This window comes from Flavisolibacter tropicus (assembly GCF_001644645.1).
GTDB classification, from domain to species: domain Bacteria; phylum Bacteroidota; class Bacteroidia; order Chitinophagales; family Chitinophagaceae; genus Flavisolibacter; species Flavisolibacter tropicus.
On the sequence record NZ_CP011390.1, the window covers coordinates 3847132 to 3903730 of the forward strand.

At 42.6% G+C, this 56599-nt stretch carries 60 protein-coding genes (1 of these 60 cut by a window edge); 20 read left to right on the plus strand and 40 right to left on the minus strand.

Annotated elements, in window-relative coordinates; translation table 11 throughout:
- Window positions 1–386, plus strand: partial view of a monofunctional biosynthetic peptidoglycan transglycosylase gene (gene mtgA / locus SY85_RS16260; protein WP_071891017.1) — the end only. Its footprint begins 391 nt before the window's first position; only the last 386 of its 777 coding nucleotides appear in the window; its start codon lies off the left edge, out of view; it ends in the stop codon at window positions 384–386.
- A 185-nt stretch (window positions 387–571) separates the two neighbouring features.
- Here the strand turns inward: mtgA and SY85_RS16265 are convergent, their stop codons facing one another.
- From SY85_RS16265 to SY85_RS16290, 6 genes are all read right to left on the minus strand, one after another.
- On the minus strand, window positions 572–1114 hold the full coding sequence (locus SY85_RS16265; protein WP_066405939.1) for an AAA family ATPase: 543 nt from the start codon (window positions 1112–1114) through the stop codon (window positions 572–574).
- The gene (gene pnuC, locus SY85_RS16270) at window positions 1111–1761 is read right to left on the minus strand and encodes a nicotinamide riboside transporter PnuC (RefSeq protein WP_066405940.1); all 651 of its coding nucleotides are present in this window, start codon (window positions 1759–1761) and stop codon (window positions 1111–1113) included. The genes SY85_RS16265 and pnuC overlap by 4 nt, the downstream gene beginning before the upstream one ends.
- A 25-nt stretch (window positions 1762–1786) precedes the next feature.
- Complete coding sequence (locus tag SY85_RS16275; protein WP_158512989.1) at window positions 1787–2296, minus strand: M23 family metallopeptidase; 510 nt, start codon at window positions 2294–2296, stop codon at window positions 1787–1789.
- A 161-nt stretch (window positions 2297–2457) separates the two neighbouring features.
- Window positions 2458–3054 carry a NifU family protein gene (locus SY85_RS16280; RefSeq protein WP_066405942.1) on the minus strand — a complete coding sequence of 199 codons (597 nt, stop codon included), beginning with the start codon at window positions 3052–3054 and terminating at the stop codon, window positions 2458–2460.
- A 334-nt stretch (window positions 3055–3388) separates the two neighbouring features.
- Entirely contained in the window at window positions 3389–4219 is an 831-nt protein-coding gene (locus SY85_RS16285) for a hypothetical protein (RefSeq protein WP_066405943.1), read from the minus strand.
- 188 nt (window positions 4220–4407) lie between these two features.
- On the minus strand, window positions 4408–5250 hold the full coding sequence (locus tag SY85_RS16290; RefSeq protein WP_148661220.1) for a hypothetical protein: 843 nt from the start codon (window positions 5248–5250) through the stop codon (window positions 4408–4410).
- 319 nt (window positions 5251–5569) lie between these two features.
- On the opposite strand from SY85_RS16290, the gene SY85_RS16295 reads away from it, so the two are divergent.
- Entirely contained in the window at window positions 5570–6991 is a 1422-nt protein-coding gene (locus SY85_RS16295; RefSeq protein WP_082886513.1) for a S41 family peptidase, read from the plus strand.
- A 156-nt stretch (window positions 6992–7147) separates the two neighbouring features.
- On the opposite strand, the gene SY85_RS16300 is transcribed toward SY85_RS16295, so the two are convergent.
- On the minus strand, window positions 7148–8128 hold the full coding sequence (locus SY85_RS16300; protein ID WP_066405946.1) for a hypothetical protein: 981 nt from the start codon (window positions 8126–8128) through the stop codon (window positions 7148–7150).
- A 318-nt stretch (window positions 8129–8446) separates the two neighbouring features.
- Here SY85_RS16300 and SY85_RS16305 point away from each other — a divergent pair, with 318 nt between their 5' ends.
- Window positions 8447–9496 carry a ferredoxin--NADP reductase gene (locus SY85_RS16305; protein ID WP_066405947.1) on the plus strand — a complete coding sequence of 350 codons (1050 nt, stop codon included), beginning with the start codon at window positions 8447–8449 and terminating at the stop codon, window positions 9494–9496.
- 106 nt (window positions 9497–9602) lie between these two features.
- Here SY85_RS16305 and SY85_RS16310 read toward each other — a convergent pair whose 3' ends face one another.
- The 11 genes from SY85_RS16310 to SY85_RS16360 all read right to left on the minus strand — a co-directional run bounded on the left by SY85_RS16310 (window position 9603) and on the right by SY85_RS16360 (window position 19615).
- Window positions 9603–11921 (minus strand): ATP-dependent helicase, encoded by a 2319-nt coding sequence (locus SY85_RS16310; RefSeq protein ID WP_066405948.1) that lies wholly within the window; start codon window positions 11919–11921, stop codon window positions 9603–9605.
- Window positions 11922–12161: 240 nt separating this feature from the next.
- The gene (locus SY85_RS16315) at window positions 12162–12398 is read right to left on the minus strand and encodes a hypothetical protein (RefSeq protein WP_066405949.1); all 237 of its coding nucleotides are present in this window, start codon (window positions 12396–12398) and stop codon (window positions 12162–12164) included.
- Between the two features lie 262 nt (window positions 12399–12660).
- Complete coding sequence (locus tag SY85_RS16320; RefSeq protein WP_066405950.1) at window positions 12661–13572, minus strand: IS3 family transposase; 912 nt, start codon at window positions 13570–13572, stop codon at window positions 12661–12663.
- An 8-nt stretch (window positions 13573–13580) separates the two neighbouring features.
- Complete coding sequence (locus SY85_RS16325) at window positions 13581–13985, minus strand: hypothetical protein (protein ID WP_066405951.1); 405 nt, start codon at window positions 13983–13985, stop codon at window positions 13581–13583.
- A 110-nt stretch (window positions 13986–14095) separates the two neighbouring features.
- The gene (locus tag SY85_RS16330; protein WP_066405952.1) at window positions 14096–14392 is read right to left on the minus strand and encodes a DUF2695 domain-containing protein; all 297 of its coding nucleotides are present in this window, start codon (window positions 14390–14392) and stop codon (window positions 14096–14098) included.
- A 78-nt stretch (window positions 14393–14470) separates the two neighbouring features.
- Window positions 14471–15646, minus strand: a complete 1176-nt coding sequence (locus tag SY85_RS16335; protein WP_226998855.1) for an FAD-dependent oxidoreductase — start codon at window positions 15644–15646, stop codon at window positions 14471–14473.
- 2 nt (window positions 15647–15648) lie between these two features.
- Complete coding sequence (locus SY85_RS16340; protein ID WP_066405953.1) at window positions 15649–16401, minus strand: helix-turn-helix domain-containing protein; 753 nt, start codon at window positions 16399–16401, stop codon at window positions 15649–15651.
- A 151-nt stretch (window positions 16402–16552) separates the two neighbouring features.
- Window positions 16553–16855, minus strand: a complete 303-nt coding sequence (locus tag SY85_RS16345; protein ID WP_082886515.1) for a hypothetical protein — start codon at window positions 16853–16855, stop codon at window positions 16553–16555.
- 115 nt (window positions 16856–16970) lie between these two features.
- Window positions 16971–17990 carry a peptidyl-alpha-hydroxyglycine alpha-amidating lyase family protein gene (locus SY85_RS16350; RefSeq protein WP_066405955.1) on the minus strand — a complete coding sequence of 340 codons (1020 nt, stop codon included), beginning with the start codon at window positions 17988–17990 and terminating at the stop codon, window positions 16971–16973.
- A gap of 181 nt (window positions 17991–18171) precedes the next feature.
- Window positions 18172–18849 carry a hypothetical protein gene (locus tag SY85_RS16355; protein ID WP_066405956.1) on the minus strand — a complete coding sequence of 226 codons (678 nt, stop codon included), beginning with the start codon at window positions 18847–18849 and terminating at the stop codon, window positions 18172–18174.
- 148 nt (window positions 18850–18997) lie between these two features.
- Window positions 18998–19615 (minus strand): phosphatase PAP2 family protein, encoded by a 618-nt coding sequence (locus tag SY85_RS16360; protein ID WP_066405957.1) that lies wholly within the window; start codon window positions 19613–19615, stop codon window positions 18998–19000.
- 384 nt (window positions 19616–19999) lie between these two features.
- Here SY85_RS16360 and SY85_RS16365 point away from each other — a divergent pair, with 384 nt between their 5' ends.
- On the plus strand, window positions 20000–20878 hold the full coding sequence (locus SY85_RS16365; protein WP_193408744.1) for an OmpA/MotB family protein: 879 nt from the start codon (window positions 20000–20002) through the stop codon (window positions 20876–20878).
- 831 nt (window positions 20879–21709) lie between these two features.
- On the opposite strand, the gene SY85_RS16370 is transcribed toward SY85_RS16365, so the two are convergent.
- From SY85_RS16370 to SY85_RS16385, 5 genes are all read right to left on the minus strand, one after another.
- Window positions 21710–22000: a hypothetical protein gene (locus tag SY85_RS16370; RefSeq protein WP_066405958.1), complete on the minus strand. Its 291-nt coding sequence runs from the start codon at window positions 21998–22000 to the stop codon at window positions 21710–21712.
- A gap of 132 nt (window positions 22001–22132) precedes the next feature.
- Window positions 22133–22303, minus strand: coding sequence for a cation:proton antiporter (locus tag SY85_RS25685; protein ID WP_158512990.1), 171 nt, complete (start codon window positions 22301–22303; stop codon window positions 22133–22135).
- 76 nt (window positions 22304–22379) lie between these two features.
- Window positions 22380–22832 (minus strand): Hsp20/alpha crystallin family protein, encoded by a 453-nt coding sequence (locus SY85_RS16375; RefSeq protein ID WP_066405959.1) that lies wholly within the window; start codon window positions 22830–22832, stop codon window positions 22380–22382.
- A gap of 456 nt (window positions 22833–23288) precedes the next feature.
- On the minus strand, window positions 23289–23804 hold the full coding sequence (locus SY85_RS16380) for a hypothetical protein (RefSeq protein WP_066405960.1): 516 nt from the start codon (window positions 23802–23804) through the stop codon (window positions 23289–23291).
- A gap of 245 nt (window positions 23805–24049) precedes the next feature.
- Window positions 24050–24832 carry a phosphatase PAP2 family protein gene (locus SY85_RS16385; protein ID WP_148661223.1) on the minus strand — a complete coding sequence of 261 codons (783 nt, stop codon included), beginning with the start codon at window positions 24830–24832 and terminating at the stop codon, window positions 24050–24052.
- Between the two features lie 270 nt (window positions 24833–25102).
- Between SY85_RS16385 and SY85_RS16390 the strand changes: the two genes are divergently transcribed.
- Entirely contained in the window at window positions 25103–25849 is a 747-nt protein-coding gene (locus tag SY85_RS16390) for a hypothetical protein (RefSeq protein ID WP_066405962.1), read from the plus strand.
- A 34-nt stretch (window positions 25850–25883) separates the two neighbouring features.
- Here SY85_RS16390 and SY85_RS16395 read toward each other — a convergent pair whose 3' ends face one another.
- Window positions 25884–27068, minus strand: a complete 1185-nt coding sequence (locus SY85_RS16395) for an MFS transporter (RefSeq protein WP_066405963.1) — start codon at window positions 27066–27068, stop codon at window positions 25884–25886.
- 139 nt (window positions 27069–27207) lie between these two features.
- Between SY85_RS16395 and SY85_RS16400 the strand changes: the two genes are divergently transcribed.
- Window positions 27208–28542 carry an amidohydrolase family protein gene (locus tag SY85_RS16400; RefSeq protein ID WP_066405964.1) on the plus strand — a complete coding sequence of 445 codons (1335 nt, stop codon included), beginning with the start codon at window positions 27208–27210 and terminating at the stop codon, window positions 28540–28542.
- A 193-nt stretch (window positions 28543–28735) separates the two neighbouring features.
- Here the strand turns inward: SY85_RS16400 and SY85_RS16405 are convergent, their stop codons facing one another.
- Window positions 28736–29167: a hypothetical protein gene (locus SY85_RS16405; RefSeq protein WP_066405965.1), complete on the minus strand. Its 432-nt coding sequence runs from the start codon at window positions 29165–29167 to the stop codon at window positions 28736–28738.
- 354 nt (window positions 29168–29521) lie between these two features.
- Window positions 29522–30760, minus strand: a complete 1239-nt coding sequence (locus tag SY85_RS16410; RefSeq protein ID WP_066405966.1) for a BamA/TamA family outer membrane protein — start codon at window positions 30758–30760, stop codon at window positions 29522–29524.
- A gap of 287 nt (window positions 30761–31047) precedes the next feature.
- Between SY85_RS16410 and SY85_RS25690 the strand changes: the two genes are divergently transcribed.
- Window positions 31048–31206, plus strand: a complete 159-nt coding sequence (locus SY85_RS25690) for a hypothetical protein (protein WP_158512991.1) — start codon at window positions 31048–31050, stop codon at window positions 31204–31206.
- Window positions 31207–31349: 143 nt separating this feature from the next.
- On the opposite strand, the gene SY85_RS16415 is transcribed toward SY85_RS25690, so the two are convergent.
- The 4 genes from SY85_RS16415 to SY85_RS16430 form a co-directional block, all read right to left on the minus strand.
- Window positions 31350–32339 (minus strand): MlaD family protein, encoded by a 990-nt coding sequence (locus SY85_RS16415; protein WP_066405967.1) that lies wholly within the window; start codon window positions 32337–32339, stop codon window positions 31350–31352.
- A gap of 6 nt (window positions 32340–32345) precedes the next feature.
- Window positions 32346–33119, minus strand: coding sequence for an ABC transporter ATP-binding protein (locus SY85_RS16420; protein WP_066405968.1), 774 nt, complete (start codon window positions 33117–33119; stop codon window positions 32346–32348).
- 12 nt (window positions 33120–33131) lie between these two features.
- Window positions 33132–33932, minus strand: coding sequence for an MlaE family ABC transporter permease (locus tag SY85_RS16425; RefSeq protein ID WP_066405969.1), 801 nt, complete (start codon window positions 33930–33932; stop codon window positions 33132–33134).
- Window positions 33933–34257: 325 nt separating this feature from the next.
- Window positions 34258–34599: a lipocalin family protein gene (locus SY85_RS16430; protein ID WP_148661224.1), complete on the minus strand. Its 342-nt coding sequence runs from the start codon at window positions 34597–34599 to the stop codon at window positions 34258–34260.
- 197 nt (window positions 34600–34796) lie between these two features.
- Here SY85_RS16430 and SY85_RS16435 point away from each other — a divergent pair, with 197 nt between their 5' ends.
- Window positions 34797–35816: a S41 family peptidase gene (locus tag SY85_RS16435; RefSeq protein ID WP_066405971.1), complete on the plus strand. Its 1020-nt coding sequence runs from the start codon at window positions 34797–34799 to the stop codon at window positions 35814–35816.
- A gap of 142 nt (window positions 35817–35958) precedes the next feature.
- Here SY85_RS16435 and SY85_RS16440 read toward each other — a convergent pair whose 3' ends face one another.
- A complete protein-coding gene (locus tag SY85_RS16440) occupies window positions 35959–36489 on the minus strand; it encodes a YceI family protein (protein ID WP_066405972.1) in 531 nt (176 codons plus the stop codon).
- Between the two features lie 169 nt (window positions 36490–36658).
- Here SY85_RS16440 and SY85_RS16445 point away from each other — a divergent pair, with 169 nt between their 5' ends.
- Together SY85_RS16445 and SY85_RS16450 are read left to right on the plus strand one after the other, a co-directional pair.
- Window positions 36659–37051 (plus strand): VOC family protein, encoded by a 393-nt coding sequence (locus SY85_RS16445; protein WP_066405973.1) that lies wholly within the window; start codon window positions 36659–36661, stop codon window positions 37049–37051.
- Between the two features lie 415 nt (window positions 37052–37466).
- Entirely contained in the window at window positions 37467–38363 is an 897-nt protein-coding gene (locus SY85_RS16450) for an SDR family NAD(P)-dependent oxidoreductase (RefSeq protein WP_066405974.1), read from the plus strand.
- A 310-nt stretch (window positions 38364–38673) separates the two neighbouring features.
- Here SY85_RS16450 and SY85_RS16455 read toward each other — a convergent pair whose 3' ends face one another.
- Window positions 38674–38925, minus strand: coding sequence for a KTSC domain-containing protein (locus SY85_RS16455; RefSeq protein WP_066405975.1), 252 nt, complete (start codon window positions 38923–38925; stop codon window positions 38674–38676).
- A gap of 240 nt (window positions 38926–39165) precedes the next feature.
- On the opposite strand from SY85_RS16455, the gene SY85_RS16460 reads away from it, so the two are divergent.
- The 3 genes from SY85_RS16460 (at window position 39166) to SY85_RS16470 (ending at window position 42324) form a co-directional block, all read left to right on the plus strand.
- Window positions 39166–39897 (plus strand): DNA-formamidopyrimidine glycosylase family protein, encoded by a 732-nt coding sequence (locus SY85_RS16460; RefSeq protein ID WP_066405976.1) that lies wholly within the window; start codon window positions 39166–39168, stop codon window positions 39895–39897.
- A 1041-nt stretch (window positions 39898–40938) separates the two neighbouring features.
- Window positions 40939–41433: an LIC11966 family surface protein gene (locus SY85_RS16465; protein ID WP_066405977.1), complete on the plus strand. Its 495-nt coding sequence runs from the start codon at window positions 40939–40941 to the stop codon at window positions 41431–41433.
- Between the two features lie 147 nt (window positions 41434–41580).
- Window positions 41581–42324: a phosphatase PAP2 family protein gene (locus SY85_RS16470; protein ID WP_066405978.1), complete on the plus strand. Its 744-nt coding sequence runs from the start codon at window positions 41581–41583 to the stop codon at window positions 42322–42324.
- On the opposite strand, the gene SY85_RS16475 is transcribed toward SY85_RS16470, so the two are convergent.
- A complete protein-coding gene (locus SY85_RS16475) occupies window positions 42321–42503 on the minus strand; it encodes a hypothetical protein (protein WP_066405979.1) in 183 nt (60 codons plus the stop codon). The two genes, SY85_RS16470 and SY85_RS16475, sit on opposite strands and share 4 nt — an antisense overlap.
- Before the next feature lie 88 nt (window positions 42504–42591).
- Window positions 42592–42777 (minus strand): hypothetical protein, encoded by a 186-nt coding sequence (locus SY85_RS16480; RefSeq protein WP_066405980.1) that lies wholly within the window; start codon window positions 42775–42777, stop codon window positions 42592–42594.
- Between the two features lie 155 nt (window positions 42778–42932).
- On the opposite strand from SY85_RS16480, the gene SY85_RS16485 reads away from it, so the two are divergent.
- A complete protein-coding gene (locus SY85_RS16485; protein WP_066405981.1) occupies window positions 42933–43382 on the plus strand; it encodes a RidA family protein in 450 nt (149 codons plus the stop codon).
- Between the two features lie 213 nt (window positions 43383–43595).
- Window positions 43596–45236, plus strand: a complete 1641-nt coding sequence (locus SY85_RS16490; RefSeq protein ID WP_066405982.1) for an ABC-F family ATP-binding cassette domain-containing protein — start codon at window positions 43596–43598, stop codon at window positions 45234–45236.
- 217 nt (window positions 45237–45453) lie between these two features.
- Here SY85_RS16490 and SY85_RS16495 read toward each other — a convergent pair whose 3' ends face one another.
- Both SY85_RS16495 and SY85_RS16500 read right to left on the minus strand, forming a co-directional pair.
- Window positions 45454–46044 (minus strand): hypothetical protein, encoded by a 591-nt coding sequence (locus tag SY85_RS16495; RefSeq protein WP_066405983.1) that lies wholly within the window; start codon window positions 46042–46044, stop codon window positions 45454–45456.
- A gap of 106 nt (window positions 46045–46150) precedes the next feature.
- Window positions 46151–46690: an SRPBCC family protein gene (locus SY85_RS16500; RefSeq protein ID WP_066405984.1), complete on the minus strand. Its 540-nt coding sequence runs from the start codon at window positions 46688–46690 to the stop codon at window positions 46151–46153.
- Window positions 46691–47055: 365 nt separating this feature from the next.
- Between SY85_RS16500 and SY85_RS25185 the strand changes: the two genes are divergently transcribed.
- Window positions 47056–47598: a PH domain-containing protein gene (locus SY85_RS25185; RefSeq protein ID WP_082886519.1), complete on the plus strand. Its 543-nt coding sequence runs from the start codon at window positions 47056–47058 to the stop codon at window positions 47596–47598.
- A gap of 20 nt (window positions 47599–47618) precedes the next feature.
- Here SY85_RS25185 and SY85_RS16510 read toward each other — a convergent pair whose 3' ends face one another.
- Both SY85_RS16510 and SY85_RS16515 read right to left on the minus strand, forming a co-directional pair.
- Window positions 47619–48386: a DUF4262 domain-containing protein gene (locus SY85_RS16510; RefSeq protein ID WP_066405985.1), complete on the minus strand. Its 768-nt coding sequence runs from the start codon at window positions 48384–48386 to the stop codon at window positions 47619–47621.
- Window positions 48387–48503: 117 nt separating this feature from the next.
- A complete protein-coding gene (locus tag SY85_RS16515; RefSeq protein WP_066405986.1) occupies window positions 48504–48950 on the minus strand; it encodes a DUF1572 family protein in 447 nt (148 codons plus the stop codon).
- 298 nt (window positions 48951–49248) lie between these two features.
- Here SY85_RS16515 and SY85_RS16520 point away from each other — a divergent pair, with 298 nt between their 5' ends.
- Entirely contained in the window at window positions 49249–52098 is a 2850-nt protein-coding gene (locus tag SY85_RS16520) for an outer membrane beta-barrel protein (protein WP_066405987.1), read from the plus strand.
- A gap of 52 nt (window positions 52099–52150) precedes the next feature.
- Here the strand turns inward: SY85_RS16520 and SY85_RS25695 are convergent, their stop codons facing one another.
- On the minus strand, window positions 52151–52324 hold the full coding sequence (locus SY85_RS25695) for a hypothetical protein (RefSeq protein ID WP_158512992.1): 174 nt from the start codon (window positions 52322–52324) through the stop codon (window positions 52151–52153).
- A gap of 201 nt (window positions 52325–52525) precedes the next feature.
- On the opposite strand from SY85_RS25695, the gene SY85_RS16525 reads away from it, so the two are divergent.
- On the plus strand, window positions 52526–53110 hold the full coding sequence (locus tag SY85_RS16525; protein WP_148661225.1) for a hypothetical protein: 585 nt from the start codon (window positions 52526–52528) through the stop codon (window positions 53108–53110).
- Window positions 53111–53221: 111 nt separating this feature from the next.
- Here SY85_RS16525 and SY85_RS16530 read toward each other — a convergent pair whose 3' ends face one another.
- Window positions 53222–54019, minus strand: coding sequence for a GLPGLI family protein (locus SY85_RS16530; protein ID WP_066405989.1), 798 nt, complete (start codon window positions 54017–54019; stop codon window positions 53222–53224).
- Between the two features lie 121 nt (window positions 54020–54140).
- Between SY85_RS16530 and SY85_RS16535 the strand changes: the two genes are divergently transcribed.
- Window positions 54141–55595, plus strand: a complete 1455-nt coding sequence (locus SY85_RS16535; protein WP_082886532.1) for a sensor histidine kinase — start codon at window positions 54141–54143, stop codon at window positions 55593–55595.
- A complete protein-coding gene (locus SY85_RS16540; RefSeq protein ID WP_066405991.1) occupies window positions 55592–56278 on the plus strand; it encodes a response regulator transcription factor in 687 nt (228 codons plus the stop codon). Before SY85_RS16535 ends, SY85_RS16540 begins: the two co-directional genes overlap by 4 nt.
- The last annotated feature ends 321 nt before the right edge of the window (window positions 56279–56599 follow it).

The following is a 56599-nucleotide window of genomic DNA, read 5'->3' on the forward strand; positions in this document are numbered from 1 at the left end:
GCAGCTGGATACGAAAAGGTCTGGAAATGTATTTCACTAAGATGATCGAGTTGATCTGGGGAAAGAAGCGGATACTGGAAGTATACTTGAATGTTATTGAAATGGGTAAAGGCGTCTACGGTGCTGAAGCCGCTGCACAGGCCTATTTTAAAAAGCCGGCGGCTAAACTTTCCCGTAAGGAAGCAGCTATGATTGCCGCCTGCTTACCCAATCCCAAAAAATACACCGTAAAGCCACTCTCACCTTATGTGGCCATCAAAAGCGGGTGGGTACAACGCCAGATGGACAACCTGGAAGGTGATGAAGATATTCAGGCGGTGATTAATAAGGCCCGCCCGGAAGGAGCCAAGCAGAATAATGAACAAGGAACAAGGAAGAAAGAATGATGAAGGGAGGAAATATTCAATGCTCAACGCTCAATAATCAATGATTAGTAATGAATAATCATTGATTATTGAAGGAGACCTCTTCTATCGGCGTCCCTTTCACGTCTCACGTTTGATGTTTCACGATACTCACCACTCACCATTCATCATTCACCAGCCTGGCTCTTGCCGCGCTGCCTTCCCCTTTAGGGGCCGGGGGTGTGTGGAGGCCGGTTGGCATGTGCCTCTATCTGCCGAATAGCCGTATGTAAGCGCTCATCTTGCGTTCCCGAAACCTCCACCCAAGGCGTGCCGTCTTGAATCAACAGGTCCTTATACATTTTGTATAACTTCTCCCGCATAGCCAGATCGGGATACTCACGCAGTTCGTCCTGCACCCAGGGTAGGTCCACATTACATAATAGGTAGAGATCGTAAGATTGCTGGGCTATCTGATTTAAGATCCAATTGTGGCAATTATTAAACACCACCTCGCACCACACCTTCATCACGTATTGGTTCGTGTCAATAAAGTAATATTGGTTGGCTTGCTTGGCTAATCGTTCTTCAAGGGCCAATTGTCCCTTGGCAATATCCAGCAGCTGTTCATAGGTATACGCCGTGCCGTTAACAGTAAGATATTCCCTTGCATATTCGGGACACCATACTGTTTGGTAGTGCGCAGCCAGTTGTTCACACAATGTACTCTTGCCCGTAGATTCAGGCCCTATAATTACGATCTTCCTCATTGCTGCTCTAACTCCAACTTTTGTTTAACCGCACTTGACCTTGCGCGAACGCTCCATTCTAAAAGACCAAACACCGCTAGTACCAGCAGTACCACATAATATACACTGGTAAATACCAGTCCTTTAACGAAATACAAAGGAATGGAAGCGAAATTCGTAGCAATCCACCACCACCAACTCTCAACTTTCTTTTTGGCCATCAGCCACATACCGGTAAAGGCCGTTGCTGATGCAAAGGCGTCAGCCCATGGAATAGCGCCAGGGTAAAACGACTGCTTTAAGTAATAAAGCGATATATAAATGGAAATGTAAAAACCGCTAAAGAATAGGAATTGTTTCCCTAATTCATTCTTATCAGAATAGGTAATGTGTAAAACATGCTCATGCTGTTTATTTCGCCGGGCCCATAAGATCCAGCCATAGATGCTCATTACGGTATAATAGAAGTTTACCGCCGCCTCACCCAACAGGTGATATTGAAAGCTTAGAAAAACATAGATAACCGTATTAACAAGCCCTACCGGGTAAACGAGAATGTTTTCTTTTTTAGAAAACCATACCGATGCAATCCCCGAGACCACGGCTACATACTCCAGCGCGGTGGTTTGTTTGATACCGGTAATAAACTGCTGAATGATCTCCTGCATGAACACGCAAACCTAGGGCAAAAGATTAAATGGCCTTATACCATTTTCCCGGCTTCAGGTATTTGACGCCTTTGCGGGTGTGAAAACGGGTGGGTAAAAGCCGACGGCCGTTAGGAGCAGGGTTCCACACCGAGAAGTGCAGGTGTGGAAAAGCTGAATAACCCGTACTGCCACTATAAGCAATCAGCTGACCTTGACGTATGGTGTCGCCTACCTGTACCAACGCGCCGTTATGTTTCAAATGGCCATAGAGTGCCTGGGTGCCATCGTCGTGCCGGATCACTACAGAATTCGCTTTCCCATAATACTTCCGGTGCACGCCACCCTTGGCATAGCTTTCCTGTACCCGCACCACTACACCTGCGCGCGCAGCTGTAACCGGGGAGCCTTTTGGCATTTTAAAATCCAGGCCTAACCGTCCTTTATGAGAAAACCAGGAATTATAACCCTGTATCAACAGGCGCTTGGAGCCTTCCGGATAAGGCAATGTATATACATAACTGCTGTCAATATCTTCGGCTTCACTCTTTGCCATGTGATACTGCATGCCACAGGATGAAAAAAAGAAAATAGATAGTACACTAAAACAAATCCACCTCATCGATTAAAGTTACTGCTGGAGGAAAACAAAAAGAGAGCGACCCATGGGGTCGCTCTCCTAAAAATCTATTAAATCCTAAAAATCCTAGTTCTGAATTACTCGGCTTCAGCCACCACCTCTTTTACTTCTGGGATCATACGCTTCATCATGCCTTCAATACCGGCTTTCAGCGTGATCATAGAAGAAGGACAGCCACTGCAGCTTCCCTGTAGCATCAGGTTTACCACACCGTCGTTATAGCTTTTGAACTGTATAGCGCCACCGTCCATTTCTACAGCAGGCTTAACATAGTTCTCTAATAATTCTTTTACGCGTTTTACCACGTCATCATCATCTGCAGCCACCACGTTACTGCTTTCTTGTTTGATAGTTGCTACTTCGTCTTCGTTGATGATCGGCTTCATCTCTTCCAGGTATTCTTTCAAAAACTGGCGAATAGAAGGAATTACATCATCCCAATCAGTTTCCGGAGTTTTGGTTAGCGTTACAAAGTTAGACGCAATAAACACGGAGCGAATGAAGGGAAAGCCAAACAACTCAATAGCCAAAGGAGAAGGCTTAGCGCTTTCTACATCGGCAAAATCAATGCTTTTTCCAGGATACAATAGTTTGTTGGCCACAAACTTCATGGTCTCTGGATTAGGTGTCATCTCGGTATATATGCTGATAACGGGGTTTCCTGTTTTGATCATAAAACACTGTTTGAAGAGCAAATTTACTAAACTCGGGCCAAGGTGATGCACCGAATCAGAAAACTGTGAGGATTTTAGGAAAAGGCGGCCCCCTGTCCCCCGAAGGGTAAGGCCCCACCCGGCCTCCCGAAGGGGAGGAGACCCAAGACACAGCGCCTGGCTTTTCAACGAGACGCTACTTTTACAAATAGATCCATAAATAGAAAAGCACTCCACTTGAGGGAGTACTTTTGTTATATAATACTCTATAATCTTCTGGTGCTGTACGGCAGCTAAGTCCTCCCTTCGGGGAGGATTTAGGAGGGCCTTACCCTTCGGGGGACAGGGGGCCGCCCTAAAAGGTATACTTCACACTAAGGGTCGTATAAAACATGTTTTTTCCCCTTTCACTCAAATCTGGCCGGTTAGGCACCGTAATTAGGTTTTGAGGCAAGATATAAGATGGTGAAGCTATCAGCATGATTTTGTTCTTAGCAAAAATCACTGGAATGGAAACCTCGTAGGCCAGCACGTTAAACTGAGTGCCGGTTTCAGTAACCTGCTCCTCACGGCTGCGGCCTGGCAATGGTAGGCCGCCTTGCTTGCGGGTATAGGTGCGGCTAAATTGTTGTGTACCGGCATAGGTGTAAAAAGCGGGGTCAAAAATCAGCACACTGTTATCATCATTTTGAATACGGAAAATATGATCCAGACCAGCAGTAGCGCCAAAGTCTACTTTATCGCTGAACTTGGCATCAGCACCTACCGTAATGTTAGCCACTTTATTTAAGCGGGTAAAACTCAGGTTGGTCTGAGCTTTTAAAGCCGACTGCACTAACTCGGCGGTGGGCTTATAAAAAGGTTTGATCACATTCAGGCTGGTCAGCCATTTTTCACTTAAATGCTGGTAACCCACCGTTGCAACTGTACCGGCATAATCCATTTTTTGAAGGGCATTGTTGACAAAAATGGGAGCAGCATTAACGTAAAAGTTAGAATTGATCCAGAACTCGGCCATAGGAAACAGTCCTGTGCTTTTTAAACTATCTGTACGGCCAAAATAGTTGAGCCCGCTATTATAGTTCATGCTTAGTTTGAATTGGGGCTTTGACTTTTGAGTGCTGTCTTGGGCAAAGGCGGTATGGATAAGGGTGGCCAGGAATAAAAAAGTAAGAATACGTTTCATATGGTCAAGTCTGTAAGTTTTAAAAAGAAACCACTACCCATACGGATACAGATAGTGGTTTGTTGCTTTACTGCGGTATTACTTGTAATACGTTTCTGAGAATAAAAATGGCACGTGCTAAAATGGAGTGTGTTTGTCCTAACTGTGGACCGTCGACTGTGGTCTGTGAACTAACTCACATCTCACGATTAGCCTTTCTTAACCTTGGCTTGCGTTTTTAATTCGCCATTGGCAGATGCACCGCTTTTATCAGCCTTTACTTTATTCTTTACAGCCGTTTCAGACGTAGTGCTTAATACAGCAGAATTATCATTAGCATGTTCTTTCGCTTCATCGCTGGCGTGTAAAGCGGCTTGTGATTTAGCGCGAGCTTCTGCTTTACCTTTAGCTTCTATACGAGCGGCTTTTCGTTCGGCACGTTCTGCATCGGTGCGTACTTTCTTTTCTGTTTTAGCTTTTACATCAGCAGATGTAGAAACAGTTGCATCTTTTTTCGCCTTTACTTCCTGCGTGGTTTGATTAGCCACATCTTCTGTTTTATCCAGCGCCGATTTGCCATTTACTTTTACGCCTGCATCTACATCAGTTGAAAGAGAACCATCGGCTTTTGTACCAAACACAGCGGAGTTTTCATTGGCGTGTGCCTTTGCTTGTTCAGATGCTTTCGCATCGGCCTGCGAGTTAATACGGGCATTGGTGTTTACATCGGCAGCTGATTTCGCTGTTTCCTTAACGTTAGTAACAGTTTTTACGCTCTTGTCTACTACAGCAGTTGTTGCGGCTTGTGTGCTTCCTTTGATTTCTGCGGTTTTACTGGCAGTAGCCGATACAGCGCTTTTTGTACTAGCAGCAGCGCTGGTTGTTGCTCGTGCAGCTGCTCTGGTAGCCGCACCGGCCGTGTTGCCTACGTTCACGGTTTTTGTTACGGAGGCACCGGCATTACCGGCCACACCTAAGCCTACTTGAGCAAAAGATACGGTAGCACCAAAAGAGGCAAGAATAACTAACGCGGTTTGTTTCATCGTCTTCATAAGTTAATTTTTTTAAAGGTTTCGTTTGTTCATAGATGCACGATGAAGCATAAAGTTTAATCGATGAGTAAACTTTTTTTAACGTTAGTTAACATGCGCTTTTTTTACGAAAAGTTCACTCAGACTGCACTTGCCAGCAAAGGTTTAATTTGTAACAAAAGAAGAACTCATTACGTATAATCAATTGTTCGGCTGGCTGCAGCGATTACTTAACCAATTCAGGTCACACTTTACCCAATTGATCAATTAGTGCTTTCATGCCAGAATTAAGGAAAGGAACTTTGTATAATAATAAAATATAACACGACAATACAGACAAATGAAAACCTTACTACTGCTCCCCTTTTTATTACTAATGTTACCTGGTTTTGCCTTTGAGGGTAAAAGGGTTGATACACTGCCACAAGGTTATGGACAACGGTTTAGTAAACAACAAATAGAAGCAGATCTTGCTTTTATGGTGCACGCTATGGAAAATGCCCATCCCAATCTGTATCACAGTATTTCCAAAGAACAATACAGTAAATTGAAAGACAGCATCGTAGCTGCGTTAAAAGACAGTATGACGCGCGATGAAGCACGGCCCTCCTTTGTAAAAATGATTGCTGCTATTAATGAAGGCCACACAACGTTTCGGAACTCATTGGAATTTGTCTACGATATAAACGAGGCCAAGAAGCCGGTGTTTGCTGTGATGATGGAATCGTTTGATGGTCAATACCTGGTCGTAAAAAAGGATTATTCCCCCAATGCCACCTTACAAGCAGGTGATCGTGTAATAAAGATTAATGGGCACCGTGTAGACAGCCTGGTAAACCGCATGACAGGTTATTATGGCGGCCTGCCCCAATGGCGACAAGCCCTGGTAATAGAGGCATTGATGATTGACCTGTACCGCGATGGCGTAAGAGCGCCATTTGATGTAGAATACGTTAACGGTAAGGAGAGGAAAAAAGCCCGCCTGGAAGGGTTGCCGCTTCAGGCACTTATGCAGGCAGCTCGAGGAAACCAACCTGTAAAAATTCCATTTACATTTGAGCGCCTGGAGAATAATATTGGGTACTTGAATTTCCGGGACATGGACCGGATGTACAAACAGACATTTGATACTTTTCTGCTTAAAACATTTACTGCTATACAACAACAACCTGTTAACGGCCTTATCGTTGACCTGCGTGAAAATGGAGGAGGCGATTCTGAATTGGGAGATAACCTCCTGCAACACATAACCGATAAGCCCTATAGAATGAGTGGTGGCGTAGTATGGAAAATCAGCCAGGAGTATAAAAACTATATTGGTAAAATGGATTCGGCCCATCAAGCCAGCATGACCCATTACACCGAAAGGAAGAATGGTGAGTTTTTAACCGGAGGAGACAATGCTCCTGAAAAGCCCGAATACAATGGCTTGCGTTATAAAGGCAAAGTATGTTTCCTCATCGGCAACCATACTTTTTCCAGTGCCAACATGCTGGCCGCTACTGTTATGGATTACAAGCTAGCTACATTAATAGGCGAGATGTCTGGAGAAGCCCCCAATGATTATGGTGATATCTTCCCAATTAAGTTGCCGCAAACAGGTATGTCTTGTATGACATCTTCCAAACAGTTTCTGCGCCCCAATGGTGATAAAAATGACATGAATCCTGTATTGCCTAATATCTATGTAAAACAGAATGCGGCTACTAATGAAGACGAAGTGTTACAGCGCGCCATTCAATGGGTGAAACAGGGGAAGTAAAAGATAAATTATAAGAGTCTATTACGTAGAGGCAGCCAAACAGCTGCCTTTTGTTTTGTTTGCTATTTTCTATCTGGCGAAAGTATGCAGTCTAGGCTGAGCAACCGGGCGTACTTGCGCCAGATTAAAGGTTGTCCGCTGGCCTTTTGTTGTTATCTAGTGATACACAATTTCAAAGGTTTTATTCTTTTCACTATTATCATAAAATTCAACCCGCACTAGCCGTCCATTCGTATAGAACTGCTTCTGCTTTCTACTGCTTCTTGGAATGGATTTTTCATGGCTGAATTCTTCTTTGTCGTATTCCAGACTTTCTTCATTAACAAGATTTCCTCGTTCATCAAAACGCTTTACGTTTTGGCCTGAAAGCACTGTGTCTTTATTCGAATAAATGTTATAATGCAAAAGGAAGGTCTCTAAAGAGCGGTAGCTATATTCAAAGAGGTTAGTTAGAGCAGTATCCTCGTACCACTTCACTTCTTTTAATCGCCCAAACGAATCATAAAAGTTTTTAGTGACTCGGTACGTTTTTGCAGAGGAGTCGATTCTTTCCCTCAAAACGTTAGGAGCATTATATCGTTCAATTTGGTAATTCATATCTGGCTGGTGGGCAAGGCAACCAATGGTGGTTTTGGTAAGACTATCGAATGAATAATAAATCAACTCGCACTCTTTGGCCTTTATCAAATCAGAGGAATAGACGGTTCTTACTTCCAAGGTGTCTTTACGCCGTATCGCGCTTTGTTGGTAAACCAGCGTTTTATTTTCATAGCCTTTTACCCCTATAGGGTCTTTGCTAAGGCTGTCATAATAGTAATAATAAACCTCGGTTGCCTTTGGGTACTTTGTAATACTTTTCACCAGCAGAGTGTCCTGATAATAGTTGGTTTGTACAGAAAAGACTTTACCTTCCACCCACTTGGTTATTTTCTTTTCACGCCCCTGAACAAGCTCCACTTTTTTCTCGAGCACTTTGAAGGGGAGACGTTGGTCTTTTACTTGGTGACTGGTTGGATACCAATAAATGCTATAAGCCTGAACATCTTTAGGCGGCACAACTTCAAAGCCCAAATCATCACTTTGTGCATTTAAATACAAGCTCAATAACAGTGTAAAGAAGAGAAGCAGAAGTTTCATACAGGTAATTCACAAAGTTGCGTACTACAATAAATATACGCAACTGCTTGTTCAAGTTAGAATTGAGAATCAATGAAAACTAGAACAAATCAATAACTAAATGTTGTCTTATTCTATGGCCTAAGCGGATTCTTCACTGCCGGGCCATTGCGCGTAGCGCCCCCCGCTGACTACAAATAATATAATGCTTGTTAGACTCCGTACTGATATCCAATATCTATCAGCTATTGGACATCTACTCAGTGACTTTCACCAGTTTTACCATAACAACTATATTAGTGTAACAGGATTTGGATAAATTATTGAAGGAACAAGTTTATGCAACCAACCCCTACACCTCTATATAAGACCATTACCATTACAGCCATCAAAGAAGAGGTCAAGGGGTTTAAAACCATTTCGTTTGCCACTAAGGAAGCCCTTCCTTACCGGTCAGGGCAATACCTGACACTGGTAGATTATGTGGGTGCTGAAGAAGTGCGTCGCTCGTACTCCATTACTTCTTCACCAGAATTAAATGAGCCGCTGACCATAGGTGTAAAACGTATAGAAAATGGATTGTTTTCCCGTAAACTGGTAGATCTGGCTCAACCCTTTGATACCTGGCTGACCACAGGTTCAGGAGGCTTTTTTACACTTCCGGAAGATGTATCTTCTCTTAAGCAGCTTTTCTTTCTGGCCGCTGGCAGTGGCATTACACCTATTTACTCGTTGATAAAAACGGTATTGTATAAGCACCCCCACTTACATATAGTGTTGATCTATAGCAATTCGTCTACTGAAAAAGCGCTCTTTCGCCATGAGCTGGAACAGCTGGCACAACAACACCCCAAACAGGTTACCATTGAATTTCTATACAGTAATGCACCCAACCTAAACCGGGCACGCCTTCATCGCGATTTATTTTTACAATTGTTAGAGCAACATGTAACTGTAGCTATAAATGAAGTGTTGTTCTATATCTGTGGCCCTGAAGCCTATATGCGCATGTGCACCTATATTTTACAAGAGCACAATGTTCCTAAAGAGCAGATCAAGCGCGAAAACTTTATCATACACACAAAGACGCCGCATAAAATAGAGCCGCCTGACAAAGGCGTTCACCAGGTTACGATCTACTGGAACCAGCAACAGATACAGTTCCCGGCAGGCTATCCACAAACTATACTGAGTGCTGCCGAAGCTGCTGGTTATGCATTGCCCTATAGCTGTCGATCAGGGCAATGTGGCAACTGTGTGGCTCATTGCAAGAAAGGCCAGGTGTGGATGTCATATAATGAAGTACTAACAGAAAAGGATCTGGCTAAAGGGTTGATCCTTACCTGCACAGGATCGCCAATGTATGGCGATGTGACCTTGGAGTTATAAGTATAGCTAAACCTTTACTGCCCCAAGCTTAACCAAACGAAAAGCTCTGCATCACGCAGAGCTTTTCGTTTATATCACAATGACTAATGACCATTGCCCCAATGACTTAACTAACAATCATCAGCTTAGCATAATTCAGCATGATCTTCTTTTCACCGTTTTGCTCAAACTTAATAGTAGCTACCGGGTTGTGGCTGGAGCCTTCCAGCTTCAACACTTCGCCAAAGCCAAACTTCTGATGCTCTACGCGCATGCCTTCTTTCAATGTAGCAGGATCGCTGGGAACAAAATTGGCTGATGCGGTATGGGCTACTTCTTTGGGCTTGTTGTTGCTCACCAAAGTAGATACCGCTGTTTTTTCAGGAGCGCTACTATTGCCGCCAAAGCCACGCTGCATGCGCTCAAAGGCATTGCCCTGACCCCAGCTGGATGATTTCTGGTTCTTTACACCACCGCCAGCAAAGCTTACATCAATATGCGTTTCAGGAATCTCGGTAATAAAGCGGCTACTGTCGCTTTGAATCAGTTGGCCAAAGCGGTAGCGCGTATTAGCGTACGTTAGATACAGGCGTGTTTTAGCGCGCGTAACGGCCACATAGAACAGGCGGCGTTCTTCTTCCAACTCCTCGCGCGTGTTAAGGCTCATGGCGTTGGGGAACAGCCCTTCTTCCAAACCACCTACAAACACCACCGGGAACTCTAGTCCTTTGGCAGCGTGGATGGTCATGAGTTTTACCGTATCCGCGTCAGGATCTTTCTGGTCAGCATCGGTAAGCAGTACAATCTGCTGCAGGTAAGCCGCCAGGCCTTTATCACCCACCTCACCGCTCTCTTCACTCATTGGCGTTTCGGTAAACTCTTTAATAGAGTTCAGCAATTCCTGTACGTTCTCGTAGCGTTGTACACCTTCCGTACTCTTATCGTTAAACAGCTCTTTTACAAAACCGGTTTGCTTACCCACATGGAAAGCAATATCGTAGGCGTTCTTTGTTTCCAGCATGCTTTTAAAGCTGCGGATCATCAGCACAAATTCTTCAATGGCCTGTAGCGTGCCGGCTTTAAAACCAAACATGGGAGCGGCCTCCAGCACTTCCCACATAGAGATATTACCCTCGTTGGCAGCCAGCACCGCGCGGTCTACCGAGGTTTTACCAATACCACGTACCGGGTAGTTGATAATACGCTTCAGTGCTTCTTCATCCTTAGGGTTCACCACCAGTCGCAGGTAGGCAATAAAGTCCTTGATCTCCTTGCGTTGATAGAAAGAGATACCGCCAAAAATGGTGTAGGGAATATTGTGGCGACGCAGGCTTTCTTCAAAGGCCCGGCTCTGGGCGTTGGTTCTGTAAAGCAGAGCGAACTCTTTGTTCTTAAAATGGTTGCGTAGCTTCTGCTCCAGGATGGCATCGGCAATGAACTTACCCTCTTCATTATCGCTCATGGTGCGCACCAGGCGGATCTTTTCACCAGCAGCGTTTTCGGTAAAGAGGGTTTTAGGGATCTGTCCCTTATTGTTCTTAATAATCTCGTTGGCCACCGTCAGAATGCTTTGGGTACTGCGGTAGTTCTGTTCCAGCTTGATCACCTTGGCATCAGTGTAGTCCTGCTGAAACTGCAGGATGTTTTGAATGGTAGCGCCACGGAAGGCATAGATACTCTGGGCATCGTCACCCACCACGCACACATTTTCATGTGCGGCGGCTAATAATTTAATGATCTCGTACTGGGCCGGGTTAGTATCCTGGTACTCATCGATCATTATATACTTGAACTTGTGCTGGTACTTGTGCAATACTTCCGGAGTGGTTTTCAACAACTCATAGAACTTGAACAACAGGTCGTCAAAGTCCATAGCGCCGTTTTTAAAGCAGCGCTTCTGGTAGGCCTCATATATATGGCCGATCATGGGGCGGTTGGCCCGCATGTCCTCCTGCTGAATGTGGTAGTCGTTTTTGTATTCCCCTGCCGTTACCAGGCCGTTCTTGGCGCCGGAAATACGATTATAAACAGCGTTGGGTTTATAGTGCTGTACGTCCAGGTTCAGTTCCTGGGTTACCGTTTTTACCACGCTCTTGGCATCGTCGGTATCGTATATGGTAAACGAGTTGGGGTAACCAATGCGGTGTGCTTCTGCGCGCAGAATACGGGCAAACACGGAGTGAAATGTGCCAATATAAAGGTTGCGGGCCTCGCGGTTGGCCAGGATGTGTTCTACCCGCTCTTTCATTTCGGCAGCCGCCTTATTGGTAAAGGTGAGCGACAATATATTAAAGGCATCTACGCCCTTGGCCATCAAGTGAGCAATCCGGGTGGTAAGTACTTTGGTTTTTCCACTGCCCGCGCCGGCAACAATCATCAGCGGGCCTTCTGTGCTGGTCACGGCGTCGCGCTGACGCTCGTTCAGTCCCTTCAGGTAATCTTGCATCCGGCGAAGGTACGCTGAGCCGGACGGATTGCTAAAAAATTGAGTAGTTAATTTTTAAGATAAGTGGATGTGTAACTCCTATCTTAAAATAATGAATCTGTTTTGGGGAAAAGTTGTGAGGCATTGCCTACTTAGGAAGAATGTTGTATTAATGGAATGCATTATATAGAAACAACAAAACTTACCTTATACCATATCTGTTAGCAAATAAGATATAAGGTAAGTCTTAGCAATTGACTTTTAGCCGCGGCTGATAGATTGTAACCGTTGTGCTATGGCCTCTTCTACATTTACAGGAATAGTATAAGAGTCGTCATTAATTGGGGCTAACCTCCCTAAACTGGAATCCCACGTAAAAATATGCTCCTCTCCATCATATGATACCTTGTACCGGGTTTCAGTATTGAACTGAAATGGTGTTGCTTTTATACCATATGGTACCCCATCAACTACAAGTTGGAATCGTTGCTCAGCCATAATTGATATTTATGAAAAAGGCATCAAATAAAACTCCAAAAACAGATTATAGTCTTAAATATTTATTAGAGTTTGGAGTTGTTTGCACATCTTTTTCAAACAAAAATGACGCTTCTCATAAGAGGCTGTACAATGGAGACCTACTAGTGTTGAAACAACTGCCATGTTTGCTGCTTGTTTTCACTGCCCACTCATTATCGTCAGCATTTTTTTTCTTTCTAGCCGAGTCTCCTATACTTGGCTGTCTCGTCCTAAAATAAGTTTACAGGTGAGTTGATTGGTTTACAATAGTAGGTGTTCTTTTTGATTTTTTCCATTGTCTGTTTACTTGTAGTTTTTGTGCGTGCACTTTATTGGGAGTATTCATTTGTATACTTAAGTGCGGCCTTCTTTCATTATAGCTTTCTACTACTTGCTTGAGTAATTCAGTGGCCTGCTCCAGGTTAGATGGCCCATAATGTTTGAGGTATTCATGTTTGATGATGCCGTTGATTCGTTCGGCAATGGCATTGTCCAGCGGATCCCCGCTCACGGTCATGGAGATGCGTATGTTATGCTGCCCTAAAAGTCCTGTATAAGAGGAAGGGCAATATTGTATGCCTCTATCGGAATGGTGGATTAAAGAATGCCTGGGATGCAACCGGCCCGCAAGAGCCATTTGAAGTGCTTTTTTGCAATGGACAGCTTCCAGGGTATCGGCTATGTGGTAGCCCATAATTTTATGAGAATACGCAGCTGTAACAAGGCTTAAATAAAGATATTGCCGCCCACAGGGCACGTACGTGATGTCTGCTACCCACAGTTGTTCGGGTAGTGCGGGATGCCAGCCTTTAACCAGGTTAGCATATTTCTTTAACCAATGGTGTGACTGGGTGGTAGAAACCCTTCTTTTTCTTCTTCTGATTAAAAGCCGCTGCTCACTTAAAGTAGAAAACAGGGCATCCCGTCCCATCTTGATAGCATGCGCCCGGTAAAAGCCCTGTAAGAGCTGGTGCAGTTTGCGGGTGCCGATGGCCGGATGTTCCCTTCTCAGTGTTTTTACTTCCTCAACCACCAGTTGCTGGGTATTGTGCTTACGGTGGCTGTTCCTGGTGTTTTTATAAAAGGCCTGTCTTGTCAGACCAAGTAACCAACAGAGCCGCTCCAGGCTGACGGAGGGATAACTGTCTTTCATTTCGCGGATTACCTGGTATTGGGCTTTTTTCGGATCGGTACCTTTAAGTCTTTCTCCGCCTTTTCAATGATTCGCTCATAGGCTTCCGCGCGCAGCTTTTCATCCTCCAACTGCCGTTCCAGCTCTCTTATTTTTTCCTCTAATTGTTTTTTGCTTGCTTTACCCGTGTTCATTTTTCGAATTAAGGCATGAGACCTTACCGCACTAAATTTAATCATTACCGGCTGTTTATGGTCTTCATAACCATAAAGCTTCATCCAGCGTTGAATGCCGCTTTTCATCTTGATACCATACTTGCGCAGCAAAAACATCTTCGATACATTACTGCTCAAATATTCTTCAATCACTTTTCGGCGAAAAGCCTCTGAGTATATCTGAACAAACTGACCCTTGTTGCGGGGAGCATATCGCATAAGTTTACTTGTTTTAGTGTAAACCTATTTCAGGATAAGACAGGACAGGCAAAGGAGACTCGGCGTGGAAAGAGACTCTGATTCTCTAACTAACCTTTACCGCTCACATATCATTCAAATTGTTCTTCTACGTTAGCTAAGATTTCACAATCACAGTAACCGCCTTTGTCTGCTAACCACTCTAAAATTTCGTCGGTGTTAGCGGCACCAATTTTATCGAGAAATGATTTGGTAAGACAGTTTGTATCATCACAGCCTTTGTCAATTAGTTCCGTATCCAAATAGTCAAATAGCTTTTTAAAATGGTCTCTGCTCATAGGCAAGCTATTTTCAAACTCCTCTTCAGCCTTTTTACTTAGGTCGTTGAGCAACTGTTTACGTCTTTCTTTTTCATTCTTATCTGGCATATTGAATAATTTGAAGTATCGCTTTACACCTGATACCGATAACTATTGTTTAGTGCGATTGAAGATAATTAGTGTTTTTTATTGCCCGCTCATGATTGCCAACATTTTGGCTATGGCATCGTTTGAATGTAGCAATGCGGTATTGTCCAACGTAAATTGAGTTACAGCAGAAGCTCTTTTCAGCATTTGTTTTTCAAAATGGGCTATGGCGGTTTGACTATTTTCAAAAGCAGTAGTTGTCAAACATTCAGCTAATTCAAATGCATCTTGCATAGCCATATTGACACCTTCCCCTGCATAGGGTGGCATGCGGTGCGCGGCATCGCCAAGCATCGTCAGGTTGGGCAAAGCTGTCCAATGCTGGTCTAATGGAAAATGATATTGCGGACGGGGAATGAACCAAATGTCATTACTGTCAAACAGCTCTTGCCAGATAGGATCCCATGAGCCAAATGCTTCTTTGAACCAGGCAAAGACCTGCTGTTTGTTATTGAAGTCGATACCGCTTTGTTCTACCCAGTTCTCTTCCACCAGGCAACCAGTGTAAAACGATATGCTGCCTTCTCCTTTTGCACTTAAGATTAAAGATTGTTTATCGCCAAAGGCAAATAGCTTTCCGCCGTTGACTAATTGCCAAAGTACAGGAGCGTTTTTTTCTGCGTCATACACATTGCCCTCAACAATCGTGATCCCTGAATAAATAGGTTGGATGGAAGTAATATAGGGGCGAAGCCTTGAGTTAGCTCCATCGGCTGCAATTACAATATCTGCATAAGCTGCTGTTCCATTTTTAAAATGTAACTGCCAGCCATCCTCTTGCAGTTGCATAGAAGCAAACTGGCTATTCCAAATAACAGTGTCGGGTTGTAATGATTCTAACAAAATAGTACGCAGCGGTGCTCTGTCAATTTCTGGGCGATCTTCTGCATAGGCATTCTCCAAAGTATGGTCATCCAGGTGAATGTTTGCCTGTTTGTCTAAAATGCGCAACCGGCCAGCATTGGGGCGATGGTTGGCGTAAAATGCTGCAATTAAACCTGCCCTGCGAAGTGCTTCCAATCCTGATTCTTCATGCAAGTCAAGAGTGGCTCCTTGCACCCGAACGTCTTTAGTATAATCCCGTTCGTATACCTTCACGTCTGCTCCTTTTAGCTGTAGGAGTCTTGCTAATGTCAATCCGCCCGGACCACCACCAACGATAGCTATTTTTTTATCCTGTATCAACATACCGTAACCTTTTTCTTTACGGTACAAAGCTATTTTTCAGTGAGCGTGGAAAATTGTATAAATCGGTCGTTTGGATTTCGCTTGAGTTCTTTGGGTAAAACACCCGACAACCGTTTAACTTCTTTGATGAAATGCGATTGGTCGGTAAAGTTTTCTTCAGGAAATAATTTACCCTGCTTAATGTGTTGAAAGGAGGCGCGAAAGCGAATGATGTTGCAGTAGGCTTTTAATGAAATACCGAACTGCTGATTAAAATACCGGTTGATTTGCCGGCTGCTCCAAAACACTTTTTCAGAAAGTTCTTTTACCGTGAGTGCGCCATTTGAAGAATAAATAAGATCAAAAAGATCCTGCTTTCTATTGTCTATTTCTGTTGGCAAAAGTGATTGGATCTTTTGAGAAGCTTTATTGCAGAAAACGTCAAAGCTGTTCAGATCATCCGCTGTAAAATTCCAAAAGTTGGCAGGTAAATGTTCGGCTCTATCTAACAAGCCAGCAATGGTATCCTGAAAAATATATTCTGCAGCAAGTGGTTTAAAACTGATAGCATACATCAATGTGTTAGCGGCGAGCATGGCTTTATCGGGGTGGGTTCCTATTCCTACAAGTGTAACCTGGAAAGACTCTGTTGCAGCTTGTGAGAAAATTAGATCAATTCTACCGTCAGGTAAAACCACAACTTCTTTGTCGCTATCCGATGGGTTGCGCAACTGCCAAAAACTTTCTACAAAGTCAGAAAGCGATTGGCTGGGCTTGATCAATTTGTAATCCAAGTCATTCATTGTTCATTATAATACATCCTCTGGAAGGGTAGTCTTAGAATGATTGCCAACAGCTGCCAGACTTAAAGGTAATCAGCCGCAGCGATACCTCAAATGTTGATGTACTCGTCAGCCATTATAGCAGAAGGTCTCCAGTTTCGTGTGCGGTTTTCTATGACGCAAATACTTCAAAATGCTGAACGGTTTCTTCAAATTCTAAAAGGTAATTATTGTCCTCGGGATAATACTTTGCTTTTTCAATATCTTGCCCTGCAAAGTTTTTTATCACCTCGAGGTTCTCCCAATAGGTGATGAGCGTAAAGTGTCCCTCACCATTTTTAATTTGTCTTAAAAAGGATAGTGCTTTAAAACCCGTTGTCTTTTGGTAGTCAGAGACTGCCACCTTTTTTAAAAACGCTGTATAGGCACCAAAATTTTCTATACTTGTTTTACCGTGCCAAATTCTTGCGATCATAATTATTTGCCTCCTTTAGTTGTATGTAGTGTAAAATAAAACTATAGTTCACCTTGGCTGGAGATTGTAATTTGGAGAAACACTAAGGATAGCGCGTAGTTAATATTACCTTTCATTAATTGCTGACACTTCTAAATTTCTGGATAGTGTTGCCTAAAATATCTCCAATATAAATGGAGCCTTCTTTATCAACAGTTAGATCGTGGTACCAGGAAGTAGGACCCTGATAAAAGCCGCTTCGGCCAAATCTTGTTTGAACCTTTGCTGATGTATCAATGATAATTACGTCTGAACCACGGTGTTTCATTTTCAAAAAGGTAAAATCATCTATGGCAAATACTTTTTCTTTGGTTGAGTCAAAGAATACTGAGCAGATAGAGCCAAAGGTATTGTTGGTCCACTGTTTGATAAAATGACCCGATGAATTAAATTTTTGAATCCTGTTGTTTTCCCTATCCGCAACGTACACATTTCCATCGTTGTCCAGACTAAGTCCATGTGGCAAATCAAATTCACCTTCTTTATTGCCCTTTCTACCCCACTCAAGCAAATAGTTACCAGATGGAGAAAATTTTACAATTCGGTTGTTTCCATAGCCATCACTAACATAGAATGAGCCATCCTTAGAAATAGCAATATCAGTGGGCTTATTAAAATGCAGGCTATCACTACCTGCCACTCCTGCCACGCCAAGCACCATCAATAGTTTTCCATCATGGCTGAATTTAAAAACCTGATGAAGTCCTACGTCTGTAACCCAAATATGGTTCTCCTTGTCAACGGTCAATCCATGGGGCATTATAAATAAATTGCTGCCCCAGCTGTCGCGCAGCTGCCCACTTTCCTTGTCAATGATCAAAATAGTATTGTTCTTAATGGGCTTATTAGGCATTCGGCCCAGTAATGGCCACTCACTATCAGCTCTATGAAATACGACGATGTTTTGGTTAGTGTCTATGCCAATGCCTGTGGGATTACCAAGTTTAAGATCACTTGGCAATTTGGGCCAATCTTTTACAAGATCATACTTAGTTGTGGTGTCAAGACCTTTCCCTTTTTTGATTGGTTGGAAAAAATAAAAAGCAACCAAGAGCGCTGTCAAAGCCAATAAAGAATAAAGTACTTTCTTAACCATTAGCAATAATAGGAGAGAGGTGCTTTTTAACGGCAACATACTAAAATATACCTCTTGTTGCAAAAGGTATCCTTTTATAATCTCTTTGCCTTAGCGCCTACACACTTATGCCAGGAAGTGTGACTCGTCGGGGAAAATGAAGATATAAAGTCGATGTTGGATACATCTAGGAAAGTAGCTTTTATGATATCCACATTTCCCATGATTTCACAAATAACCACCTACCTTCTTTTTTGTTGAAAAAGAGAATCTGCCCGGTTCCACATAAACCACCACAAATAAAACGAGTATAAACACAGGCCTTATCTTTTGCGGTATTGAACCCTATCATAGAAAAACTTATACTTCCCAGTCTGCGTAATTTGTCCTTTGGAGCAGATTGACTAGTATATAGTTTGTAATTGGACGTTGGTTCTAATGCGTTAAGGGGAAAGCTGTCCAAAGATGGCCGAGCTGAAGAAAGGGCGTGTAAGGAGGCGGCAAAGCCGGTATCAAGATCTGTACGACCTTCTCTTAAGAGTGCATGTATATTTTCACGGTCATTCTCATCTAAAGATTCAAAGCGGTTATATACAACAACAAATAATGTAGCGGTGTCTAAGGTGGCTTTGACACTATCTCTCCAACGCTCACAATGAACATACTCTAGTGAGTCTTCTTTAGAAGTAAATGTTTGGTGCGAAGTAAATGGTGGTGGAATGCGCATATATTCACGCCAGGCAGAATCGGCACCAACCGCTTTAGCTAAGCCTAGATTCAAGATTGCCTTTGTATCAGCATCAATAGTTGGTTCCTTATCAGAAGGCGTACAAGAAAAAAGGCCAATAACTAAGAGTAAGAATGTTAGATAGTAATTCAAAGGGTTTATAGTGAGATGCTAAATTAGGTTGATTCCATAAGTCCCGCTCGTTGTACGAAGTGTAAGATTAAATTACAAACTCCGGACAGCGGTTATTTATTATTGGGAGAAACACTATGGATAGCAAGGAAAGCGCCCTGCTCTTACTCTAACGCATTTTTCTTTTTTTATGTATCCACTTGTTTGCTTTATAAGAAAGAAAAGCGGAAGCAGAACCTACAATCGCACCGGCCAGGACATCGCTGGGATAGTGAACACCCAAGTCCATACGCGCATAAGCAACCGTAGAAGCCCATACAAAAGAAGGTACAGCAACATACCATTTGTGATTCCACAGATATAAGGAAGTAGCTGTAGCAAATGCGATAGATACATGCCCTGAGGGAAAAGAGGAACCGTCGCCTTCTGTAGCTTTTTCAATAAATGGATAAGTAACAAAAGGTCGAGGTCTTTGTATACTTCGTTTTAATCCCTCAGTAATTACTGCAGCTATAACAAGTGCAGCACCCGTCTGAAGTCCCTGGTTTTTTAGTGCGCTATCTTTTTTTAGATAGCCGGTTCCTAACATGACCATAGGAACGGCCAGGCTTACTGGGTAAGTAGTGTTTGCTACAAACCGAAAACCGGCATCCAGTTTTTGAGGTCGGTGGAGATTAATATTTTGCAAAAGGGTAATGTCGGCGTTTTGTGCTAACCCGTATTGAGAGCAAATGATAAGGAAAATGAAAAGGAACAGTTTTCTATAGCGCTCTTTAAAACAGATCATCAAATAAAATAGTTTTCAGGATATCAAATCTCAAATATAATAGCGGACTTCCAGATAAATCGAAAGTCTAAAAGGATACTTAAATCCTAACAGTAGTTAGCTCATGGCTAAACGCAGTGGAAGAAAAAATTATAGTTCACGATATCCGGAGTTTGTAATTCGCAGAAACGCTACGAATAGCACGGACTAGCGTACAGGGAAGACCAACCAGGTCAAAAAAATCATCTCACTATCTTCTTTCACTTTGCACGGCGGAACAGGTTCGGCAGAAGTGTCAATAAAGTACAGTATATAAAGTTTTGCAAGCGTTAATGGATCATGCTCTGCCTTGATGATGAGCGGCAGGATGCATCTAATTGTACCTAATCTTTAAAACAAAATAAAATGACAGTTAGAATTTGCTCTTCATTATTGATGAGTGCCATAACAATACTGCTCATACCAGCCTGTGTAAGTACTAAAAAATATCAGTCGCTGCAGTCAGAATATGGATCACTCCAAAGCAAGAATGAAACGATCCTAAGAGAACGCGACGATTGTAAAAGTAGCTTAGGCATTGCCAACGTGAAAGTAGAAGGGCTGGAAAACCAATTACGTGCAAATAAGAGTCAAATGGAGTCCTTGCAATCGGCATTAGATAAATGTCTTGTTGCTTCTAGCCAGGGAAATGTCAATATTTCGAAACTGGTTGATGAGATCAATGCATCCAACAAATACATACAGCAGTTGGTAGCTTCCAAAAACAAAAGTGATTCATTAAATATGGTGCTGACCAACAACCTTACCCGATCATTGAACACGGATGAGATGAAGGACGTGAATATACAGGTGCTGAAAGGCGTTGTATACATTTCGCTTTCAGATAACATGCTATATAAGTCTGGTAGCTACGAAATATCTGACAAGGCCAATGCAACGCTATCAAAGATTGCCAAGATCATTAGCGATTATAAAGATTTTAAAGTGCTTATCGAGGGCAACACTGATAATGTGCCGATTGCTAAAACCAACATTCGCAACAACTGGGATCTTAGTGCACTCAGGGCTTCATCAGTTGTGCAGGCCTTGCAAACGACCTTTGCTGTAGATCCCTCGCGCCTCACTGCAGGAGGTCGTGGCGAATACAACCCTGTTGCCAGCAATGATACTCCAGAAGGCAGGACCCGCAACCGGCGTACACAAATTATTATCACCCCCAAACTTGATCAGTTTATGGATCTGATTGATAAAGGACCGGCCAAGGATTCAGCCAGCACAAAATAAAAGGTTCCGGCCATCGCCGCGGTTGTATGTCTCTAGTTATACGAAGTGTAGGACCAAATTATAGTTCACGCTGCCGGAGTTTGTAACCACAAGTGTTCGAAACCTTGTTTTTAGCTTAAGTCCCATAGTGGTCCGGCTTTTCGGGGATTAGCTTCTTTGGTTGCCGTAGGTCGCCGCCCCAAGTGTTCGAATGTTTTAATGGTTACTTAGAGTTGCACTTTACAGCACTTAACCTTACGTCCACACCAGAAAGCAAAGCATGTAACTCAAAGCGATCCTCGAAATTGAAGTATCGGAGTCGTCCAACGCCTTATATTGCGCCCTCGTACTTTCAGCCTCACCTTTTTATCAGAGTCGGGCGGAATATACAGCGCCTGCCGGTTTTCCGACTATCAGCTGATTCTATCATCTTTGCTCACTGCACCCACCGTTGGGAAGGATACGCTCAATACGACCCACCTCTCCTGATGAAAGATTAAAGCTGTGGAGTGTTGCTGTGCGTGGGTGGCCCGGCAGCCGGAGGCGCATTGGGTGGTCCCGCACGTGCGGGATTGATTTTTTTGTTACACCCGGAGCATGTCGAAGGGTTTCATCAAGAAAAAAAGTGGAAAAGGCAGAGGTAGAAGGAGCACTAAAAATAAAAAGTTTCTCATCCAGCTAATCCAATCTAAATCCCACCCATCCGCGGTCCAAAAAGTTGAAAGGATAGAAGAAGAAAGACCTGTTACATGATCAACCTGGCCATCACGTACTCCAAACCGAAGCAGCAAAACCAACAATGAATGATGTTCAAGCACTTGGCATATATGTCGCATAAGCCACAATAGCTGGTTAGGAGCTTTCAAAATTTTCTGATTTGAATAATTCCTTTGTAATGATGCGGCAATTTTCAGCCAATTGATTTAGTGTACAAGTGATAAAATCAAAATTTACAGGTAATCCTTTTTCGATTTCCATAAAATCAAAATAAAGAATATTTTTTTCGCTAACATTTTTGGAACCTTTTAATTGCTTGAATATATCTACAGCACGATGGCGATTGTTTCCTATAAAGAATTTTGCAAAGCTTTCAAGCCTCTTATGTGTCTTTAATGTTATTGTTATATAAAATTGTGTTTCCATACAATATTATTTAACCTGTTGAAATAGTAATGCTATGGTCTCACCGCTGAGGTTCGATTGCCTTAAGGCTGGTATTTTAGTGACAGTCTATACCCCAAATAAAGCTGATCGAATTCATACTAATCTTCATATTTAATTAGTGAATACTTTAATTGAGTAAGGACCTAATAATATTCCTGCAATAATGTAGGCTACAAAATAGGGCTGGTTTAGTTTTTTTAAAAGCAAACCAATTAATAAAATACTAAGCAGCATTATTACAATACGCTGTAGCTGCAAATTGAAGTTGAGTGCCGATAGCATTTTCAGAGATTTGTATTTAAAGAAACAAAAGTTGCCTTTTTTTAGAAGGCAACTTTTGAAACGGAGAAGCTAGTAATTAAGAAATTTGAATTAGCCTTGGCGGCTTTTGTTTTGCTTCTTCTTTTTTAGGGAGAAGCAGAAGCAGTAATCCATTTTCATACTTCGCCTGAATCTTATCAATATCTACTACATCTTTTTGCAAGGTGAAAGTTCGTTGGAAAGATTGGTAACTGAATTCCTTACGAGCATAACGTTCACCTTCGTTTTCTTCCCTTTGATTGGTTCTTTCGGAACTTATGGTCAGAGAATTTCCGTCCAGTTCTACTTTGAAATCTTTTTTAGTCATTCCAGGTGCAGCAACTTCCACTTCGTAATTCTCAGCAGTTTCTTTAATATTAACCGCCGGAATCGTGGTGTTAGTGTCGGAGAAATTTGAAGTTCCCCAATTGAGCAAATCCCGATTAAAGAAATCATCAAAAAGCATTGGCAATGGATTCAAACGATTTCCATTTCTTTTTACGACTGTCATAATTGCCTCCTTTTAATGGTTAATAAATTGATTTCAAAATGCGAAAATCAACCCTTGTGCCATTACAATATGCCGTCTGAAAAAATGAAAATTTGTCGGAGAAGTAAGAAAAAACTGACAGTAAAAAGTCAAAATTTCTGTGTTCTTTGAAGGAAAAGCCCTCTGTTTTAAATTTTAGGGATTGTCAACGTATAGCAGGCAATGGCAGACTGTACAAAAATGTATATTATTAATATTTATTAAATATATAATAAACTATTTACCAATACATTAAAGAATTGCATTTTATGAAAAAGGACCCTTTTTGCACACCCTGACGAACGTAGAAAGGCTTTACGCAGTACGGGAATTTTATGTTCCGCAGCCCAACTCATTTGCTGAAGCAAAATAGCAATTCTTTTGTTGAGTACTTATTCTTCTGCCTGTATTGCATGAAACCTATGTTATACGCATTGGTCAGCCTTTCCAACCCTCAGGCAAAGTTCTCTTCGTCTGAAAATCTTGTTTCACTTTATCAAAGCTGAACAAAGGTATGTTTTCTGCTTTCAGGCTTTTTAGCTTCTGTCTGCTTTCAGATTGATGATGCTTGTCTGAAAAAATGAATTGTTCTTTCGTCTTTGAATTAATTATCAGAGTTGTTCTATAGTCGCCGCTTAGTTTAGGCCAGTAGAGGCTTTGGCTTTTGAAAATCAAAATACTGTCAGCTACTCCTACGCTGTCAATAGAAGTTAGTTGAAAATCGTATTCATCACCTGGATTAAAGTAATCTTTGTGACTTAATTTCGGATGCTTGATGATTAATGTCCAGTCCTCAGAATTAGTAGGTGAAATGATTTCATAAGGCTCCAAAATGGGCACTCGCCACAAATCCCACTTTTTTGTATAGCTGTAAAAGTTAGCTTTCTTGGTCCTGCCCTGACAGGATAGCAACGCTGTAAAAAGCAAAAGAATGACTGCAATATTTGTCTTCATTAAAAGCACAGTTCAATTTGCGTATAACACTCAAATCTACGCATGTTTTTGCAGGCTCGTAAGATTTGTAGGTGAGTTGTAATACACTCTGTACTAATATTTTGCACTTGCGTTTCTTTGTTACCATTAACCTGAAAAGCGCATGTTTTAACTAAAAGCGTTAACCAAAAAAGCGCGACTCAATGGCTTACCACTGCAGGGAGCAATTGCTTTTTCTCTGCGGTTTATTAAAAGTAATTGTTGCACTAAAACTGATACACCATAGCTGCCCCCGCCTGCTTAAGCCCTATCTGTGGATAAATATGAATATGGTGGTTGGATAATACCTTATCCAACAGTAACACCGATTTGGCACTTAGAAATCCTATTGCTGCTCCGGTCATCACATCCGAAGCCCAGTGTGCATTGTCATAAATACGGGAAAGACCCACCATGGTGGCCATACCATAGGCAAAGGGCGCTACCCATTTCTTGTCTTTATAGATAGAGGCAAAAATGGTAGCCGTGGTAAAGGCATTGGAGGTATGGGCAGAAGGGAAAGACTGGTTAATGCCTGGACCATCATCACCATCAAAAGTGTTGAAGGACTTGCCGGTAGAAGGGCGGTAGCGCTGAAACTGCTTTTTAAGGGTAGCGGTAACAAAACCATTTACAGCAAGGCTTCCCATCAACAATACACCTGCCTTTTGCAAACGAGGGTTTTTGGAAAGCATACCATAGCCTGTTACCAATACACTGCCAATCATATTGGTTGTGGCCAAGCCTAGCGGCGAAACCGAATGGGAGATATCGGACTTAAAGGCCGTCTTGCCCTCCTGCGACTCATCTTGAATCTCAGGGTCGGCCGTTTTATATACGGTGTACACAGTAGCTGCATAGGCTACACCTATTGCCAGTTTTGGGACAATATGTTTAATAAGGGGTTGTTTGTTTACCGTGTCTTGTGTTACTGTTACGCCTGCAGCGTCTTGTGCTTGCGCCATAACGGATGCAAACAAAAAACAAAGACAGGTAATAAACTGTTTCATTGTTTTGGTGGCTTTAACTTTCAAACCGCTTTTGTAAACGGCTATATAGGTGGATAGTTGTTTACAACGTGGGAGGGATCGTAAAAGAAGTGGTTACAAACACTTTTACTTCTTAAACGGTAGGCCCAGCGCCTTTGTTGTTTAGGAAAGTACAAATAATAAGAAAACAGCAGAGCTGCTTTCGATTAAAATAGGTGCAACAAGGTTAAAAGCGCTCTTTTAATAGCCAAGTTCTTAGTGTAATTTAGTAGACACCAGACTGCTCTTTTTATGAAAGCCTTATTACTCCTTCTATTTAGCAGTATTACGCTAACCCTTCAGGCGCAATACCTGACAGCCGGCTTCGGCACTCATGTACCAGTGGGTCCTCAAAAAGAAAAATTGAAAAATGCTTTCGGCCTGATGCTTGGCTATGAGCACCAACTTAAAAAGTCACCGTTTTATGTAGTGGCCGATTTGTCGTGGAGCGTTTTTGATTTAAAAACAGTCGAGCAGGATGTAGAGAGTCCTGACGATGGCTATGTGACCAAACAAAAAGTCAATTATACCAGCTCTATTTTTACGTTTACACCTGGGGTTGGCATTGCCCCCTTGCGAGATAAGAATGTGAGCCCTTATGTGGCCGTTAAAGGTGGCTATATAAAGTATAAAACATTAATGACCTTGCTTGACCCCGAAGATGAAAATGGTTGCCATCCGCTGGATAAAGAAAGTATCCTGCGCGACTATGCAGCTGTAGCCATCGCCAATGGTGGCATGGCCATTAAAATTCCCACCGCGCACAGAACCTACTATCTTGACCTGGGTGTGAATTATATCAATGGCGGCAAGGCTGAATACCTGCACATGACAAAAGATGAGCAACAGCCCGCTGCTGAAGGTGCAGAGCCCTACTTGGTTAAATTTGAGCAAGTACAAACAGGCTCTGTGCATAAACATGCCCTTGGGGATATTTATAATACCCGAACCGAACAACTACAGTTTTACGTGCGGGCTAAAATTCCGTTGTGTAAGTAGGTCTTCAATAGCTTGAATGGCTAATAGGAGGGGACTAAAGCCTCACCTCCTTTGCCACATGCTTGTACGTTAACACATACACCAGGAACGCCAATGAAAGAAAGGTAGCGCCTGTAATACACACGCCGGTCCATTGCGCCTTATCCCATACCCACAGGCCAATGGCAGAACCCATAGAGGTGCCAATAAAACTAACGGTCATGTATACGGTATTCAGACGGTTGCGCGCCTCTGGCTTCAGGGCATATACGCGTGTTTGATTGGATACGTGAACCGACTGCTGTCCCAGGTCCAGCAAAATAATACCGATGACCATACCTATAATGGTAGCACCAAAGAAGTAGAACAGGCCAAAAGAAACGAGTACAATCAACAGGCCATAACCAATAGCTACGCGTGGGTTGCCCTTATCGGCAGAGCCGCCTACAAGTGGGGCGATGAGCGCACCAGCTACCGCTGCCAATCCAAACAAGCCAATCTGATCGGAATGGAAGGAAAACGGCGCTTCTGATAAATGAAGCACCATCGTTGTCCAGAACAAACCAAAAGCCGCAAAGGTTAAGGCATTGATGGTGGCGGCCTCACGCAATATAGGCTGCTCTTTAATAAGCGTAAGCAATGAGCGCATCAGGCTTCCGTAGTGTCCTTTGAAATGCGATGGCACTTTGGGAAAAACCAACTGCATAACAATCATCAGTGCTGTGGATAAAGAGGCCGCTATCCAAAACATACCGCGCCAGCCCAGCCAGGCACCGATAAAGCCACTGATGGTACGCGATATTAAAATACCAATCAGCAATCCGCTCATTATGGTGCCTATGATCTTACCGCGCTTTTCCGCAGGCGCCAGGTGAGCGGCCAGGGGAAGAATGAGTTGCGGTACTATCGAAGTGGCACCAATCAATAAGCTGGCAATGCTAAGCATGGCAAGCGAGGTAGACAAGGCTGCCATAATCAAGAAAACCACTGTAAGCGCCGTGGTAAACACAATTTGCTTACGCTTTTCCAGCATGTCGCCCAAGGGCACAAAAAACAGGAGTCCCAGGGCATAGCCCAACTGGGTATAAAAGGTAATGGTACCGCCCTTGCTTTCTGATACACCAAACTCTTTACTGATCATTACTACCAGGGGCTGGCAGTAGTAAATATTAGCTACAATCAATCCTGTACACAAGGCCATGAATAAGACCTGCCATTGCTTTAACGTATGTTGTTCCATGATGTGAGGGCGCAAAGGTAGAAGGAGTTTTAATGATTTATGGTTTGATAAGTTCTAAATTTTACCGTTTACACCCTTTTGTCTTCAATTGATGCAAATGGCTCAGTAGTATAAATAAGCCTTGCTTATTTTAGCCGCTATGAGAAAGTTACTACTAACTGCCCTGTTTTATGGAGGCGTCTTTTTTAGTCATGCTCAAACCAATGCCTACCAGATCAAGGCGGGCAAATTGTTTGACAGCGAGACCGGAACGTTTCAAACCAATAAGGTCATACTAGTAAAAGGTGAAAAGATTGACACGGTTAAAAACAGTAGTGATCTTACTGCTGCCGACCAGAAAACCTATGCTACCGTAATTGACCTTTCCCGCTTTACCGTAATGCCAGGACTAATAGATGCACACACCCATTTGTTGTATAGAGAGGTTATTCATCCGGGCAATAACCCACCTGCCATGGATATGGCTAAGATGTTAACGTTGGAAGGCGATGCCTACCGGGCGCTTTATGGAGCGGCACGTGCCAAAGCCTATTTGGAGAGTGGTATTACAGCCGTGCAGGACCTGGGTAATTCCGGAAACTTTGGCGATGTGGCTTTACAACGTGCCATCAATGAAGGACTGGTAACGGGCCCTCGTATGCGTTGTTCCGGGCCAGGCTTATCGACAGAAGGCGGTCAGTTTCCAGGTCTTATCTACAAACACAGAGACCTGGCCAATGATGAATACCGCATTGTAAAAGGTAGCGACGATGCTGTACAAGCCGTAAGAGAAAATATAACACAGGGGGCAGATGTAATTAAGATCTATGCCAATAACACACCCAATAAAACCATGCTTACGGTAGACGAAATCAAGGCCATTGTAACAGAAGCACACCGCTATGGCATTCGTGTTACGGCACATGCTACAGATAATACCGCTGTTTGGAATGCTGTAACGGGTGGCGTAGATGGCATAGAACATGGCTACCGCTTAAACGATACAACACTGGAATTGATGGCAAAGAAAAATGTGGTAATGGTGCCTACGTTTTCAGACAGTGCCACAATGGTTGATTTTGTAAAACTGAACAACCTGGGTGATCCGGAAGAGATAAAGCGAACGCCACAGATCTTAGCTTCTTATAACAAATACAAAGTATCGCAGCTACAGCGCATCCGTCAAAAAGGTGTTACCATCGTGGCCGGAAGCGACGATTATGTATCAACGTCGTTTCCCATGGCAGAAGTTTCTAAACGCACCCTCATTGGTTATGTACAGGCAGGTATGACCATTAAGGAAACATTGCAAGCGGCAACCTTAAACGCAGCAACACACCTGCGCTGGAAGGATAAAATAGGTGTTATAAAGAAAGGTGCTTTTGCCGATATCGTGGCTTTTGATGGAGACCTGGATACTAACATCAATGCTTTGCTGAATACTCGTTTTGTAATGAAGGGTGGAAAAATATATACGGCCAACTATAATTTTTAATAAGTGAATTAGCCTGAGATGTATGATAACTCCATTGGGAATTTGAGATTTGGAATTTGAAATTCAACGCCCAGATATCACATATCTCAGTAAGAGGCATCAGGAAAGAAGTTTTTACTAAGATGTGGAATATCTCTAGCTCTTATAATACTATCCATGGTGTATGATAGCGCACAGGTAAAAGTTCTAACCATTAAAGCAAAGGAATTTTTATACCCATACAGAGCATCTCTTTAGATGTTCTGTATGGAAAATCCAGCGGAGCAGATCCAACATACAATTCCGCTTTCCTTTGATTTTCCCTACTGGCCTGAAATAACGGAATGCTAAGGGCCGCCAAACCGGAGCCAACCACCACAAGTGTTTTCCCTGTGCGTACGGCTCCCTCAACATCACCCGTTTCTGAAATACCCGCAATAGGTGCCAGATACCAGATATAACCACCAAGCGCCAGCGTAACACCGCCAGTGGCAAGCAATACAGAAGCCTGGGTCTTTTGTGTCTTACTTAGTTTGAGATAATGTGCTCTGTTAGTTGCTTTATGTAAACTGTCCTTTTGGAGTTGTGCCATTAGAGACTTGCTAAATGATAGGCATACAATAAGCAGTAAAATAATTGGTTTCATAGTAGCCTGTTTTTAGATGTTAGCATTTGTAAAAGATCTTGTAGTATCACAAGACCAAAGCTAGCATCAGCATCAAACGCAGGCTAATGGCTTATTGCAAAAGCACAGTATTTGTATAGTAAGATTTACTACAAAACACTAAAGAGAGCATTGCATTATTATTTTTCACTACAAGAAGGTATAGTCTTAGCAAATAGCCTTAACACATTAAAAATAAAGCATATAAAGGCTGGTCGCTCATTAGATCCCTGAAATGAAAATCGCTAATCAGTAAAAGCCAGCTCAATAAGGGAACCTATCTTAAACATTCAGGTAAGTAATCGGGCTAATCCTATCAATCCATTAAATCCGCGGTTAGAAAAGGAAGCCCATCCTTACATGGAACACCAGGTCTTCTTTTGAGAAGCCAATGGTTCCATTGACCAGCAATGAATTAAAGAATTGAATCACTGGGCCACCGCCATATCCAGCATGCCAGGTATTGGATTTCTCACCAGGTTGCCACACACGACCATCATCTACAAAGGCCAGGAAGCCCACCTTGCCATCAAAGACACGGTTTTGGGTAGGCCATAGGAAACGCAGCTCATTGTTGTTGTAGACGGTGTGTGTACCATAAAAGCGTTGCCGGCGGAAGCCGCGCAGGTTTTCATTTCCGCCAAGGCGGTTCAACTGGTAAAATTCAGGATCACCTTGAATAGTGGCACCGCCTGCTCTTAGGGCTAATGTGATAACCCGGGATAAGGGCAGGTATACAGCCGCTGATGAAGTATAGCGAGTAAAATCTCTACCATCATCATTTACATCCGTGCTTTTCACATTCTTTACATAAGAAGCGGCAGCGTTAAACACAAAGCCTCTGGAGGGTGAAATAGCGTTGTCCATTTTCGCATAGGCGTAAGTGACAGTGCCACCCATAAAATGTTTTATCTCTAAATCTTTTGGTGAAAGGTTATCCATGTAGTCGTGGATGTATTGATTCTCATCAGGGTGAATCTTTACATTTTGATAAAAGGGACTGAATTCAATAAAATGTTTATGATTGAACAACCGATTAATACCAACGGCGCTATAAAACTCTGTACTATATAAGCGATAGTATTTGTTACGGACATCATCGCGCTTTTGCGTTTCATTACCTACACCAAAAAAATAAACCGAGTTGGGGATATCTAATCTACCGGTCAACGCTATATTCCATTTACCAATTACTTGGTTCCACAGACCTTGGTATTCTATGGCAAATGAGTTGCGGTTAATACCATAATAAGCGATCAGGCTTTGCTCATAGGCAAAGGGCTCTTTGTTTTTATAGCGACGAACACGGTAGCCTACACCAATGTTGAGGCTGGGTCTGATGGCAAAGCCAATCTTGTCTTTGTGGGAAGTATCAGCTTCGTCTTTATAATACCGTTTCTTCAGGGCATAGTAGAAAGGGCTTTTATTCAGCGAATCCAAAAGGTATTGTTCTGTTTGTGGGTTCACTTGAACGGTAATAGCCGGATTTACTCGGGTGGTATCCTGGGCACGAAGCTTAATGGTCAATAATAAGGTAACACTTAATAAGATGGCTATCTGATCTACTCTTTTCATAACACACTGTTAAGCATATCTACTAATAGATAGCTATAACCAAGCCAGTATTATATACATTGGGAATTTGAGATTTGATATTTGGAATTTGTCGGTATTCGAATTTCTCCACACTACCAGTCTATTTAATTCAAAAGGATATTATGTGCTAGTTTGTTTCTAAGTGTCAACATTTTGAGGAATGAACGTATAAATCCCTGTAGAATAAGGCTTTTTCAGGTATGGTTTCATACGTATAGCTCTTGTTTTGGCACGGTTTTGAAAAGAGTAAAAGAAAAACGTGAGTTATGGAAATGCGTAAAGAAAACAATGAAAACAAGAGAAGAAGAAAAGTGTTGAACCGACCTACGCTGGTGCGTTCCGTAAAAGCAGGACAAGCATTGAGTGCTACATATTCAAGAGAAACTAACACAACTTCTTCATTCGCTTCTCTTTGGAAATCGTAATCCCAACTTCTTTATCAACGCCTTTTTCCTATTCAGAAAAGAATCAACAAAGCGAGCAGGCGTATTCGTTTCATTAACAAGAATTGTCAATAGGTACAGTAAATAAAAAAGCCACAAACGGTATGGCTTGTGGCTTTTTTATTTTATTGCGGTGCCGAAGCGGCGGCTTTACTGGCTTTGGCGGCTTCTTTGTCTTTTTTCTTAAAGTAGCCTCTGAATAGGAAGTTGTGTTGCATAGCCTCCATATTCTCATCCAGCTTTTCTGTGCTGGATTGAAGGTTGCGGAGGGTTTCTTTCAATTGGGCGGCAGCTTCTGCATCATTGAGTAATACACCTACTGCACCTTGATTGGTATTTAAGCGTTGTGTGGTTTTGTGCAATTCTTCAATCATAGCATTTGCCGTGAGTGAAGCTTGCTGTACTTGTGCCATAGTAGAACGTAAGCGGCTAAAGATAACCGTGTCGGTGATCAAATCGTTGGTCAGTGAACCCTTGGCTTGCAGCTTGGAAGCATAGTCCGCCATATCAGCAACCATTGCATCGGCCTTTGAAGAAGTGCCTCTCAATGAAATCAGCATCGATTCTACCTGGTTGGCAATGCCTTCATCTTTCAACAACTTGCCCAGTGTACCCTGTCCGGCAGCAATGCCTTTACTTACTTCCTTGAAATCGGTAGTAATGGCCAGGATATTTTTATTGTTTTCCTGCAAGGTGCTCATCATATCGTCCATGCTCAGTGCTTTTTCAACACCTAGTATATCGCCGGTTTGTGCAACAGGCGATTGTGGTGAGCCACCATAAATAACAATGATCTTATTACCAATTAAGCCATCCGATCCAACTTTAGCTTTGGAATCTTTATGAACATACTGTTGGTATTTTTCCTCTACGTTCAAGGTCACTTCCACCTGTGCATTGGAAATAAAGTTGAGTTTTTTAACCGTACCCACCTTAACACCAGACAGCCAGATATTATTGCCGGTTTGTAAACCATTCACATCGTTAAAGATGGCTCTTACGCTAATGGTATCGGCAAAGGTTTTATTCTGACCACCTAAGGCCAGTACACCGGCAATGAAAATAACCAGTGCTATAAAAATGAAAATACCTACTGTGATTGCTCTTTTATTCATAAATACTTACTGTATAAAATTATAGTCGTAAAAACTTTTGATCCGTTCGTCCTGTGCGTTAAATACCTGTTCAAACGTTCCCTGTTTTACAAAGCGGCCGTCCAGTAGCATGGCTACCTTATCACCGGTTTCTTTAGCACAGGTCAGGTCGTGGGTGATGATGATAGAGGTAGTATGAAATTGGCGCTGCACTTCATTGATCAGCCGGTTGATCTCACCACTGGTAATAGGGTCTAATCCAGCAGTAGGCTCATCATAAAGCATGATCTGTGGCTGCAGAATGAGTGTGCGTGCAATACCAATCCGCTTGCGCTGTCCGCCCGACAGTTCTGATGGCATCTGGTTGATGGTTTGCGACAAACCGACCGCATCCAATACCCGCTCTACAGAACGACTCACTTCGGCTTTGCTTAGTTTCCGGTGGTGACGTACCAGCGGAAACTCCAGGTTCTCACGCACCGTCATACTATCGTAAAGGGCACTGCTTTGAAAGGAGAAGCCGATCTTAAGGCGAAGCTCTCGAAGTTCTTTTTCATTCAGGTCTACCACATTTTCGCCCAATACGATCACCGTTCCGGCATCAGGCTTTAGCAGACCGGAAATGATCTTGATGAGTACTGATTTCCCGGTACCCGAGCGTCCCAATACCACTAGGTTTTCCCCTTTGCACACTTTCAGGTCAACGCCTCTTAACACATGATTGTCACCAAAGGACTTGTACAGTCCCTGGATGGTAATCATCTCCACATTGCAATCGATATACGGGCTTTGGTGTTGCATGTTACATTATAGTTATAGGAAGCGGAAGTAGTTTACAATTTGAACAATGATGATCTCTTCAATAAAGATCAGGAACATAGAAATCACCACTGAGCTGTTGGCGGCACGACCCACGCCTTCGGTGCCTTGCGATGCTTTATAGCCTTGATAGCAACCCACAATGCCGATGGTAAAGCCATAAGCAATAGCTTTTATCAATGAGGAAAGAAAATCCAAAAAGGTGATCTTTTCAAAAGCCTTTTGTAAAAAGGTAGTGAAGCTCGTTAGCTCATTCAGGTGAATATCCAGGTAAGATCCCATTAGTCCCACAAAGGCGGTATACATCATCAGCATGGGGATGGTTAACGTAGTGGCCACCACACGACTCACCACCAGGAACTTAAACGGGTTCACGGCCGACACTTCCATGGCATCAATTTGTTCAGTAACCTTCATAGATCCTAATTCTGCACCAATATTTGAGCCCACTTTACCAGCTGTGATCAGCGAGGTCACCAACGGAGCCAGGGCGCGGATCATGGCAATGGCCACCAGTGAAGGCAGCCAGGAGGTAGCACCAAATTCAGAAAGTGAAGGGCGCGACTGCTTGGTAAATACAAAACCGGTAATAAAGCCGGTTAGGGTAATCAATGGCAGCGATTTATAACCGATCTCATAGCACTGCCGGATGATTTCTTTTCCTTCAAAGGGTGGCAGCACCAGCTCTTTGAAGAAACGGGCAACAAAGTGAAAGGCATTATAAACACCTGCAAAAAAAGCGTCTAACCTTCTGGTGATAAAATACTTCCTGGGCGGCTTTACCTGTGTCTTCATTGATTAATACCGGCTTAATGCGTTTTTTGTTTCGCTGTGGTTTAAAGGTCTAAGGGCCGCAAAGGTAGGTTTATACCCCTTTTATTCGAACACTTTGGGGCGCTATCGCTATCTTATATTTAAATAGCTCATAAGTTCTGCCGGTAGCTGTAAAGTGGACAAGAGAGCAAAAACTTATGGTTTTTCAGTGCCGATAAGGAATTGCGGGATGTGGAAAAATAGTAAAATCACCACCCTCTGACTTCTTCCTTGTCAACCCTTTCCTCTTAATCCTGGTTTTCTTTCTGTGGACTGGCATCTGTCGGCTGTGGACTTTCCCTTGACCCTACGGCAACTGCTCTCTTTGTTGGTGGTAAGTATGTTCATTGGCATAAAAATGCCGTATGCCGTCTCCTTTAATGCTTTCAAGGATTAAAATGCCGTCTTCCAAAGTAATAATGCGATAGGTTTCAATATCATTAATAAATAAAACGGCGCCGCTTTCGCGGTATTCTATTTTCCAATGTCGCTCCAGTTTGTCTTTTGTTTCGTTGGCCAGTTGGTAGGTAACCGTACCATCGGCTTTAAAGGTCCAGCGAGAAGCGTCTTTTTCCTCTTTATGGTCCTCGCGTTCGCCATTGCTCATCTTGTAACCGATCCAGGTGTCAATAATTGTATTGTTGTCCATTGCCAGCGGTTTAGCGTTAGGAATTGATTGCTGCAAAGCTTGTTCCAGCCTTTCTGCATCCTTAAAACAGTGGTAAAAGAAAGCTGTTAAAGAAGACTTTTTGCAATTCAACCCTAAATATGACGACTGGAACACATATAAGGGTGCAGAAAGGCTGAGTTTTATAATTTCACCCGCTATAAGACCAATCTTCTATTATGAGGTTTAAGCTATTTCTTATTGGAGCAAGTTTGTTAGGTACGCTGGAAAGTACTGCCCAGCGCCCTGACTCGGTGACACGCTATATTGATTCGGCTATTCAGGTTTTTAAAGAGCATTCGCTCTATGCTGCTACTGTAAACTGGAAGCAGGTACAAGATAGTGTAGACCTCCTCTCTCAAACCGCTACTACCTACAAGCAAGCGGATGCTTCCATTATCTGGGCTTTTTCACAATTGAAAGACAAGCATGGCTTCGTGGCTACGAATGATAGTTTTTACCGGTATTCTGACGGAGAGACGAGGGTTTTGAGCAAAGGGATTTTAGCGGAGTATAAAAAGCCGCGATCTATAAAAGTTGAAGTGTTAGCCAATAAGGTAGGTTACTATAAGATGCCATCGGTTCAAATTGGAAGCAATACCGCCAAGATGAAAGAGTGGGCCAATAACCTCTCCGACTCGTTGTGCAAACTGCTGGCACTACAACCCCGATCATTGATCATTGATCTGCGTATGAACAATGGCGGTAATAGTGCACCTATGTTTGAAGCACTCAAACCCTTACTGGGTAAGAGTTATACTACTTATGGCGCTAACAGCCAGTTTAAAATCCTAAAAAAGGAAAGCGATAGTGCTACGTTAGCATATCAACAGCACGCCATTCCGGATCGTTTATGCGCGCCCACTAACCCTAGTATGCGTATTGCTGTCTTAATTGGACCTGGTACCGCCAGCTCGGGCGAGATTTTAGCAATGGCCCTTTCTTCAAGATCCAATACCCGCTTATTTGGGGAGAAGACAATAGGAGTGTGTAATGCCACAAATGGCTTTCTGTTAACCACAAACGCTTTTTATTGCCTGTTGGTAGAAAACTATGTAGCCGATTATAAACAGAAGATCAATAAGGCGCAAATAGTAGTACCCGATGTGTATGTGAAAAGTGACAATGACAACTACACCAGCCCAGCCGACGATCCCACCGTACAGGCTGCCTTGCAGTGGTTAAGCAAAAAGAAATAGAAATTAAAAAGCGCAGTAAATGAGAAGACAGTTGACGGTTAATAGTTGACAGTCAACTGTCGGCAATTAGAGGCTGTTCCCTGCTAACTGCCAACTGTCTTCTGCCAACTAAATACGCACTTCTTAATTGAAAAGAGTATAATTATCCTTGCTTTATCAATTGTACTTCTGCCATTAGACGCACATCATCGCTAACCACTACACTGCCCGCTTCAGTAACGGCATCCCAGGTCAGGTTAAATTCTTTACGTTTGATCTTACCCTTTACAGTAAAGCCTGCTTTATATTGGCCGTAAGGATCTACTACGGTGCCCATAAACTCTACGTCTAGTGTGATCGGTTTGGTAATGCCCCTGATGGTAAGGTCGCCGTGAAGCTTGGCTTCATCACCGTGGCTTTCGTATTTGCCACCTACAAAACGAAGCTGGTCGTGATTTGCTGAATCAAAGAAGTCGGCCGATTTCAGGTGTGTGTCGCGCTGGTCGTTGTTGGTATCAATCGAATCGATGTCAGCGGTAAACTCAATTCGTTTTGCTGTGTGGAAATCTTCAGTTTCCGTTTCTACTTCCAGGTTAAATGTTCTGAAGTAACCTGTAACGGTAGTGATCATTAGGTGTTTTACCTTGAATTGAATCTCTGAGTGTGCCGGGTCGATCTTCCAAAGAATTGCCATAGCTATTGATTTTGATGTTTAAACAAACTTAATCAATGTTTCAACATTGAGCAAGGGGCTAGTCTTCCTAATAGAAGCGATAGTGTAGTAATCAAAAACCTTACCCTATACACGTTGCCGGGTTTAAATTGGCCCTATTATTTTATGCTTAAATTAAAGCACAGCCGCTATGCGCATCGCTAGAATAAAGGAGACTTGTATCTATGTTACTAACCTGGACCAAACAGAACAGTTTTACAATGGTCAATTAGGATTGCCAGTCATTAGCAAAGTACAGGGGCGCCATATCTTTTTCCGTGCCGGTGAGTCGGTACTGCTTTGTTTTATAGCTGCGCAAACGAAACAAGAATCCGAGCTGCCACCACATGGCGCTACGGGGAGTGTGCATTTGGCCTTTGAAGTAGAAAAAGACGCATACGCCAGTACACTAGAAGAGATGCAACAGAAAAGTATTCCTATTCTTCATCAACATCTATGGAAGGGCAACTTGCGCTCGTTTTACTTCCACGATCCCGATGGTAACTTGGTCGAAGTAATAGAGGAGGGGTTATGGGAGGAATAGCTGCGAGCGGAGTCCACGGTTGACGGACGACAGTCCACAGTAGGAAAGTCGATGGTCAATAAGTCATTGGTTATTGAATGAGTAAGGAGTGATGAGCGGGTGAGTGATGAGTCCATAGTGAATGTATATAGTAGGATAATAGGATACCCCTTTAACTCCCCCAGTAAGTGGCCACATATTAGAGGATTTAGGATTTGTCGTTTAGGATTTGAGATTAGAAGCCTCCTGTGCGTAATACACCCTTTATGGTTAGGTGCAGGTGACATTATTCAAAAAGGCTTTTTGCATGTAACATATAGCGTAAAGCGTGCAGCTGTTTTCTCCCGTCAGCTAATCCTCTTTTTCTCCTTTCCCTCTTTCATCCTCCTAGCACAACTATTGCTGCATTCTTATTCTTCACATAAAAACAAAGCATATGAATCGACTAGCAGGTAAAGTGGCCATTGTAACAGGTGGCGCTACAGGTATTGGCGAGGCCGTTTCCAAAAAATTTGCCCGCGAAGGGGCCAGAGTAGTGGTGTGCGGCTTTCCGGAAGACCCGGTCAATGATGTAGTAAAAAAAATTATGGACGAAGGAGGCGAAGCTGCTGCGTATGTAGGTGATCTTTCGCATGAGGGTGTGGCCATGGAATGTGTGGGTTTTGCGGTAACAACCTATGGCAAGCTGGACATCCTGATCAACAATGCAGGTGTATTTCCTGTTATGGAGCTGATTGAAAACTACCCAACTGATGCCTTTGAGTACCTGCTGAAAAACAATATTCGTACAGCATTCTTCATGACAAAATATGCTGTACCTGAACTAAAGAAAACAAGAGGTTGTATTGTATCGGCTGGGTCTGAGTCCGGAAAGATCGGCTTGGGAGAAAATGCGCCCTATGGTGCTACCAAGGGCTGGATGCATGCCTTTATGCGCGGTATAGCGGTAGAGCAGGCCAAGCACGGAATACGGGCTAATTGTGTATGTCCGGGCGCTATAGATACCGCATGGACACACAAAGAAACCGGTCCCATGAAGGCCAGGCATGAAGAAATGATTATTGATGCTACACCAATGGCCAGAAGAGGTACACCAGAAGAGATTGCCAATGCTTACCTGTTCCTGGCCTCAGATGAAGCTTCGTTTGTTACTGGTGCTTTGTTCTCAGTAGATGGCGGCGTTACCATAGCAAAAGGCGCTGTTGGTAAGGAAGCTAAAGGCGAGGCTGTAGCTAAAGCACCACAAGGTGAATTACACCTGGAGCATGCCTTGGATGGAGCTTCCAATATGTTGAGAGGAAGGGACGATGTTGTGCATACTCCTGCACCCTAAAGGGGAGAATGGATCGTAGATTTTAGATTGACGATTGCAGATTGTAGGGAACCGCAAAGACACAATGGTGCTATGAATATTGAACAAGGAATGATGAATGAACAAGGGAGGAAATATTCAATGCTCAATTCTCAACGATCAATGTTCAATGAAGAGAGATGAAATTGATAAATGAAAAAGCACTCCAACAACGGAGTGCTTTTGTTTTATAGACATTCCTTTTCTTTTCTCATCATTCTTCCATCGTCTGCTAATCTTCATATTAGCTAATCAGCTAATTATCTTTTCCTCCTTCCTCTCCTTCAATCTCTTAGTCCTCCTCTGCATTCACATCCTTGATCTTTTCAGAAGTAAACTGCCCTTTAATATATTCATTGAAGAAGGAACCGGGAGAGCCCTCGCATTCTATATACAATTGAAAGACCTTCCATAAACGGGCCGGTATATCGTAATAACGATACACGTTACCACTACGGAATTCGATCTCCATCGACTTCTCCTTATCATTATAATCTATCCGGTGTATAGTGGTAGATTTAGTAGTAAAAACAGGCTTGCCCATAGTCTCTAAATTTACAAAAAAATCACGCCATTCGCTATTGATAAAATGCTAAAATGTAGAGCTGTAGAAGGGCTGGAAGAGGCGAGTGGTGAATAGTGAATGGTGAGTTTAAGAGCTGTGAGTTACCAGTTGTAAGAATAGATGGCGTTTATAGTTATTTGACCCTCTCTTTTTTACTCATAGCTCACAGCTAATAGCTCGCAGCTTCCTTCTTCGTACAGTATTTGCACATACAGATCTATGGAAGGTCCAAGCCTGGTGATTTTAAAAGAGCAAGCTCAGCGATTTATTGGTAAAAAAGTAACAGCAGCCTACGGCACGCAAAAGATTGCGTTTGAACGTTTGGCAGGACAGCGTATCACGGATTTAAAAACCTGGGGCAAGCATTTCCTGATTCTTTTTGAAGATTGCACGGTACGCATACATTACCTGATGTTTGGCAACTATTACCTGGATAGCAAACATCCGGAAAAACGACCTAAGCTGGCGTTGGAAATAAGTAATGGCGAATGGAATAATTACAATTGCGCTGCTAAGATTTTGGAAGGTACAAATATGGATGCACTTTACGATTGGAGCACCGATATTATGCAAGACAGTTGGGATCCCAACAAGGCAAAAAAGAAACTAAAGGCTACACCAGACAGGTTGGTTTGTGATGTTTTGCTGGATCAAAGCATTTTTAGTGGTATAGGTAACATCATTAAAAACGAAGTGTTTTATCGCATATACGTACATCCTGAAAGCGTAGCAGGAGCGCTCCCTGCTAAACAACTTAACCAACTAATAGAAGAAGCCCGAAACTATAGTTTTGATTTTTATCATTGGAAAAAAGAAGGCACGTTGCGTAAGCATTGGCTGGCGCATACAAAGAAAGAATGTCTGCGCTGCCAGTTACCGTTCGTAAAAAAGCATACAGGGCTTACGCCACGCAGGAGCTTTTTTTGCTCCAACTGCCAGGTGTTGTACTAAGCAGTTTAAAAGTTTATGAGTTCACAAGTTCACATGTTTTATATACCTCTTCAATGAAAAGAATGTAAAAGTCTTTTTAGTGCGTGGTAGCGTTATTAAACAAGTAAACATGTAAACTTTTGAACAGTAGCAGCTACTGAATTACTAATGACTAGTCAAAAAGTATGTGCAGAAAAGTGGGGAATGAGAGCTAATTTATCCACAGTTAAAGCGCAAGAAGTACCAAATCATTGTGGAAACTCAACAATACGTAGTTTTCCGATTGACCATATTAAAATCCTTTTCCATTTTTGCTTCAGGTTTAACACCCACCTACACCATTACCTAAGAAAGCCTTTCGTTGTAAGAACCAATAATCTCTTGCTAACTACGTTCCGTTTTCAACTAACGTGCAACTAGTCCCTGAAAAATCATAGCATCCAATAGTCTATGTGTTTTCTTAACGACTTAAACGTACCCTGCTATGAAACAAAAACAACTGAAAGCTAGAAACATTGAAAAAGACCATGGTAAAGATCTATTTGACGCCATTATTTTCTTACTTGTTTTCCTCATTCTGCTCTGGTATTTGAAGATATAGGGTAATGAAGAGAGAGCCGTGAAACGTGAGTGGTGAATGGTGAGTAGGCAAACGCACGCCCCGGCCCCTAAAGGGGAGAAGGCCAACGCACAGAAGACCAAACTATCTTATAAAACAAAAGCACTCCACTTAAGGAGTGCTTTTCTATTTACACCCTTCTTCAATAATCAATAATTATTCATTAATAATCATTGATTATTGATCGTTTAGAATTGAACATTCCTCCCTTCCTCAATTCCAAATCCCTAATTTCCAATTCCTTCATCATTCCTTTCCTTATCAACCAGTCAACCCTTTCCTCTTCATCCTTCTCATCCTATGAATCTTAGCTCTAATTTTCTTCTCCTTTTCTTCTTTGCTCTGCGTGAAATAATAAAGCGCGAAGCGCCTACCATTGCATAATAAAAAAACATATTCGTAAACGTTAGTTCTCATTTTTAGATTTGGTAAAACTTACTTCTATGAAAACTATAACTGCTTTTCTTTTGGCTTTGGTTGCCTTGGTTTCCTGTTCTGGCATTAATTCCTTAAAATATCACGATGAGATCTATAATGCACACGAAGACCTGCTAAAGCATTACGATAAATTAGATAAAACCTTTAACGACCAAACCGGTAAGCCAGAAGGTGCAGCAGTTTTACAAAAAGAGATCACCTCTTTTTCCACTCATACCGATTCCCTTATTGGCAAAGTGAAAGGCATTGAAAAGCTTGACGACGATTTCTTTAAAACGGCCTTTGTCAGTTTTGCTACCGAGATGAAAGGTATTGTTAATACAGATTATAAAAGCTTAACAGCCCTCATAACAGTAAAACACGAAGATTTTACAGAAGCAATGGAAACACAGGAGGCTGCTACTATTGAAGCAATCAAGAAAAAGCTGGAAGCATTGAATGACGTATTCCTGAAACAACAGGAAGTGTTTGCCAAGAGGTACGACATTACCTTACAGTAATACCATTGCAGCATCCGGGTTTCGATATTTTAATTTTCGGATTTATAAACACCCGGCTACCCGATTTCAAGCTGTATTCCTTAACGTATTAAAAGCCGCTTTGCCCAGCGGCTTTTTTTCTTGCATATTGTTTGCAGCGCTTTAAGTATGATTAAAAGGATATCTAAGCGGGTAAAGAAGTTTTGGGCAAGTGTGGCCTTGTTATCAGTAGAGATGATCATGATCCTTGGGCTGTTTGCCTGTTCAGTTGTAGCGTTTGCATTGATCTATCGCCGCATTTTCCTATTGGACGATGAGAGCTTTGATCAACGAGTATTTGAAGGAATAAAGCCTTTTATAACGCCACAAAATACGCGCATAATGAGCTTTGTTACCTTTTTTGGTAAGCACGAGTTCCTTATTCCCGCCAATCTACTTCTTATTGCTTACTTTCTTTTTATTCGCCGCCATAAATGGTATTCGATAAAAGTACCGGCCATAGCGCTCAGCAGTTTGGCGCTGATGTTTGGTCTCAAACACTTGTTTGGCCGTCCGCGCCCGTTGAATCCCATCTTGCAGGAGTTTAAAGGCCTGAGCTTTCCCAGCGGGCACGCACTGATGAGCGTCACCTTTTATGGCCTGCTTATCTACCTTACCTGGCACTTAATAAAAGACAAGTCAGCCAAGTGGACTATTATCGTTTTGCTGCTGTTATGGATCAATATTATTGGCTTTAGCCGCATCTACCTGCGTGCTCATAATTTCAGCGATGTCATAGCCGGTTACTGCATTGGTATGATCTGGCTGTTTATTTCGTTGAAACTTATTCGCCGCATGGAAAAACGCAATCTTCGAAAGATTGATAAGGAAATCATACAACAACCAGCCATTCCTCAATCACCTGCCGCTTAGTTGGTAACCGTAATGGCTGAGGTGTCATTTGGTAGACGGGTTGAGTCATTTATTATGGCAGAAGGCTCAATGCTTTTACGTGCGCTACTGTCTGTACTGCGCTCTGTCTTAGTATCCGCATCGTCTGCACAACTGGCCAGACTTATCAAAAATAAAAGCGCGAATAGCCGTGTGAACATATCGTCATTATTTAAGTTTAGGTAATCGATGCTGTTTTCTTAAATGCAGTATTGAGTTTTTCTTAGTTAATCTATGGGCTCAGACGCATCAGTTTCTTTTTTTCATAGCATCAATGTCTGCAGTAGTAGTATCCGGCATTTTTACAGAATCTGTTATTAGGTGGTTCGTATCTTTTATGCTCTCTACTGTGCCGGTAGCATCTGTATGGGTGTTGCTATTGTTGGTACAGCTTATTATTCCTACCACCATTATTCCGATAATCGTTTTTACCATGACTGCCTTTTTTCTGTAGCCTGTACTACAAGTTTGCTGCCATAGCCAAAATGGTATAGCCTTATCTAAAAGGCAAAAAGGTTAATAAAGGTGAAAAATGGATAACTGGTAGGTATAGGTGAACTTAATCCTGCTAACCTTGCAAAAAACTGTTTATGAAATTTATTTATGCTTTATTCATATTAGGCCTGTGCTCCTTTTCAACAATTGTTTCTGCTCAAAGCGATACTATTACCAAAAAGAAATTTCACTGGGGCGGTCGCCAGCAAGACACTACCTATGGCTATGCCCAGGCGGTGTTGATTGATAATGTGCTCTACATTTCTGGAGTACCTGGGATGGGGCAGGATATGGGTGCACAGTTAAAAAGTCTTTACCGGGGTATAGAGTCTGCGCTAAAAGCCTATGGTGCTAGTTTCCAAAACGTGGTTAAGGAAACATTATTTACTACAGATATCTCTGCAGTAGAACAGAACAATGCTGTTCGCAAAGCTTATTATAAAGGGGACTACCCAGCAGCATCTTGGGTGCAGGTGCAACGGCTAGTAATGCCTCAAGCAATGGTAGAAGTGGAGATTATTGCCCATTTACCTAAAAAGCCATAAAAGGGTTAACACAGGTGTTCATTTTCTTTACAGGCCCGGCTTCCGGGCCTTTTATTTATCTATTATATAACGTAATGAACCTATATACAAGGGCCATTTTTGCTACCTTTGCACGCATTTTAGGGAATAGGAGAAAGGTTGATAAGCTTAAGTGTTGAAAAACAAGCTGTTAGCTGAACCTGTAAACCTGTGAACTTGTAACTCTACTTAACTATGATTTCAGTAAATAATGTATCGCTTTCGTTTGGTAAGCGGGTGTTGTTTGACGAGGTAAATATCAATTTTACGAAAGGCAACTGTTATGGCGTCATTGGTGCCAACGGAGCCGGTAAGTCTACCTTTTTAAAAATCTTATCAGGAGAAATTGAACCCAACAAAGGTTCGGTATCTATTTCTCCTGGTGAGCGTATGGCGGTGTTGAAGCAAAACCAATTTGCTTACGACGAGGTGACTGTATTGAATACCGTGCTGATGGGCCACAAGAAAATGTGGGACGTGATGCACGAGAAGGATGCTATCTATGCCGATCCTAATGCTACGGAAGACGATTACATGCGCGCCGGCAACCTGGAAGCCGAGTTTGGTGAAATGGGTGGTTATACCGCTGAAAGTGATGCCGCCACCTTCCTGAGCGATCTGGGTATCAAAGAAGAGATGCACCAGAGCCTGATGAAGGACATCCCTTCTAACATGAAACTGCGTGTGTTGTTGGCACAGGCACTGTTTGGTAACCCAGACATCCTGCTGCTCGATGAGCCTACCAACGGTTTGGATATTGAAACCATTGGCTGGTTAGAAAACTTCCTGGCCGACTACGAGAACATCGTATTGGTGGTTTCCCACGACCGTCACTTCCTGGATGCGGTTTGTACCCACGTAGCCGACGTAGACCGTTCTAAGATCAAGGTATTTACCGGTAACTATACTTTCTGGTACGAGTCGTCTCAATTGATGGCCCGCCAGCTGAGCGATAGAAATAAGAAGACAGAAGAGAAAAGAGCAGCCCTTTTAGACTTCATTGCCCGCTTCTCGGCCAATGCCTCTAAGTCTAAGCAGGCTACATCTCGTAAGAAGGCGTTAGAGAAACTGAACATTGAAGAGATTGAGCCTTCTAACCGTCGTTATCCGGGTATTATCTTCCAGCCATTGCGCGAGGTGGGTAACCAGATCCTGAACGTAGAAAACCTTTCTTCTTCTGTAGAAGGCCGTAAGTTGTTTGATAAAGCAACCTTTAGTGTGAACAAAGGCGAGAAGATTGCCATCTTAAGTAAAGACCCATTGGCGGTAACCAACTTCTTTGAGATCATCAACGACAATCTGAAAGCTGACGGTGGTAAGTTTGAGTGGGGTACAACCATTACAAAGGCTTACTTGCCGGTAGAGAACAGCGAGTTTTTTGAAAATGGTCTGAGCCTGATGGATTGGTTGCGCCAATACGTGCCACCGCATGTAACAGATGCTGACGAGCCATTCTTAAGAGGTTTCTTAGGTAAGATGCTGTTCAGCGGTGATGATATCATGAAGAAGACAAACGTATTGAGTGGAGGAGAGAAGGTTCGCTGTATGCTTAGCCGTATGATGTTGCAGAATCCAAACGTAGTAGTACTGGACCAACCGACGAACCACCTGGATCTGGAATCTATTCAAAGCTTCAACGAAGGCTGTATCTCTTTCCCTGGTATTGTGTTGTTAACGTCTCATGACCACACGTTCTTACAAACAGTAGCCAACCGTGTTATTGAGTTGACGCCTAAGGGTATCATTGACCGCCTGATGACGTTTGATGAATACATGGAAGACAAGCGCGTAAAAGAGCTTCGTGAAGAAATGTATGGCCAGGTTGTAATGGCGTAAGAAGAGGTCCACAGTTGACAGGCAACAGTCCACGGTGAAGTAGTTTGAATGAAGACAAGTTCACTAGTTCATGTAAGGCCTTATGTAGAATTTAAAATAGTAGAATATAGAAAAGCCCACACCAAAGTGTGGGCTTTTTATTTGTTTAAAGAAGTTGCAGATAGTAATCTTATACAGCTTAAAAGGTTATTACCCTATTCGGATTTCCTTTTAAAAGTTATAAGGTTCCGCTCATTAAAAATCGCCACCACTCATTTCTTTGGTCATAATAGGTTTTTAGAGCGGGTAATTTTACCTTGGCCAGTGTTCGTAATGTATCATAAGCTTCATCGCCCATTTCCTGCCGCGTAAAGGACCAGTGTAACTTAGGGTTTGTTGTTGCTAAGAGCAACACCTCGCCACTGTCAATATAGCCTGTAAATTGTTTCCACGTAAGCGTGGTTTTTCTTTCAGGGAGCATTCGTACAATAGTACTAACCTCATTTGAATCGAACGCTACCGAAGTACGGAAACTGGGATTAAACGAGAATTCCACGTCGTCCCCTAGCCGACGCTCTGCGCGGCTAAGAAAAAAAGCATCTATCAGGTTAGAAAGCCCAAATACCACCCACAGAAAAGTAACGATGCCAAGATATAAAATCGGAAATCCGTTGAAGGCAGCAGCAACAAGGAATAGAATAGAAATGCTGACAAGTGCACGGGTATGATTCTTTACTTTTCGTTGCTGATAAAAGCGTTTTAGCTTAAGTGCATAGAGTCCTTTTTGGAATTCGCTCTCCAGGGAGGAATTAAGTGGAGTGGTAAGCATAGTAAAAAAGAATGATTAGGGTGATTAGAATGAAAATCCCACAGTGAATGTGGGACTTCCTGAAATTAATTTCAATTTCTGGCAAAAGCAATATGACTTTACTCAATTATCTCTCTAATACTCCTTTTAGGTTATTAAGTCCTTCTTCAAAATCAGGTCCTACCATTTCATCCATGCTTGTAAACAGGCACATCAGGTTAAAAGGATAATTCATTTTACCAGTAAAACCCCACTTTACTTTTGTGTGTTTGCTGTCTACCGCTTCTGTGATCATATATGATTGACTGGTAGATTCCATTGGCTCTTTAAAACGAATCTCTAAGTCTATTCTTTCACCTTCGGTGATCTTTTTGATTTCCTGTTCGCCTTCACCCACATCGCTTTTTTCACTTTTCCATGCTGAAACAAAACCTGCAGTTCCATCTGTACCCTTATATGCTTTTTTCATGGCAGGATCCAGCTTAGCCCATTTGCTGAAGTTGTCCTGGTTTTTCAGGGACTTTACATAAGCAAACACTTCTTCCTTGGGTTTGTTGATGGTGATCTCACGCTCTACCGCGTAATCTTTTTTAACAAACAAAGCCAGGATTAAGGCCAGCGCCACAAAGGCTAACAAAAAGAATACAATGCGTTTTAGAATTCTCATACTTCAGATGGTTTAAGTACAAGGATAACTATTTATTTAGAAAGTAGGAATAGAACTAGGATTATTAGGATTGGGGAGGATGAGGAGGAGAAGGATTGACAGGTTGAAAAGTTGGAAAGGAAAGGAATAATGAACAAGGAAGCTAAGAGACGAAAAGAGGGAAAGGAAAAAAAGAGGAAGGAGGAAAAAAACGAAAAGGGGAAATTCGAAATGCGAAAGGAAGAAGAAGGGATTGGGAAGTTGGGATTGGGAGAAAGGTCGGGAATATTCAACACTCAATGAACCGGGCACAAAGAGGAGAAGATACTATGGTCTGTAGTACCTTAAATCTTTAGCCATACGAATAAACCCTTTAATTTTATAAGATGGACAAGAGAAGTCAAGTTAAGTCAGGGGTTTATTATGGAATTACAATGAGTTTATTCTTCATTCTGCAAAACCTGTTGACAGATGATAACCTGACGGGCAAAAAAATAGCTCTAATAATTTTCTTTGGCTTGTTTGGAGGTGGTGTATCAGGACTGCTATTTGGATGGATAATGGGACTGTTTGTTCGTTCTAAACATGTAACGCAAGCTACAAGAATTGACACAGCTGTAGATGAAACCATTTTATTTGAAACAGGCGCCAATCATTTTAAAGGTGCTGAAGGTGTAGGTGGAAAATTATATCTGACAAACAAACGTTTGGTATTTAAATCTCATAAGTACAATATCCAAAATCATGAGCTATCAATGCGTTTATCAGACATTGATAAAGCGGACCGATATAAAACGTTAGGAATTGTAAACAACGGTTTAGCTGTGACAACAGCAGGTGGTACAATTGAAAAATTTGTAGTTCAACAGCCAGACCAATGGCTTAGTCAATTGACAGAAAAGAGCGGCTTACAAGAGCTACCTATATAATAGGACAAAGTAATATCATATTATATATCTTCTTCTTTGTCATCTAGATCTTCTTCATATTTCCATTCTCCTTGAGGACTATCTCTCCATGCGTGCCAGCCAAATTGTAGATGGTAAATCTCGTTTATCGATGGATCTAGTTTTGTAATTTCTTCAAGGCAAACCATCTTGCTATCTGCTAAGCTGGGTGTCGAGCTGGTATGAAACTGCCAATCCCCATCTTTATCATGATAAACATATAAAATAGGATCGCCCTCAAAAGCTTGCCATGTTGTAAATATGCCTAGATTTTTCTCCTCATAAAATTTAAAATCAGTATTCCTGTCTAAAAGTGGCTGCTTAAACTTCCAGTTAGGATTAAAATCTTCTTCCCAAGGAAACAGGTGTTGCTTATCAGGCCAAACAAGTTGAAGTGCACTGAAATCCCATGAACATTCATAGAACCAACCAGCATAACCAAGATAGTCTGGATAAAAGTCTTTGGCAACAGGTAAAAACTGAACTTCATATCCATCTAAAAAATCACTATAACTTTTTCCACCACTGAGTGTTTCGCCTGCTTTTATGAGATCGCATGCGTGATTGATGATTCTACCCATTACATCAGTCTTTAAGCCAAAGCAAATAATTTCAGGATGCCCAAAGTTTTTATAAAGTCCGATCGAGTAAACAAAGGCAGGCAAATAATTGTCAGCTTCAATCAAAACAAGATGGCAGCCATACTCCTCAATGTTGTTGAGAATGGTTTGTTTAGCTTCCGGATCGTGGTGGTTATGGTCAGTTGACATAGAATTTGGATGGGTTTATGTCTAATGTAGAAGTTAATATTGAGTAGGATAGCTATTCCATATCTCCAGATATGGAATAGCTGAAAGAGGACAATTAAAACTTAAAATAGAAATGCCTCAATTATCCAACAACCTCCTATGGTAATTAACCTGCCCCAGGTGATAATTCAAATGGGTAACCAGATGCACTAACATAAACTGCGTTGATGTTTTTTTGTCAAATACAATTACCGGGTATTCCTCTGGAAGAACGGTTTCTGGGAGCTTGCTAAGCACCTTCTCAATCATAGAAGCCGTTTCTTCAATGTTAGTAACCAGCTCACTTCTGGGAACATCTTTCATTGAAAACTCCAGGTCGCGGTTCCGTATGTAGTCGGTTTTACCCAGCACGACACCAATAAAGTGGTTTAGGTTCCCGATAAGATGGAGCGTGAGATTACCAGCCGAATTCTTGATGTCCTTATCTATGCGCCAGATGGTCTGTTCGTCTTTGTATTGCTCAATTTCCTGCTTTAAGCGGTTTAAGTCTCTTTGAAATAAAGATTGTAGTTCGTGAAGTAGCATAATCTAAAAGGTAATAAGTTTTCTAATGTTTATCATCCAATCGTATTCAAAATTACAAAGCAGCAAGACTATAATCGATACCAAACTCTTGTAGCCTGTCCTCTCCCTTCTCACAGCTCATAGCTCACCGCTAGCAGCTCTCACTATTAATACTTCCATTTTCCTTGTTGATCCTTCCTTTTTTGTTTCTTGTCAATAAGTTGCTATCCTTCTTTCTTACCGTCTATCCAAGCATTAACTTTATTTAACGAGGATTAACAAACGCTCCGAATATCTTCGTATCCTAGTTCAACCGCTTATGAAAAATTGGTTACTCTTTCTTTTGATAGGAATTACAACGACTGCTAGTGCGCAAAAGGTACCGGGTGTGGTAAAAGGCCACCTGCAAGACCCCAGCGGTGAGGCGCTTCCTGATGCAACGGTGTCGATTATGGCCGCCAAGGATTCAGCTCTCATTTCATTTAGTCTTACCTCTAATAGTGGCTTTTTTGAGATCAAAAACATCGATAGCGGCAGCTATTATCTACTGGTATCTTACCAGGGTTATGAAACCCTGAAAAAGCCCTTTGGCATAACCGCCGAAAAGCCGTTGGTAGACATGCAGGCTGTAACAATGATCATAGCCAACGTTAAAACCTTGCAGGAAGTAGTGGTAACCGATGTTACACCTATCAAGATAAAGGGCGATACCGTTTCTTTTAATGCTAATGCCTTTAAAACCAAGCCCAATGCTACGGTAGAAGACCTGCTGAAGAAGCTGCCGGGTGTGCAGGTTGAAAAAGATGGTACGGTAAAAGCCCAGGGCGAGAACGTGCAGAAGGTTTATGTAGACGGGAAAGAGTTCTTTGGCAACGACCCCAAGATGGCTACCCGCAACCTTACGGCCGATATGATCGAGAGCGTGGATCTGTACGACGACATGAGCGAGCAGTCTAAATTCAATAAGATTGACGATGGTAGCCGTACCCGCGCAATTAACCTGAAGCTCAAAAAGGATAAAAAGAAAGGGGTGTTTGGCCGTGCTACCGTGGGCTATGGCACCGACGATCGGTATAATATGGGCGTAACGGCCAATATGTTTAAGGCGGCTACCCAGGTATCTGTTATTGCCAAAGCAAACAGCACTAACAATTCCGACTTCACTGTATCGGACATGTTGGGTATGTCTGGTGGTGGTTTTGGTGGCGGTGGTCGCATGGTAATGATGGGAGGTCCCGGAATGAACTTCGGCGGAGGAAACTCTGGTGGTAGCACTACCCCCGGTATCAATAACATTTATTCAGGCGGTGTCAATTACCGCGATGTGTGGGGCTCAAAAGTAAATGTGGCCAGCAGCTACAATTTTGATAATACGAAAACGCAAAACCTGCGCAACACTTACCGTCAAACTTTCCTAACAGATTCTAGTATCAATAGTAACCAGCTGTCGTTGAGCAAAACGACTAATGGTAACCACCGCTTCAATATGAAGCTGGAGTACAATATTGACTCGCTCAACTCTATTGTTTATACACCTACCGTCACTGTACAGAATAACACTTCTTACAATGACGACTCCACATTGCAAATGGTGCAAAAAGGAAGCGACGCGTATATGCTTAACAATGTTCACAATATCCGTGAGAATGAAGGCAAGGGAGTGAGATTGGGTAACAACTTAATATGGCGACGCAAGTTCAACAAACCAATGCGTACGCTTTCCGTCAACCTATCCAATACTTATAATACAAATGACCGCGATGGCTACCTGATTAATAATAGTAATTACTTTAACGATGCCGGTGCTAAAACCCGTGCAGGCTTGTCGCGTCAGCAAAATATCAACGATAACAAATCAAATAGTCTTGCAGCTACCATTTCCTATACAGAGCCGCTGGCCCGCAACAAGGTATTGGAATTTAACTATGGGTATACAAGAAATGCCAATGAGTCCGATCGCCGTACCTATGATTTGAATCCGCTTACTGGTGCGTATGATCTGGAAAACGTTGGCCTGACCAATCATTTCGAATCGCTCAATGAATCTAACCGCCTGGGTACCAACTTTCGCGTAGTCAATAAAAAGTACAACTACCAGCTAGGTATGGCTGTACAAAACACGCTATTGGCTAACGACAACCTTTCCAAGCGTACAGAAACATCACAGCGTTTCACCAACCTGTTCCCCACATTCAACTTCAACTATCAGTTTGCGCGCAGCCGCAGTCTGCGTTTCAGCTACAGAGGCCGTACTAACCAACCCTCTATTTCTCAATTACAGGAGATAGAAGATAGTAGTAGCCTACCGGTAATTCGTAATGGTAATGCGGGGTTAGATCAGGAGTTTTCTAACAACGTAACACTCACTTATAACTTCTTTGACATGATCAAGTTCCGCAACTTGTTTGCAATGATTAGTTATAATAACACCTACAACCGTATTGTTGATCACGTGACTTACCTGCCCGGTGGTATTCAATACATACGCCCGACCAATATGAATGGTACATATAATGTAACTGGTTCATTGAATTTTGGACTGCCGATCAAAAGAATGCAGGGAGGTAATTTTAATACAACAACACGATTAACCTATGCGCGTAATGGCAATGTAATTACGACAGAGAACAATAGTATAAAGAATACCATCAACAACTATTCAAAAAACCTTACGCTTGGTGAAGACCTGCGCTTGAGCTATAACTATAAAGAAAAACTGGACCTGGGTATCAATACCAGTATTAACTATACCTCGGCCAAGTATACGTTCCGTACCCAGCAAAACAGTAATACATCCTACTTCACGCAGGTGTATTCTACAGATGCTACCTACACGTTTTCTAAAGGATTGATCCTGTCTACGGATTTTGATTATACCATCAACCCCAGCCAGGGTGCAAATATTGATCGCGACTTTGCTATGTGGAACGCATCAATTGCGCAACAGTTTTTGAAGAACAAGCGTGGAGAGCTGAAACTATCTGTATTTGATATTTTAAGTCAGAACCGCAGTTTTAATAGAACAGTAGAAGCCAACTATATTGAGGATGTGCGCAATACGATATTGCAGCGATACTTCCTACTAAGCTTTACGTATAATCTTAACCGTATGGGTGGTAGAAGTATGCCGGGTGGTGGCCGCGGCGGCGATCGGATAATGATACGCTAATGGACGGAATCTAAATAAAAAATAAAGCCCCACTTTTTAGTGGGGCTTTTGGTTATTTTAACATGCGCTTTCTATTGGGAGCGTAGCTTTGCGCTGCCGCAAAGCGCCCAAAGAATAATGCGCCAAATACAGATTTCAAAAAGCGTCCAACACTAAAGGACGGTTTGTAATAAGCCTCATAGATTTTTACCTCTTGACGGCCGTGTTCAATGTTTCTGTTTTTCATTGTGGATAAATGTTTAGTCTACAAAAGGTTAATTAGGTGCCAACTTTCTCCACGTATAAAAAAACAAGTAAAATCAATGATTTCAATGTTAAGTAAATAAGGTGGAAAGAGTGACAAGGTTAGAAAGATAAGAATATTTTTCCACACTTAATAAACATTCTGAGAAATTTATAACATTGCAGTATATAAAATAACCTGCTTATGAAGTCACCTTTAATAATGGTTATTGCTTTTCTCTTAGCAACTACCGTACACGCACAAATCAAAATACCTTTAAAAGCAAACAACAGTGGTCTTCGCAACGACCTGCAAAAAGTTGTAGAAGCGTACCCGCACCAGTTCCAGGAGATTCGTGGCAATGAGGTTGCCACCAACCCGCAGAGCGTTGAATATGCCTCCTTAGTAAAACCAGCTGGCGCGCAGGAAGCCACAATAATAAAATACAGCTCGGGCACAAAGCCGGTATATAGCTGGCAAAGCGTGTTGATGACCACGGAAGACTATGAGGAAGCAGCTAAGAAATACAAGTCTGTTTTCAACCAGTTAAAGGGCATGAACATAACCTATGTAGTAGATAAGTATACGTTGCGGGGTAAGTATGAAGAGGCCAGTGAGGAAGTAGGTTTTTCTACTAGTGTTCTCACCCCTGCCTACCCGCCTGCAGCTCTTAAGAAGCTGAAAGTAGAAGTATCTATACAGTTTGAATTCCCGGAGTGGAAAGTATCTGTAGCCGTTTTTGAAAAAGAAAAAGAAGATGAAGATCAATATGGCGAAGATGCCGAATAATAAAAAAAGAAGGGCCCGCAACTATAGCGGGCTCTTCTTTTTGAATTCTGAACTATTAATAAAAAAAACACACACGCACTAGTCTCTGTCCTCAATCAACTATCTTTTTTACTATTGCGTAATTCGAATAACATCTCGTCCACCACCGCCGTTAGGCATATTCTTGCGCATTTCCTCCATCAGTTTATTGCGCTCCAGTACAAACTCTTTTTCCGTAAGGCGTTTGCCTTTCTTAGGTTCTTTAATATCTGAAACCTTAACCTTTGGCGACAGTTCTACCGCGGTAAACACCTGGCGACCTTTATTCAAATCCAGCTCCAGGATCAGGCCTGGCAGTTGTCCTTGAAACTCGCTAGGGCCTGCGCTTACTGGAATATCGGTGGCAAACCAAGCTACCACTTGTGCAGTATCGGGCACTTCCTGACGCTTCATCTCGCCATTCTCCATAGACATTTGCATACGTGTGCTGATACGATTGGAGGTGGCCTTACGCACCGGGTGTCCTAATATGGTCTTTGTTTCTTCAGATAACTTCCAGCTAAGGGACCGTACGCTGTCTTCTACCAGGTATTCCCGGTCAAATAGTTCGCGTTGATCCAGACGCTTTTTGGTATCCAGATTAACGTAGATCACGTCATTTGAGCCGGCCATGCGGAACATAAATCCCGGCCCGCTAACAGTGCCATTATCGCCGTCAGCGCTTTGTATAGCTTGCCATAGTGACTGATTATTGGCAAAAAGTAATTCAAAATTGTCTTTACGGCTTTGCGGTACCATGTTAGCCACATCGGGGTTCATGTTACGGCGTTGTATTTGAATCGTTCGCTCATATACCACCTTGCCTTCTTTCATCTGGGCATTGGCAAAAAGTCCTGAAACAACACAAATAGAAAAGAAGATTTTTTTCATCGCAGTTATTTCGCCAAATGTACATGTCTCCATTTTTACATTTAGTTAATACACGTTGCAACTACGTTAATAAAGGTTAAGAGCTGTAGGAGTGGTAAGGAGAAAGGATAATTTTGTAAGAATGCGACCTGCACTTAAGCATATTAACAAACATATCAAGTGGATGCCGGTTTTAATGACCCTATCCATTTTAGCCATAGCCGCGTTCCAGATCTACTGGCTAAAGAAGGCCTACGATCGTGAAGCGCGCACGCTGGAGATCCGCAGCAATATGGCTTTCCGCGAAACCGTTTACTCCTTGCAGTCCAGCAAGCTAAAGCTCGACAAGCTTATGATGGATAGCACTGGCGAAAGCGGTCCTATAGTTCGTCATGACCAGATGCCGAGGGAAATGCATTTTGAGGTGCGTAGTCATGAAAAAGCGGCTGAACGAATTTACATGGAGCGGTTTGCAACAAACGAAGGTTCCCAGCGAGTGATTGTTAGAAGATCAAATGGTGCAGACAGTACCGGTGCGCCCAGAAGAGCATTTAAAGGATGGAACAATCAGGTAGTGCGTTTCCTTTTTGATATGGAGTCCCCCAAAGACACCATCAAAGTCGCTGAAATTACAACGGCTTTGAAACAACGCCTGGATTCCCAAAGCTTGGAGGTGCCCTTTGTGGTAACTCGTATGTCGAAACCCAATACCACTGATGAGCGTATTTTTAATGAAGTGACCGTTGGTTTTCGCAGCCCCATTACTTACCGGCTTCAACTGGGCAATACAGTGCCTTATGTAGTAAACCGTATTATAGCTCCCATTCTGTTGTCCGTTTTCCTCGTTTGCTTTACGGTAGCCTGTTTTTCCCTGCTCTACCGGAACCTGCAAAAGCAACGCAAGCTGGCAGTTATTAAAAACGAATTTATCAGCAATATCACCCATGAGCTGAAAACGCCCATTGCTACGGTAAGCGTGGCCATAGAAGCGCTGCGCAGCTTTAACAGCAGTATGGACGCTCAGAAGACAAAAGAGTACCTGGACATATCGGCCAATGAGCTGCAGCGCCTTTCCCTGCTGGTAGATAAAGTGCTGAAGTTATCCATGTTTGAGAACAAGGAAATTGATCTAAAGTACGAGCCCTTGGATATGCGCCTGCTGATGGAAGAAGTAACCGCCTCCCTGCGCCTGCAGTTTGAAAAATACAAAGCCAAAGTAGATATAGTAGCCGAAGGCGATACGAGTTTGGAGGGCGACCGGCTGCACTTGGTGAGCGTTATTTATAACCTGATAGACAATGCCCTGAAGTATAGCAACGGCAATCCACAGATAGACATTCGTCTGAAAGGAGAGGAGCGCACCGTAACCTTGTTTGTCCGTGACTCCGGCATAGGTATTCCTGCTGAATACCGCGATAAGGTGTTTGAAAAGTTCTTCCGCGTGCCTACGGGCAACGTACACAACGCCAAAGGGTATGGACTGGGGCTGAGTTATGTGTCTCATGTTATTCAAAAGCACCATGGCATAATTAAGGTAACCTCTGATGAAGGCAGCGGCAGTACCTTTATTGTATCCTTACCAAAACACAAAGCATGAACAAACCCAAAGTACTCTACGTAGAAGATGAGGTCTTTCTGGCCAAAATTGTTAGTGAAACCCTGGAAAGACGGGGGTTTGATGTAGTAATGGAAAGCGATGGCGGTCAGGCCATACAGCGATTCCATGAAAGTAACCCCGATGTATGTGTATTGGATATCATGCTACCTAATAAGGATGGCTTTGATATAGCCGACGAAATACGCGAGCTAAACAGCGAGGTTCCTATCATATTCTTAAGCGCCAAATCGGCCGCCGAAGATGTGGTGAACGGCTTTAAGCTAGGAGCCAACGACTACATTCGCAAGCCCTTTAGCATGGAAGAGCTCATAGTGCGCATAGAACACGTACTCAAACGCATCCCGATTACTAAAGAAGGGGATGCAGATGAAATAAAGCTGGGGCAGTATATTTATAATAACCGCCGACAGACCCTTACCAGCGATGAGGAAGAACGTAAACTCTCTTACCGCGAAAGCGAACTGCTGCGCCTGCTCTATCAAAATAAGGACTCCATTGTGGAACGAAGGGACATCCTAAACCTGCTCTGGGGCAGCGATTCTTTTTTTAACAGCCGCAACCTGGATGTGTATATCACTAAGCTGCGTAACTATCTAAAGCAAGACCCCTCCCTCCAGATTATTACTATTAAAGGCGTAGGCTACCGGTTTGTGGTGGAATAAACAAGGCCAAGCCCACCCCCAGCCCCTAAAGGGGAGAAGGCCAACGCACAAAAGATTAATCTTTCTTCTAATACTTTAGCACTTCATTTAATGGAGTGCTTTTTATATTGGGGGAACCCAATTCCAAATCCTTCTTTCTTCCTTCATAATTCCTTGTTCATTATTCCTCTGTCCCTTCACCACTCCTCCTACGTTCCTTCATGGCTCCTCCTCTGTGCCTTCATAGTTACTCCGTATAGAAGCCTACCTAACTCCGTATGAAAGCCATAGTAACTCCGTATCTCACCCGTACCTTGGCCCTATCTCGGCCGATCCCTCGGC

Excerpts from the sequence above, each read along its gene's own strand:
- SY85_RS16265 (WP_066405939.1), bottom strand. The coding sequence starts at position 1,114 with ATGAGGAAGATCGTAATTATAGGGCCTGAATCTACGGGCAAGAGTACA.
- pnuC (WP_066405940.1), bottom strand. The coding sequence starts at position 1,761 with ATGCAGGAGATCATTCAGCAGTTTATTACCGGTATCAAACAAACCACC.
- SY85_RS16275 (WP_158512989.1), bottom strand. The coding sequence starts at position 2,296 with ATGGCAAAGAGTGAAGCCGAAGATATTGACAGCAGTTATGTATATACA.
- SY85_RS16280 (WP_066405942.1), bottom strand. The coding sequence starts at position 3,054 with ATGATCAAAACAGGAAACCCCGTTATCAGCATATATACCGAGATGACA.
- SY85_RS16285 (WP_066405943.1), bottom strand. The coding sequence starts at position 4,219 with ATGAAACGTATTCTTACTTTTTTATTCCTGGCCACCCTTATCCATACC.
- SY85_RS16290 (WP_148661220.1), bottom strand. The coding sequence starts at position 5,250 with ATGAAGACGATGAAACAAACCGCGTTAGTTATTCTTGCCTCTTTTGGT.
- SY85_RS16295 (WP_082886513.1), top strand. The coding sequence starts at position 5,570 with ATGAAAACCTTACTACTGCTCCCCTTTTTATTACTAATGTTACCTGGT.
- SY85_RS16300 (WP_066405946.1), bottom strand. The coding sequence starts at position 8,128 with ATGAAACTTCTGCTTCTCTTCTTTACACTGTTATTGAGCTTGTATTTA.
- SY85_RS16305 (WP_066405947.1), top strand. The coding sequence starts at position 8,447 with ATGCAACCAACCCCTACACCTCTATATAAGACCATTACCATTACAGCC.
- SY85_RS16310 (WP_066405948.1), bottom strand. The coding sequence starts at position 11,921 with ATGCAAGATTACCTGAAGGGACTGAACGAGCGTCAGCGCGACGCCGTG.
- SY85_RS16315 (WP_066405949.1), bottom strand. The coding sequence starts at position 12,398 with ATGGCTGAGCAACGATTCCAACTTGTAGTTGATGGGGTACCATATGGT.
- SY85_RS16320 (WP_066405950.1), bottom strand. The coding sequence starts at position 13,572 with ATGAAAGACAGTTATCCCTCCGTCAGCCTGGAGCGGCTCTGTTGGTTA.
- SY85_RS16325 (WP_066405951.1), bottom strand. The coding sequence starts at position 13,985 with ATGCGATATGCTCCCCGCAACAAGGGTCAGTTTGTTCAGATATACTCA.
- SY85_RS16330 (WP_066405952.1), bottom strand. The coding sequence starts at position 14,392 with ATGCCAGATAAGAATGAAAAAGAAAGACGTAAACAGTTGCTCAACGAC.
- SY85_RS16340 (WP_066405953.1), bottom strand. The coding sequence starts at position 16,401 with ATGAATGACTTGGATTACAAATTGATCAAGCCCAGCCAATCGCTTTCT.
- SY85_RS16345 (WP_082886515.1), bottom strand. The coding sequence starts at position 16,855 with ATGATCGCAAGAATTTGGCACGGTAAAACAAGTATAGAAAATTTTGGT.
- SY85_RS16350 (WP_066405955.1), bottom strand. The coding sequence starts at position 17,990 with ATGGTTAAGAAAGTACTTTATTCTTTATTGGCTTTGACAGCGCTCTTG.
- SY85_RS16360 (WP_066405957.1), bottom strand. The coding sequence starts at position 19,615 with ATGATCTGTTTTAAAGAGCGCTATAGAAAACTGTTCCTTTTCATTTTC.
- SY85_RS16365 (WP_193408744.1), top strand. The coding sequence starts at position 20,000 with ATGACAGTTAGAATTTGCTCTTCATTATTGATGAGTGCCATAACAATA.
- SY85_RS16370 (WP_066405958.1), bottom strand. The coding sequence starts at position 22,000 with ATGGAAACACAATTTTATATAACAATAACATTAAAGACACATAAGAGG.
- SY85_RS25685 (WP_158512990.1), bottom strand. The coding sequence starts at position 22,303 with ATGCTATCGGCACTCAACTTCAATTTGCAGCTACAGCGTATTGTAATA.
- SY85_RS16375 (WP_066405959.1), bottom strand. The coding sequence starts at position 22,832 with ATGACAGTCGTAAAAAGAAATGGAAATCGTTTGAATCCATTGCCAATG.
- SY85_RS16380 (WP_066405960.1), bottom strand. The coding sequence starts at position 23,804 with ATGAAGACAAATATTGCAGTCATTCTTTTGCTTTTTACAGCGTTGCTA.
- SY85_RS16385 (WP_148661223.1), bottom strand. The coding sequence starts at position 24,832 with ATGAAACAGTTTATTACCTGTCTTTGTTTTTTGTTTGCATCCGTTATG.
- SY85_RS16390 (WP_066405962.1), top strand. The coding sequence starts at position 25,103 with ATGAAAGCCTTATTACTCCTTCTATTTAGCAGTATTACGCTAACCCTT.
- SY85_RS16395 (WP_066405963.1), bottom strand. The coding sequence starts at position 27,068 with ATGGAACAACATACGTTAAAGCAATGGCAGGTCTTATTCATGGCCTTG.
- SY85_RS16400 (WP_066405964.1), top strand. The coding sequence starts at position 27,208 with ATGAGAAAGTTACTACTAACTGCCCTGTTTTATGGAGGCGTCTTTTTT.
- SY85_RS16405 (WP_066405965.1), bottom strand. The coding sequence starts at position 29,167 with ATGAAACCAATTATTTTACTGCTTATTGTATGCCTATCATTTAGCAAG.
- SY85_RS16410 (WP_066405966.1), bottom strand. The coding sequence starts at position 30,760 with ATGAAAAGAGTAGATCAGATAGCCATCTTATTAAGTGTTACCTTATTA.
- SY85_RS25690 (WP_158512991.1), top strand. The coding sequence starts at position 31,048 with ATGGAAATGCGTAAAGAAAACAATGAAAACAAGAGAAGAAGAAAAGTG.
- SY85_RS16415 (WP_066405967.1), bottom strand. The coding sequence starts at position 32,339 with ATGAATAAAAGAGCAATCACAGTAGGTATTTTCATTTTTATAGCACTG.
- SY85_RS16420 (WP_066405968.1), bottom strand. The coding sequence starts at position 33,119 with ATGCAACACCAAAGCCCGTATATCGATTGCAATGTGGAGATGATTACC.
- SY85_RS16425 (WP_066405969.1), bottom strand. The coding sequence starts at position 33,932 with ATGAAGACACAGGTAAAGCCGCCCAGGAAGTATTTTATCACCAGAAGG.
- SY85_RS16430 (WP_148661224.1), bottom strand. The coding sequence starts at position 34,599 with ATGGACAACAATACAATTATTGACACCTGGATCGGTTACAAGATGAGC.
- SY85_RS16435 (WP_066405971.1), top strand. The coding sequence starts at position 34,797 with ATGAGGTTTAAGCTATTTCTTATTGGAGCAAGTTTGTTAGGTACGCTG.
- SY85_RS16440 (WP_066405972.1), bottom strand. The coding sequence starts at position 36,489 with ATGGCAATTCTTTGGAAGATCGACCCGGCACACTCAGAGATTCAATTC.
- SY85_RS16445 (WP_066405973.1), top strand. The coding sequence starts at position 36,659 with ATGCGCATCGCTAGAATAAAGGAGACTTGTATCTATGTTACTAACCTG.
- SY85_RS16450 (WP_066405974.1), top strand. The coding sequence starts at position 37,467 with ATGAATCGACTAGCAGGTAAAGTGGCCATTGTAACAGGTGGCGCTACA.
- SY85_RS16455 (WP_066405975.1), bottom strand. The coding sequence starts at position 38,925 with ATGGGCAAGCCTGTTTTTACTACTAAATCTACCACTATACACCGGATA.
- SY85_RS16460 (WP_066405976.1), top strand. The coding sequence starts at position 39,166 with ATGGAAGGTCCAAGCCTGGTGATTTTAAAAGAGCAAGCTCAGCGATTT.
- SY85_RS16465 (WP_066405977.1), top strand. The coding sequence starts at position 40,939 with ATGAAAACTATAACTGCTTTTCTTTTGGCTTTGGTTGCCTTGGTTTCC.
- SY85_RS16470 (WP_066405978.1), top strand. The coding sequence starts at position 41,581 with ATGATTAAAAGGATATCTAAGCGGGTAAAGAAGTTTTGGGCAAGTGTG.
- SY85_RS16475 (WP_066405979.1), bottom strand. The coding sequence starts at position 42,503 with ATGTTCACACGGCTATTCGCGCTTTTATTTTTGATAAGTCTGGCCAGT.
- SY85_RS16480 (WP_066405980.1), bottom strand. The coding sequence starts at position 42,777 with ATGGTAAAAACGATTATCGGAATAATGGTGGTAGGAATAATAAGCTGT.
- SY85_RS16485 (WP_066405981.1), top strand. The coding sequence starts at position 42,933 with ATGAAATTTATTTATGCTTTATTCATATTAGGCCTGTGCTCCTTTTCA.
- SY85_RS16490 (WP_066405982.1), top strand. The coding sequence starts at position 43,596 with ATGATTTCAGTAAATAATGTATCGCTTTCGTTTGGTAAGCGGGTGTTG.
- SY85_RS16495 (WP_066405983.1), bottom strand. The coding sequence starts at position 46,044 with ATGCTTACCACTCCACTTAATTCCTCCCTGGAGAGCGAATTCCAAAAA.
- SY85_RS16500 (WP_066405984.1), bottom strand. The coding sequence starts at position 46,690 with ATGAGAATTCTAAAACGCATTGTATTCTTTTTGTTAGCCTTTGTGGCG.
- SY85_RS25185 (WP_082886519.1), top strand. The coding sequence starts at position 47,056 with ATGGACAAGAGAAGTCAAGTTAAGTCAGGGGTTTATTATGGAATTACA.
- SY85_RS16510 (WP_066405985.1), bottom strand. The coding sequence starts at position 48,386 with ATGTCAACTGACCATAACCACCACGATCCGGAAGCTAAACAAACCATT.
- SY85_RS16515 (WP_066405986.1), bottom strand. The coding sequence starts at position 48,950 with ATGCTACTTCACGAACTACAATCTTTATTTCAAAGAGACTTAAACCGC.
- SY85_RS16520 (WP_066405987.1), top strand. The coding sequence starts at position 49,249 with ATGAAAAATTGGTTACTCTTTCTTTTGATAGGAATTACAACGACTGCT.
- SY85_RS25695 (WP_158512992.1), bottom strand. The coding sequence starts at position 52,324 with ATGAAAAACAGAAACATTGAACACGGCCGTCAAGAGGTAAAAATCTAT.
- SY85_RS16525 (WP_148661225.1), top strand. The coding sequence starts at position 52,526 with ATGAAGTCACCTTTAATAATGGTTATTGCTTTTCTCTTAGCAACTACC.
- SY85_RS16530 (WP_066405989.1), bottom strand. The coding sequence starts at position 54,019 with ATGAAAAAAATCTTCTTTTCTATTTGTGTTGTTTCAGGACTTTTTGCC.
- SY85_RS16535 (WP_082886532.1), top strand. The coding sequence starts at position 54,141 with ATGCGACCTGCACTTAAGCATATTAACAAACATATCAAGTGGATGCCG.
- SY85_RS16540 (WP_066405991.1), top strand. The coding sequence starts at position 55,592 with ATGAACAAACCCAAAGTACTCTACGTAGAAGATGAGGTCTTTCTGGCC.